Consider the following 56,424-nt stretch of genomic DNA (forward strand, 5'->3'; position numbering starts at 1 on the left):
CGCGGTGACCGCGCCGATCACCACCGGGATCCATTGCCCGGACTGGGCGAAAGCGCCCGGGTCGGTGACGGCCGCGGTCTGCGACGCGGTGCCCGACCCGAACACGATGCCGCCCGCGGTCGGGCGGACGAAGGTCTGGATGGTGTCGTTGACGGAGTCGAGGGCGGGGATCTTGTCGGCGACCACCTCGATGATCAGCAGCACCGCGACGATCGCGATCACCCAGCCGTTCTCCAGCCAGGACCAGCCCGCCGGTAACGACACCAGATGCGTGAAGCGTGACAGCAGGCCGAGCGCCAGCAACGGGATGTAGGCGTTGAGCCCCGCCGCGGTCGCCAGGCCAAAGCCGGTCAACAGTTCCATTACTGCAGTATGCGGCGAACTCGGCCTCGCGCCGGGCAGTTCGCCGTTATCCGCTCCGCGCCGTTCGGCTCACCACACGTAGGGCAGCAGCCGGTAACGGACCTCGCGGGTGTACTGGTCGTAGCCGTCGAGTTCGGCGCGCAACAACTTCTCCTCGTCGACGATGCGCACAGCCAGCAGGGCTACCCCCGGAATGACGAGTACCAGCGCCCAGTACGACCCCAGCCGAACGTACCGGCGGGCGCGAACACGAGGACCGCGAACACAGCGAATCCGACAACGGCGGAGACCGCCGCCTGCAGACCGATCAACATGGGGCTCCCATCACCAGACGTAGGGCAGCAGGCGGTAGCGGACCTTCTGGCTGTACTCGTCATAGCCGCCGAGTTCGGCGCGCAACATCTTCTCCTCGTCGACGATCCGTGCGCCGAAAATCGGGATCGAGACGATCGAAACGAGCAGCGCCCAGTACGAACCAAGCGCCAGCGGCGTGCCGAACATCATCAACACCGCACCGAAGTACATCGGGTGACGGACCAGGCCATAGAGGCCGGTCGATACCAGGGGTTGCTCGTCCTCCACTCGAATGCTGGCGCCGGCGAAGCTGTTCTGGAAGACGACCGCCTGCGCGAGGACAAGGCCGACCGCCACCACGACGTTGCCCAGGACGACGACCGCGATCGGCACGCTCGACCAGCCGAACCGGTGGTCGAGGGCGCTGAGCACGAACACCGCGAAGGCCGAGCCCGTGACTGCCCAGATGATGATCTTCTGCACGATGCGGGTTTCCGCGGTGGGCCCACCGTGCAGCCGTCGTCGCAGGGCGGCGGGGTCCCGGACCGCCAGATAGATGCTGGGCACCAAAGTGGTGAGCATGAATACGACGATGAAAACCCAGGCCTGCCAGTAGCCGAATGTGCCGGCCGGCCAGAACAGTGCCACGACGAAGAGTGCCAGGCCGAATACACCGGATGCGATGGTCTGAAGTGCGAGTTTCATCAGCTACCTCCTATCTGGGTTTCACACCGCGTCGCGGTTGCGATAGATCCAGCCGGCGATGGCCGCCAAAACCGTTGCGACGACGAGCATCACAATCAGCGCCGCAGCCGGGAAGTTACTGGGCACAGTGGTCTGGCCCACGGGCGACAACTCGATCAGCCAGCGTGGCAGGCGCAGCAGCGCCCCGAGGTACAACGCGGTAATCACGAAAGTGACTGTCAGCCAGGCGATCCAGGGTGCGCGCAGAGCCACCGCCAAGGCCGCGATCGCGGCCACTACGGCCAGTGCCGGCAGATACGCCAGTGCGGACACGGTGAGGCGGATGACGGTCGCCGGCTCGCCCAGTGTCAGCCCGGCACCCAGGCCGTTGCCCAGCCCGGCGCACAACATCAGGACCGCTGCCCCGGCCAGGGCGCAGCACACCGCCCCCAACAGCCACCGCCGGCGCGACACCGAACCGGCCAGCACCGGCTCTCCCAGTCCGTTCTGCTCGTCGGCGTACACCCGCAGCACAGCCGAGGCAACGTACCCGCAGGCCGCCGCGGCCAGGAATTGAGTCATGGTGGTGTAGATGCCGTCGTTGCCGGTCGCGGACAGCACCCGGGCGATCAATTCGTTGGTCTCGGCCGCGTCCAGCAGCGCTTTCGTCATCGAACCGAAGACCAGGCCGGCCACGAACAGGCCCGTGGCCCAGCCGATGGTCTGGCCGCGTTGCAACGTCAGGTGCAGCCGCAGCGGGCCGGTGATCGCAGCGGCATCAGGCTTTTCACCCGCCGACGCGATGGTGCCCGCGTCGTATTGGCGACGCCGCTCCAGCACCGCGGCGACCGCCATCAGCGCGACGGCCAGGATTACCAGCAGGCTGAACGGCCACCAACGCAGGCCGGCGAACGGTCGCATCTGTTGTGCCCAGGCGATGGGGGAGAACCAGCTCAGGGCGCTGCCCGAGTTGTCGATGACATCGCCTGCCCCGCGCACCAGCGCGGCCAGCGCAAGTACCGCAAGCGCCGCGCCCGACGCCGTGCGAGCCTGTCGCCAGAGCTGCGCGGTCACCGCGGCGACGGCGCCGAACACCATGGCCACTCCCGTGATGCCCAGACACATGGCGGCGGTGTCGAGTACCGCGAAGCCGGTGGCGGCCATGGCCAGGGTCATGGTGAGTGCGAGAACGGCGTTGAGCCCACCGACCAGGATCAGGGCAGCGGCGGTCCGTGCGTAGCGTCCCACCACCGAGGAGAGCACCAGTTCGGCGATGCCGTTCTCCTCTTCGGCGCGGGTGTGACGAATCACGGTGAGAACCGCCAGGATCGAGGTCGCGATGGTCAGCGTGAGCATCAGTTCGTTGGCCATCATCACGCCGAGGTCGGTCTCGTTGCCGCCGAACATGGGCCCGCCGAGCATCATCCCGGCCGGAGTCTTGAGCAGGTTGACCCTGGCCAGTCGCTGCTCTTCACCGGGGTATGCCAACCGAATCGCGTTGGGCGCGTAAACCATCATCGAGGTGAGTACCGCGAGCCACACGCCGAGCCGTACCCGGTCACGACGCAGCGCCAGGCGCAACAGGATTCCGGTACCGGTGAATGGTGACGTCGCCGTGCGCGCCGGTCCCGCGGGGCGCGCCGGGGCGGTGGCGACTGTCATCGAGTCGCCCCCTGGTACTCACGGAGGAACATGTCCTCCAGGGATGCCGGTGTGACGGTGAGATCTTCGATGCCGAGATCGGTGAGGTGCTCCAGGGCGAACTCGATGTCGTTGCGGTCCACCGAGAAGCTCACTGCACCCTCACGGCTGGCGAAGTCGTGAACATAGGGGGTGTTCTGCAGCGCGCGGCCGTCGGAGCGGGTGCGTGCGACGACCTTGGTGCGCATCAGGTGGCGCAGCTCGGCCAGTGTTCCGGAACGCACCGTGCGTCCGGAGCGGATGATCGTCACGTTGTCGCAGAGCTTTTCCACTTCGGCGAGGATGTGGCTGGACAGCAGGACCGCGGCGCCTTGGCCGGCGACCTCACCGACACATTGTTGAAATGCCTTCTCCATCAACGGGTCCAGTCCTGATGTCGGCTCGTCGAGAATATAGAGCTCGGCGTGGCAGCTGAACGCCGCGACGATGGCGACCTTCTGCCGATTGCCCTTGGAATAGGTGCGGGTCAACTTGAGCGGGTCCAGCTCGAATCGTTCGATGAGGGCGTCTCGGCGCCGAGTGTCGACGCCGTTCCCGCGCAGCCGGCACAAAAAGTCGATGGCCTGCATGCCGGTCAGGTTGGGCCACAATGTGACATCGCCGGGGACGTAGGCGATCCGCCGGTGCAGCGCGACCGCGTCGCGCCAAGGGTCGCCGCCGAGCAGTCGCACGCTTCCCCCGTCGGCCCGCAGCAGTCCCAACAGCACTCGGATCGTGGTGGACTTGCCCGCGCCGTTGGGTCCGAGGAACCCGGTGACGTGGCCGGGGGATACGGTGAGGTTCAGTCCGTCCAGGGCTTTGGTGTGCCCGAAAGACTTTGTCAATCCGCGGATTTCGACGGACTTGTTCACGCTGGCTCCTTGCTCTCGGTGGCTGTGCTGAACGGGATGCCTTGTTCGCGTTGATGCAGGAACGTGTCGTACATGGTCGAGTCGGTCATGAGCCCCTCGGTGTAGAGCTCCAGGGCGGGCAGCATCATTTCTTCGCCGTAATCCCGCAACACCCGGCGCAGATCTGTTGGGTCGTCGTGCATCTGCAGGTACAGCAGAAATCCGCCGCCACTGCACATCGCCATGAACTTCGCCCGGCCCCGCGGGTCGCGGCTGGGTTTGAGCACGCCGGTACGGACACCCTCCTGCAGGTACTCCTCGGCGTTGTCGACCATGGTGCGCCAGAACGCCTTGGCCAGTTCGCTGCCGGACTGCATGCTGCGTACCAGATAGGCCATCAGTGGCGCGTAGGACTCGATCTCGGCCATTTGCGCCATCCAGGTCGAGGGGTCAGCGCTCTGAATGGACTCGGTCTTGGCTTCGCGCACCACCTCGGCCACGTAGGCGTCGCACGCCTTGCGCAGGCCTTCCTTGGAGCCGAAATGGTGGATCACCAAGGCGGCGCTGACGCCCGCGGCCTCGGCGATGCTGCGCAATCCCACGCTGAAGCCGTGTTGCCCGTACTGCTCGATCGCGGCGTCGCGGATCCGGGCGATTGCTGTTCGATCATCGACTGAACGCATGTTTAGTACGCTAAACATGCGTTCAGTCAGCGGTCAAGGGGTTGGCCCGTCAGGAATCCGTAAAGAACAAGTTCGGCCCCACCCCTACAGCCGAGGGGTGAGGCCGGAGGAAGGGTTGAGAGAGTCAGTCGCGGGCGGCGGCCAGCAAGCCGTCGCCCAACGGGATCAGCACCGGGGTGAGCCGTTCGTCCTCGGCGATGAGCCGGGCCGCCTCGCGCACGGCGCTGACCTCGGCATCGTTGGCCCCGGCGTCGCCGGCCCGGCCGCCCAGCGCGGCACGGTGCAACACGATGGCGCCACCGGAACGCAGCAGCCGCACGCCCTCGGTCACGAACTGCGGCTGGTCCATCGGCTCGGCATCGATGAACACCAGGTCGTACGACTCGTCGGCCAGACGGGTCAGCACCTCCTGGGCGCGTCCACTGATCAGCCGCGTGCGTCCGGGGCCGACTCCGGCCTCGTTGAACCCCTGCTTGGCGATGCGCTGGTGCTCGGGTTCGACGTCGATCGTGGTCAGTACGCCGTCGTCGCTCATGCCGGACAACAGCCACAACCCGCTGACGCCGGCGCCGGTGCCGACTTCGACCACCGCGCGCCCCCCGGTGAGCCGCGCGAGCACACTCAGCAACGCCCCCACCGCCGGCGTGACCGCACCCGCGCCGAGTTCGTCGGCCCGCTCGCGCGCAGCCGCGACGATCTCGTCTTCGGAGATCGACCGTTCGGCGTGGGTGACGATCGCCTCGGCGCGATCTGCGTTGGAGCTGACCATGCCCGCAGCGTAAGCCAGACCCCCGGGGCGCCGAGGCGACACGCCCGTGGGTGGCGGTTATCACGGGCTCGAAATTCGCTGGTCCGTGCAGGTAACCCGACGTATCGTCGGCTTTCTCAGGGAAAGTTCAGATTGCTCATATGCCTGCCACACCGGGATCGGGAACGGTATCGGCATGGAACACGGCGCCCGCTGGCGCACTGCCCAGCACAACCAGGACAGTCATCGGAATAACGAAGTCATCAGTCGTGTTGAGCTGAGTGAAATTTGTGATCAGGAGGATCCGACGAGCACGAACACTGTTACCTCGAACCCTGCCACCCAGGCCGCCCCGGTGACCATGGCTCATTTGGAGCAGTTCACCACCGGCGAATGGGTGGAGCCTTCCGACGAGTTGACCGGTACGGCAGTTTTCGACGCCACCGGCGACCAGGCCGCCATGCCGTCGTGGGACGAGCTGGTGCGCCAACATGCCGACCGGGTCTACCGGCTGGCTTACCGGCTATCGGGTAACCAGCACGATGCCGAGGACCTGACCCAGGAGACCTTCATCCGGGTGTTCCGCTCGGTGCAGAACTACCAGCCCGGAACCTTCGAGGGGTGGTTGCACCGCATCACCACCAACCTGTTCCTGGACATGGTCCGCCGACGCGGCCGCATCCGCATGGAAGCGCTGCCCGAGGACTACGACCGGGTGCCCGCCGAGGATCCGAACCCCGAGCAGATCTACCACGACTCCCGGTTGGGGGCCGATCTTCAGGCGGCTCTGGATTCACTTGCCCCGGAGTTCCGCGCTGCGGTGGTCCTGTGCGACATCGAGGGTCTGTCCTATGAGGAAATCGGCGCCACACTGGGCGTGAAGCTCGGCACCGTGCGCAGCCGCATCCACCGCGGTCGGCAGGCGCTGCGCGACTATCTGGCGAAGAACTCGCCGGAAACCGCCAAATCCGCCTAGCGGTGGTTGGTGTTCAGCGCGCCCGGTCGCGCTACATTCGGGTCAGGACATTTGGGCGTGGTGAGAGGAGCTGGGCGATGGTCGACCCGGGACATGTGTTCCGTCGGGCATTCTCCTGGTTGCCTGCGCAGTTCGCCTCGCAGAGCGATGCCCCGGTCGGCGCGCCGCGCCAGTTCGGATCCACCGAGCATCTGTCGATCGAGGCGATCGCGGCATTCGTCGATGGTGAGCTGCGAATGAGCGCCCATCTGCGGGCCGCCCACCATTTGTCCCTGTGCCCGGATTGCGCTGCCGAGGTCGATGCCCAGGGCCAGGCCCGGGCCGCATTGCGGGACTCCTGTCCGATAGCCATCCCGAATTCCCTGCTGGGGCTGTTGTCGCAGATACCGCACCACAGCCCCCAGCCTTCGGCCGACGTCGATGAGCAGCCCCGGTTCGCTGATGACCCGACGCGGAGCCGGCGTAAGCGTCGGTAGGCTGCACACAAGGCGATCAGTGACCGGCGCCGGCCTATCCGGCTGGGGCGGGCGCTCCGATAGAGAGTGATACACCGGTGACCAACCAGGACCAGTCCGACGAGAGCGGTCGTCTGGAACCGCGCCCCGTGGAGCGCCCACCCGTCGATCAGTTGTCGGAGCGCACTTTCGGGCGTCCCGACGGCGTCGAAGGCTCGTTCCTGGGTGCCGAGAAGTACCAGGACCAGGGTGAGTACGCGCCCAAGGACCAACCGCCCGATCCCGTGCTGGCCGAGGCGTTCGGCCGGCCCGGTGGCGCCGCCGACTCGCTGCAGCGCCATCCCACCGACATCGGCGCGATGGAGGCCGAGAAGGCCGTCGGGGACGAAGATTTCGACGATCCCTGGCGCGACCCGGGTGCCATTCCCGCGCTGGGTATGCCGGCGCAGGCGCCGGCCGCGCCGGTGGTGGCGGCCGCTCCGATCGGCAAGCTGGGTGCCCGCGAGGTGCTGTTCGGCGGCCGAGTGTCGTGGCCGTCGCTGTTCATCCTGTTGATCGTCGCCGGGTTGATCGCGTTCGTCGGCGGCTGGGTCGGCCAGAAGACGGCGGGCACCGTGCAGGCCTTCACCACCTCCAAGGTGACGCTGGAGACCGGCGATGCCCCGCCCGCAGACGCCGGGCGGTTCGCCAAGGTCGCCGCCGCGGTCGAGGACTCGGTGGTGACGATCGAGGCCAAGAGCAAGACCGAGGGCTCACAGGGCTCGGGTGTGGTCGTCGACGGCAAGGGTTACATCGTCACCAACAACCACGTGATCTCAGATGCCGCGAGCAAGCCCGCGGACTACAAGATCACCGTCGTGTTCAACGACGGCAGCGAAGTCCCTGCCAACCTCGTCGGTCGTGACCCCAAGACCGACCTGGCGGTGCTGAAGGTCGACAACGTCGACAACCTCGTCGTGGCGCGCATGGGTGATTCCGAGAAGGTGCGCGTCGGTGAGGAAGTCATCGCCGCCGGCGCCCCGCTGGGCCTGCGCAGCACGGTCACCAGCGGCATCATCAGTGCCCTGCACCGCCCCGTGCCGCTTTCGGGTGAGGGCTCCGACACCGACACCGTGATCGACGGGCTCCAGACCGATGCCTCGATCAACCACGGCAACTCCGGCGGCCCGCTGATCAACATGTCCTCCGAGGTGATCGGGATCAACACGGCCGGAAAGTCCTTGTCGGACAGCGCCAGCGGGCTGGGCTTCGCGATTCCGGTCAACGAGGTCAAGCAGGTCGTCGAGAACCTGATCAAGGACGGCAAGGTTGCTCATCCGACGCTGTTGTTGAGCGCCGTCACGGTGAGCAACAGCGTCGCCTCGGGTGCGCAGGTCCGCAACGTCAACGCAGGCGGCCCGGCGGAGAAGGCGGGGATCCTGGAGAACGACGTAGTGGTCAAGGTCGGGGACCGCGAGGTCGCCGACGCCGATGAGATGGTGGTCGCGGTGCGTCAGCTCAAGATCGGGCAGGAAGCCCCGATCGAGGTGCTCCGCGACGGTCGGCCCATGACATTCATGGTCACGCCGATCAGCGACGATCAAAAAGCGCAGTAGCGATGTTCGCGAACATCGGGTGGGGAGAGATGCTGGTCCTGGTGATCGCCGGTCTGGTGATCCTGGGGCCCGAACGCCTGCCCGGTGCCATCCGCTGGACGTCCGGGGCGCTGCGGCAGGCGCGCGACTACGTCAGCGGCGCCACCACCCAGTTGCGTGAGGACTTGGGGCCGGATTTCGACGATCTCCGGCAGCCCCTGGCCGACTTTCAGAAGCTGCGCGGCATGACGCCGCGCGCCGCGATCACCAAGCACCTGCTCGACGGCGACGATTCATTCCTGACCGGGGCCTTCGACGACCACCAGAATCAGCAGCCCTCGGTGCCGGGCGACAAGGCCGTCGGCGACACAGTGGCCAAGCCGGCGGAGAAGCCCACCGGAACGACATTCGACCCCGACGCGACCTAACGGCGGGCGGTATCCAGCCCCAGCGACATCCCGGCCAGCCCACGCTTACGCGCCGACAATCCCTCGGCGATCTTGCGCAGCTCGGCGCCGGCGGGTGAATCCGGGGCCGACAGCACCAGCGGAACACCGGAGTCGCCGGCCGTGACCAGCGCCGGGTCCAGCGGGACCTGGCCCAGCAACGGCACCTCGGCGCCCACCGAGCGAGTCAGCGATTCCGCCACCTGGTGGCCGCCGCCCTCACCGAACAGCTGCATGACGGTGCCATCGGGCATCAGCAGGCCCGACATGTTCTCCACCACGCCCGCGATGCGCTGACGGGTCTGCAGGGCGATCGCACCGGCGCGCTCGGCCACCTCGGCCGCGGCCAGCTGGGGTGTGGTCACGACAAGGATCTCCGCACCGGGGATCAGCTGGGCCACCGAGATCGCCACGTCGCCGGTCCCGGGCGGCAGGTCGAGCAGCAGGACGTCGAGATCGCCCCAGTACACATCGGCCAGGAACTGCTGCAGGGCCCGGTGCAGCATGGGCCCGCGCCACACCACGGGCGTGTTGCCCTGGGTGAACATCGCGATCGAGATGACCTTCACGTCGTGGGCGACGGGCGGCAGGATCATCGAGTCGACCTGTGTGGGTCGGTCGCCGGTGCCCATCATGCGCGGCACCGAATGGCCGTAGATGTCGGCATCCAACAGACCGACGGACAGCCCGCGGGCGGCCATCGCGGCAGCCAGGTTGACCGTCACGCTCGACTTGCCGACCCCGCCCTTGCCCGAGGCCACCGCGTACACCCGGGTCAACGAGTTGGGCTGGGCGAACGGGATCACCGGCTCGCGGGAATCGCCGCGCAGCATCTTGCGCAATTCGGCACGCTGCTCGTCGTTCATCACGTCGAGGCTCACCTTGACGGCGCCGGTGCCGGGAACGTCGGTGACGGCGGCCTTCACCAGGTCGGCGATCTCGTTCTTCTTCGGGCAGGCCGCGGTGGTCAGGTAGATCTCGACATGCACGCCGTGGTCGGCCTCGATCGAGATGTTCTTGACCATGCCGAGTTCGGTGATCGGCTTCCGCAATTCGGGGTCGATCACCTTGGCCAGCGCAGCGCGAACCGCGGATTGCAGCTCAGTGGCAGATTCGGACATCACTGCTGAGTCTACGGCGGTGGCACACGACGCCGGATCCAGGCCAGCGTCAGGCGGGCCCCGGTGCCGGTCCAGGGGCGGGGCCGGCACCCGGTCCCAATGCCGGAATCGGCGGCGCGGCCTCGATCGGCGGGCCGGCCGGCGCAGGTGCGGGGGCCACGGGAGAGATCTGGGCCGGTGCCGGCCCCAGCGGCGGTGCCTGCGGTGCCGGTCCGGGCACGGGCCCTGGCGGCGGGAATTGCGCCGGACCGGGGCCGGGCGGCGGCGGGGCCTGCTCACCCAAGCAGAACACCACGCACGTGGGCTGACGCGGTTGCTCCCACGGCGGCACCCAGGGCGGCGGCGCGGCCGGGGTCTGGGACGGGATGGCCTCTGCCGGACCCGGCAGCGGACCGAGCACCTGCCCCGGTGCGAAGCCCGGAACGTTCTGCGTGCCGGTCTCGTTGCGGTTCAGCAGCGGAATCAGGGCCAGCGGATCGCCTGCGGGCAGGCCGGTGGCGTCGGTGGGTAGGCCCGGGCCGAGGCCCTCCGGGTTGTCCAGGTGGGAATCGCCGATCGGAGGAATGGACCCGGTGATTTCGGGCAGGTCGACGGGCACCACGCCCGTGGCATAGGCCGCGGCCCAGCCCAACACGTTGCGGGCGTAGGCCACCGAGTTGTTGTATCGGAGGATCGCCGTCATGACCTGGGCTTGGTCGCGCAGGTTGAGCCCCCCGCTGCACAGGTAGCGAGCCGCGGCCAGCGCCGAGTCGAACACGTTCTGCACATCGGCTTGGCCGTCACCGTCGCCGTCGGAGGCATACCGGGCCCAGGTGCCGGGCAGGAATTGCATCGGCCCCATGGCCCGCACATATGAGACCCGCCCCGCCTGAACGCTCTGGACGATGATCTCGTTGCCAGGCAAGGTGCCGTCGAGTGCGGGGCCGTAGATCGGACGGACCGCGGTGCCGCTGGCATCGGTGGCGCCGCCGTTGGCGTGCCCCGACTCGATCCGGCCGATGCCGGCCAGCAGGTTCCAGCTGACCCCGCAACTGGGGTAGGCCGCGGCCATCATCCGTTCGGCGTTGCGGTAGGCCTTCAGCGATGTTCCTGGAATGCCAAGGGCGCCAGGGGTATTGACCACGAATGCCGGTGGGGGAGCGGAGAGCGTGGTCATCGGCTTGATGCGGAAGCTCGTCGGAGGTCTGGCCGCGGCGACCACGGCGGGGCCAGACCGGTCGGTCTGGGGGGCGACGGCGGCCAGCGGGGTGACCGCGGTGCCGGAGACCCCGGCGCCAGGGGCGGCCGAACCGGCGCCTGCGACCAACACGATGGGGGCCAGGACGGCGACGCCGAGCGCGGGCGAGCGCACGAGCCGGCTCACATGGCGCCGAGCGGTTGCGATAACCGCTCCTCCCCCTACGCGCACTTACCCGTCCTTAAGTCAGCTTTGGCCATGTTGTGAACCAAGTCACCATACATAGTCGAGGTTTCCGTTGTTACGACAATGGTCGACAGTGATATCAACCACCGCGCTTGGACTTGCGCTCGCCGCCGTCGGCTTTGCTCGGATTGCTCCCGTCGGTGTCGGTTTGCGGGACCAGTTCGGTGATCAGGTCACGCAGTTCCTCCAACTCGCGGCGCAGGTAGTCGCGGGTGGCAACCTCGCCGACCGCCAACCGCAGCGACGCCAGTTCCCTGGCCAGGTATTCGGTGTCGGCCTTGGTCTGTTCGGCCCGGCGCCGGTCTTCCTCGAGGGAGACCCGGTCCCGGTTCTCCTGCCGGTTCTGGGCCAGCAGGATGAGCGGGGCGGCATACGCGGCCTGAGTCGAGAACGCCAGGTTGAGCAGGATGAACGGGTACGGGTCCCATTGGAAGGTGAAGACGCCGATGTTGAGGGCGATCCAGACCAGCACCACGATGGTCTGAATGGCCAGGTAGCGCCCGGTGCCGAGGAAACGCGCGATCGACTCGCTGAACGCGCCCACCGCCTCGATGTCGACGTGCAGCCCGAAGCCGCGGGTCGCGCGCGGGGTGTCCAGCCGCTGACGCGCCGAGGTTTCGCTCATGAGCCCGCCACCGGGAGCTCAGGCTCGTCACGTTCACGCCAGTCGTCGGGCAGCATGTGGTCGAGCACGTCGTCGACCGACACCGCCCCCAAGAGGTGGTTCTCCTCATCGACGACGGGGCCGCACACCAGGTTGTACGCGGCGAAGTAGCGGGTCACCGCGGCCAGTGAATCGGCCGGGCTCAGGCTGGGCAAATCCGTATCGGCGATACCGCTGACCAGGGCCGCCGGCGGTTCTCGTAGCAACCGTTGCAGGTGGACGCAGCCCAGGTACTGCCCGGTAGGGGTGGCGCTGGGTGGCCGCGTGACGAAGACCATCGAGGCCAGTGCCGGGGTCAGATCCGGATCGCGCACCTGTGCCAGCGCTTCGGCGACGGTGGTGTCGGGGGCCAGGACCACCGGTTCGCTGGTCATCAGGCCGCCCGCGGTGTCGGGCGAGTGGGCCAGCAGCCGGCGCACGCCCTCGGAGTCCTCGGGGTCCATCTTGCGCAGGAGTGTTTCGGCGTCGGCCGGGGTCATGGAGCCCAGAACGTCGGCGGCGTCGTCGGGGTCCATCGCTTCCAGCACGTCGGCGGCACGCTCGGTGTTGAGCTGGCGCAGCACTGCGGTCTGCTCGTCCTCGGGAAGTTCCTGTAGCACGTCGGCCAGGCGCTCGTCGTCGAAGGCGCGGTACAACTCGTAGCGCCGTTTGACCGGCAGCTCGCGCAGCGCCTCGGCCACCTCGACCGGGCGTTGCCCCTCGAACTGCTCGAGCAGCGAGGCCACCCCCTGGTCGGGCATTGCCAGTCCCGACGGGGTCAGCCCGTGCACGTTCTGCCACTCCACGACGTGGATGTTGGTGCGCCGCCCCAGACGTCGCTGCGGGCGCACGGCCACCCGCGTCACCACCCAGTCGCGGGTCCGGGTCTGCTCGATACCCAGATCGACTACCACGACGTCGATTCCGGCCAGCTGCTCAAGATCGGGGTCGTCGACCCGTACCCGGGTCTCCAACACCTGGCCCAGCACCAGTACCTCTCCGGGTCGTTGCGCGAAACGGCGCAACGACACACTGCCGGTGGCCAGTGTCACCGAACCCGGCTCGATCGCCGTCACTCGCAGGATGGGAACGAAAATCCTTCGCCGAGTGAGCAATTCGACCACCAGGCCGAGAACGCGCGGTTGCTGACGGACGATGCTGATGCTGATCACCACGTCACGGACCCGGCCGATGGACTCCCCGTCGGGGCCCAACACGACCATCCCCGCGAGCCGGGCCGCGTAGACCCTGTTCACCGCCGCCATGAAACAAAGGGTAGAGACTGTGGTCGTGGAGAACACGTATCGACCCCGTAGAACGTGCCTCTCGGTTCCGGGAAGCAGCCTGAAGATGATCGAGAAGGCCAAGAGCCTGCCCGCTGACGAAGTGTTCCTCGACCTGGAGGATGCGGTCGCTCCCGACGCCAAGGAGTCGGCCCGCGTCCAGGTGGCGGCGGCGCTCGTCGACGACGGTTGGGCCGGCCAGCTGCGCGGGGTTCGGGTCAACGACTGGACCACACCGTGGACCTACGCCGACGTGATCGAGGTGGTGTCCACTGTGGCTTCAGCGGGGGCGATGCTCGACCTGATCGTGCTGCCCAAGGTCACCGAGGCGGCCCACGTGCAGGCGCTCGACCTGTTGCTCACTCAGCTGGAGGCCACCCACGGGTTGACGCCGGGCGGCATCGGCATCGAGGCGCAGATCGAGAACGCGCAGGGGCTCACCAATATCGACGCGATCGCTGCGGCCCCGCGGGTGCAGGCGCTGGTACTCGGTCCGGGCGACATGGCGGCCAGCCTCAACATGCGCACCCTCGAAGTCGGTGGGCAGCCCGACGGCTACGACATCGGCGATGCCCACCACCACGTGCTGATGCGCATTTTGATCGCCGCGCGCAGTCGCGGCATCAACGCCATCGACGGGCCGTACGTGAAGGTGCGCGATGTGGACGGGTTCCGCCGGGTCGCCGGCCGTTCGGCCGCGCTGGGCTATGACGGCAAGTGGGTTCTACACCCCGACCAGATCGATGCGGGTAACGAGATCTTCAGTCCCCGCCAGGCTGACTACGACCACGCCGAGCTGATCCTGGACGCCTACGAATGGCACACCTCGCACGCGGGTGGGGCCAGGGGAGCGGTGATGCTGGGCGACGAGATGATCGACGAGGCCAGCCGCAAGATGGCGCTGGTGATCGCCGGCAAAGGGCGGGCAGCGGGGATGAGTCGACTAGCCGAACCGTTCCGACCGCCGCGCTGATCGCGTCGCGCGGTGCCGCAGCGTAATTCGTGCGGCGGCTACGCGGCGGACAGGGCGGCCAGGAAGAACAGCAGCCAGGCTGCGCCGAACAGCGCGCCGACCCCGCCGATGGCGATGCCGGCGATCGCCAGGCCTCGCCCCGACTGTCCGCTCCGGCTGATCTGGTTGAGCGCGGTGATCCCGAGACCGATTCCGACGAGGGCCGCGAGCAGTCCGACGCCGCACATGGCGAACAGGAACAGCGAAAGGATCGACGCCGCCAGCGATCCGATGGCGACGTTGCTGGTCGTCGCCGACGGCGGCATTCCGTAGCCCGGGGGATATCCGGGATAACCCGGTGGACCATAACCAGGCGGTGGCGGCGGATACCCGGGCACCGGCGGGGGATACGGCGGAGGATAGGACTGCGGATAGTCGGGCGGGATGTCTGCGGGATAGTCGATCGCAGGTGGATACGGCGCAGTGACCTCATAGCCCTGCGGTCCGAACTCGTATGACGGTTGCGCCCCGCCGCTGTGCGGCCGATCCTGGGAATGCTCGATGGAAGGTGCTTCGTAGCCGCTGGACAACGGTTCGGAAGGCTGGGAGCCGGGGTCGGATGGCGGCGTTTCGCCCGCGTGGCCGTCCGGGTTTGTCATGCTGATCAACCTAGCGTACGGATCGCGAGGCCCCGGGCCGCGTGACGTCGGCACCAAATCCGGTGTGAGGGCGTTGCTGTAAGAAGAGCAGCCGCTGATCCGGCGGTGCGGAGGAGAGTGAAGTTCGATATGACGAGCCCATTTCAGTCCGGTCAGACACCGGGTGCCGCGGCCGCCGCGCGCGGCGCGCTGCCGACGCCGCCCAAAGGCTGGCCCATCGGCTCCTACCCGACGTATGCGGAGGCCCAGCGGGCCGTCGACTACCTGTCCGACCAGCAGTTCCCGGTGCAGCAGGTGACGATCGTCGGCGTGGATCTCATGCAGGTCGAGCGCGTCACCGGGCGGCTGAGCTGGCCCAAGGTTCTCGGCGGCGGTGTGCTGTCGGGTGCCTGGCTCGGCCTGTTCATCGGCCTCATCCTGGGCTTCTTCAGCCCCAACCCGTGGAGTGCGCTGCTCACCGGCCTGATCGCGGGTGTCTTCTTCGGCTTGATCACCTCGGCCATTCCGTATGCGATGGCTCGCGGCACAAGAGATTTCAGTTCCACGATGCAGCTGGTGGCCGGCCGCTACGACGTGTTGTGCGATCCGCAGAGTGCCGAACAGGGGCGGGATCTGCTGGCGCGCTTGACGATCTGAGTCCACGGGCGGCCGCACACCGGCCGCAGCGGCAAATGTGCGCAGGTCACGATTGTGACGCGGCACGCCCAAACGGTTGCACATGAGCTAGTAGAGCTCTACGGTTTGCGCGCGGGACCCGCTCCGGCGGCGACATCGAATGCGAACGGGAGGCAGGGCGTGCGCGCTCGGCGGCTATGTGCTGCGGCAGTGGCCGCGTTGACGACGGCCTCGGTGCTTTCGGCGTGTGGTAAGGCCGACAGCGGGATCGTCATCAACTACTACACGCCGGCCAACGAGATGGCGACATTCACCGCCGTCGCCAACCGCTGCAACGCCGAACTCGGCGACCGCTTCACCATCAAGCAGATCAGTTTGCCGAAAGGCGCTGACGATCAACGGTTGCAACTCGCGCGGCGGCTGACCGGCAACGACAGAACGCTCGACATCATGGCGCTCGACGTGGTGTGGACCGCCGAGTTCGCCGAGGCCGGCTGGGCCGTGCCGCTGTCGGAGGATCCGGCGGGAGAGGCGGAGTCCGACGCACAGGCCAATACCCTGCCCGGGCCGTTGGAGACGGCCAGCTGGCAAGGCCGGCTGTATGCCTCGCCGATCACCACCAACACCCAATTGTTGTGGTACCGGGCCGATTTGATGGACGCGCCGCCGGCCACCTGGGACGGGATGGTCTTGGAGGCCAACCGGCTGCACGCGGCGGGCCAGCCCAGTTGGATTGCGGTGCAGGCCAAGCAGTACGAGGGCCTGGTGGTGTGGTTCAACTCCTTACTCGCAAGTGCCGGCGGTCAGGTGCTCTCCGACGACGGCAAGACGGTCACGCTGACCGACACCCCGGAGCACCGTGCGGCGACGGTCAAGGCGCTGCAGATCATCAAATCGGTGGCCACCGCACCCGGCGCCGATCCTTCGGTGACCCAGACCGACGAAGCGACGGCCCGACTCGCGCTCGAGCAGGGCAAGGCCGCGCTCGAGGTCAACTGGCCGTTCGTGCTGCCCTCGTTGCTGGAGAACGCCGTCAAAGGTGGAGTGAACTTTCTTCCGCTCGACCAACGGGCCGATCTGGCCGGGGCCATCAACGATCTGGGCACGTTCTCACCGACCGACGAGCAGTTCGAGGCAGCCTATGAGGCGAGCAAGGACGTGTTCGGGTTCGCCAACTATCCGGGCGTGCGCGAGGGGGAGCCGGCCAGGGTGACCCTCGGCGGGCTCAACCTCGCCGTGGCCAAGACCAGCCGCCACAAGGCCGAGGCCTTCGAAGCCATCCGATGCCTGCGCAACGTCGAGAACCAGCGCTACACCTCGGTCGAGGGTGGATTGCCCGCGGTACGCGAGTCGCTGTACGACGATCCGGCGTTCCAGGCCAAGTACCCGCAGTACGCGATCATCCGCGAGCAGCTGACGAATGCCGCGGTGCGCCCCGCCACGCCGGTGTATCAGGCTGTGTCGACCCGCATTTCGGCCACCCTGGCCCCGATCACCGACATCGATCCGGAGCACACCGCCGATGAGCTGACCGAACAGGTGCAGAAGGCCATCGACGGCAAAGGGCTGATCCCATGACCGACGAGCGCTTGCGCGAGGAGCCGACCAGCACTGGCACCGACAACCGCACCTCGGAACGTAAGTTGGCGTTCGCGCTGATCGCTCCCGCGGTGGTTCTGATGATCGCGGTGACCGCGTACCCGATCGGATATGCGGTGTGGCTGAGCCTGCAGCGCTACAACCTGGCCGCCCCCCACGACACCGCCTTCGTGGGGTTCGCCAACTACCAGACCATCCTCACCGACCGCTACTGGTGGACGGCGTTCGTGGTCACGCTGGCGATCACCGTGGTCTCGGTGGCGATCGAGTTCGTGCTCGGCATGGCGCTGGCGCTGGTCATGCACCGCACCATCTTCGGTAGGGGCGTGGTCCGCACCGCGGTGCTGATCCCCTACGGAATCGTGACCGTGGCCGCCTCCTACAGCTGGTACTACGCCTGGACGCCGGGCACCGGCTACCTGGCCAACCTGCTACCCGAGGGCAGCGCGCCGCTGACCGAACAACTGCCGTCGCTGGCCATCATCGTGCTCGCCGAGGTGTGGAAGACCACTCCGTTCATGGCGTTGTTACTGCTGGCCGGCCTGGCGCTGGTACCGCAGGATCTGCTCAACGCGGCCCAGGTCGACGGGGCTGGATCGTGGACGCGCCTGGTGAAAGTGATCCTGCCGCTGATCAAGCCGGCCATCCTGGTCGCGCTGTTGTTCCGGACCCTCGACGCGTTCCGGATCTTCGACAACATCTATGTGTTGACCGGAGGCGCCAACAGTACTGGCTCGGTGTCGATCCTTGGCTATGACAACCTCTTCAAGGCTTTCAACCTCGGATTGGGTTCGGCCATCAGCGTGTTGATCTTCCTGTCGGTGGCGGTGATCGCCTTCATCTTCATCAAGTTGTTCGGTGCGTCGGCGCCGGGTGCGGACACGGAGGGGCACCGATGAGCGCTTGCGCGAAGAGCGAGGGGCACCGATGAGTCAGCAGCTGAGTGCACGGCGCGCGACCGGGTGGACGGTCGTGAACGTCCTGGTGGTGCTCTACGCGTTGATCCCTGTGCTGTGGATCCTGTCGCTGTCGTTGAAGCCGACGTCGAGCGTCAAGGACGGCAAGCTGATTCCGGCCGAGATCACCTTCGACAACTACAAGGGCATCTTCAGCGGAAACATCTTCACCTCCGCGCTGGTCAACTCGATCGGTATCGGCCTGATCACCACGGTGATCGCGGTGGCGATCGGCGGTATGGCTGCCTATGCGGTGGCGCGCTTGGATTTCCCCGGCAAGAAGTTGTTGGTGGGCGTGGCCCTGCTGATCGCGATGTTCCCGCAGATCTCGTTGGTGACCCCGATCTTCAACCTGTGGCGCACGATCGGACTGTTCGACACCTGGCCCGGGCTGATCATTCCCTACATCACCTTCGCCCTGCCGTTGGCGATCTACACGCTCTCGGCGTTCTTCCGGGAGATCCCATGGGATCTGGAGAAGGCGGCCAAGATGGACGGCGCCACTCCGGCCCAGGCTTTCCGCAAGGTGATCGCACCGCTGGCGGCGCCGGGCATCGTCACCGCGGCCATTCTGGTCTTCATCTTCGCGTGGAACGACCTGCTGCTGGCGCTGTCGCTGACGGCCACGCAGCGGGCGATCACGGCGCCGGTCGCGATCGCGAACTTCACTGGCAGTTCGCAATTCGAGGAGCCGACCGGGTCGATCGCCGCGGGCGCAATGGTGATCACCATCCCGATCATTGTCTTTGTTCTCATCTTCCAGCGACGCATCGTCGCTGGCCTGACATCCGGTGCGGTAAAGGGGTAATTGGATGGCCGAAATCGTGTTGGACCGGGTCACCAAGAGTTACCCCGACGGCGCAGGCGGTAGCAGGGCAGCGGTCAAAGAGTTCTCGATGACCATCGCTGACGGCGAGTTCATCATCTTGGTGGGGCCGTCGGGATGCGGAAAGTCCACCACGCTGAACATGATTGCCGGACTTGAGGACATCTCGTCGGGCGAGTTGCGCATCGGTGGGGAGCGGGTCAACGAGAAGGCGCCCAAGGATCGCGATATCGCGATGGTGTTCCAGTCCTATGCGCTGTACCCGCACATGACGGTCCGCCAGAACATCGCGTTCCCGCTCACCCTGGCCAAGCTGAAAAAGGACGAGATCGCGGCGAAGGTCGAAGAGACGGCCAAGATCCTCGATCTGACCGAACTGCTCGACCGCAAACCGGCCCAGTTGTCGGGCGGGCAGCGTCAGCGGGTGGCTATGGGCCGGGCAATCGTGCGGCGCCCCAAGGCATTTCTGATGGATGAACCGCTGAGCAACCTGGATGCCAAGTTGCGCGTGCAGATGCGCGCCGAGATCGCCCGGCTGCAGAGCCGGCTGGGTACCACCACGGTCTACGTGACGCACGATCAGACCGAGGCGATGACGCTGGGTGATCGAGTTGTGGTGTTGCTGGCGGGCGAGATTCAGCAGATCGGCACGCCCGACGAGCTGTACAACAACCCGGCGAACCTGTTCGTGGCAGGCTTCATCGGGTCACCGGCGATGAATTTCTTCCCGGCGACATTCACCGATGTCGGGGTGCGGTTGCCCTTCGGCGATGTCACGCTGACCCAGCAGGTGCATGACCTGTTGGCCCGTCAACCCAAGCCCGACAACATCATCGTCGGAATCCGCCCCGAGCAGCTCGAGGACGCCTCGCTGCTCGACGGGTATGCCCGTATCCGGGCGCTGACCTTCGGGGTGCGTGCCGACATCGTCGAATCGCTCGGTGCCGACAAGTACGTGCACTTCACGATCGAGGGCGTCGGTGCCGAGGCGGTACAGCTCGCCGAGTTGGCCGCCGATTCCGGTGCGGGTGTCAACGAATTCGTGGCCCGGGTGTCGGCGGAATCCACGGTGGCGGCCGGTCAGCAGATCCAACTGGCGTTCGACACGACGAAACTGGTGATCTTCGACGCGGAAACCGGGGCGAATCTGACCCGCACCGAACCCGCCGTGGCCGAGGAAGCCGATCCAGCCGAGCAACCCGAGCCCGAAGGCGCGACCGAATCGGCCGCAGCGGCCGGAGAACCGACAGAAGAGTGATCGACGTCCTGGCTGCCGTTCGCGCCCACGTCGGCGAGCACTTCGGCGCTGCCGGCATCACCGCGGAACCGGTCAGCGCCAGCGTCACCTTCCTGGGGACCGAGCGCATCGACGTGCTCCGGTTCGGTCCGGACCTGGCCGCCGGCGCTGCCGAGCAGGACCTCTATCACTATGTGACGCTGGGCTGTTCGCGTCATCCCATGTTCGATCCGACCGAGTTGGTATCGGATCCGATCCACGGCCCCCGGGCCGAGGTGGTGTTGTCGCTGCGGGGGCCGACCCCGGGCGGGCTGGCGCGGTCGCTGGCGGTGCTGGCCGCGGCGCCCGCAGTGGAGGGGCTGGTGCTGGAGGCCGACGCGCTCATCGATCTGGAGACCCAGTTGTTCGATTCCGCACCGTTCAGCGCATTCTTGTTGGGCCCCAGCGGCATCGGCGAGGTCGAGCTGCCGGATCCGCTGTCCGCGGTGGCAGTGCTCTCGGCCACCCCGATCACCGCCACCGAGGCGGCCTGGGTGCGGCTCAAAGGGGCCGACGCGATGCGCGAGGCGTGGCGGACCGACGGGGTCGACGTGCTCGATCCGGCCAGACGGGCCGCCAGCCCGAGCTGATCGGGGCTAGGAGTCTGCTGAATTATTTCGGCGTGGTGGCCGGGTTTGTGGCGATGTTCTCGAGATGATGGGCGGGTGCAGGGGCGTTCTGATGATCAGCGTGAGTTGTTGGATGCGGAGTCGGTAGCGGGGCATCTTCTCAAGTCCGACAGCGTGTTTGCGTTTCTGGCAGCTCATCGCCACGAGTTGTTTCCCGAGGAGATGTTCACCGATCTGTTCCCGTCGCGGCGGGGTCGTCCGAGTGTGCCCGCCGAGGTGATGGCCTCGGTGATCACCTTGCAGGCGTTGCACGGCCTGTCCGACAACGAGACCGTTGATGCGGTGACCTTTGATCTGCGGTGGAAAGCCGCCTGTGGGCTGCCGATCACCGCGACGGCGTTTCATTCGACGACGTTGACCTATTGGCGACGCCGACTGGCCGCCTCGGATCGCCCGAACCGGATCTTTGAGGCGGTCAAGGCAGTGGTCGCGGCCACCGGCGTGCTGGCGGGAAAGACGCGGCGGGCGTTGGATTCGACGATCCTTGATGACGCCGTGGCGACCCAAGACACCGTGACCCAATTGATCGGGGCGATCCGCCGGGTCCGCCGCGAAGTGCCCGGTGCTGGCGAGGTGATCGCCGCCCAGTGCCGCGCTCATGACTACGACGACCCGGGTAAACCGTCGATCAGCTGGGATGATGCCGTCGCCCGTGCTGCGTTGGTCGATGCCCTGGTCGGCGACGCCCACCGGGTGCTGGGGCATCTGCCTGAGCAGGAACTTGGCGCCCGCGCCGCTGAAGCGGTGGCGTTGTTGGCGCTGATCGCCGGCCAAGACGTCGAACCGGTGACTGATTCTGATGGCACCGATGGACGCTGGCAGATTGCTCAACGCGTGGCCCCAGACCGGGTGATCTCCACTGTGGATCCCGAGGCTCGCCACGCCCACAAGAGCGTGCATCGGCGCCAGGACGGTTTCAAAGCCCACGTCGCGGTCGAACCCGATACCGGGATCATCACCGACTGCACCCTGACCAAAGCCAGCGGCCCGGGCACCCATGATGCCACCGTGGGGACCCAGCTGCTCACCGCCGAAGACCAACCGGTGACGGTGCTGGGCGATTCGGCCTACGGCAGCGGGGATTTCCGCGCGCATCTGGTCGAGGCCGGGCATGCCGATCGGGTCAAGTCTGCACCACTGCGCCCGGCGGTCGCCGGTGGCTTCACTGTCGATGACTTCGTCGTTGACCACACCGCCAGGACGGTGACCTGCCCCGCCGGGCTGATCCGCGTCATCTCCGCGCGCGGATACGCCACCTTCGGCGGCGCCTGCGCGGGCTGCGCGTTACGAATGCGATGCACCACCAGTGTTGGCGGCAAGAGTCTGAAGATCAAGCCGCACGATGCGCTGCAACGCGCAGCCCGACAAAGATCACAAGAGTCGTTGTGGCTCAACGAGTATCGCCAGCACCGGCCGATGGTGGAACGTACCATTGCCTGGCTTACCCGAGGCAATCGCAAAGTGCGCTACCGCGGCGTCACCCGCAACGACCACTGGCTACACCACCGCGCCGCTGCGGTGAACCTGCGTCAGCTGATCACCCTGGGACTGACCCACACCAATGCTGGCTGGGCCATCGCCTGACCCCAAGCTGGGGCTTGCCTCAGACGAACACTCAATGCGACGCTCAACACGGCGGAATGACCCTCGAATTGTGTCGACCTGCGGGCCTGACTAACACCAACGCGCCACAGAGCGCTCTGAGGCACCCCGCCCCCAACACCACTAATTCAGCAGACTCCTAGAGCCAGTCGTTGTGCCGGAAGGTGCGGTACAGGATGAAGCAGATGGTGGCCATGGCCAGTAGCACGGCGGGATAGCCCCAGGTCCACTGCAATTCGGGCATGTGCTCGAAGTTCATTCCGTAGATGCCTGCCATCGCTGTCGGCACGGCGGCGATCGCCACCCACGCCGAGATCTTGCGCATGTCCACGTTCTGCTGCATGGCGACTTTGCCGAGCGCGGCCTGCACCAGCGAACTGAGCATCTCGTCGTAACTGGTGATCCGGTCTGAGGCTTGCACATTGTGGTCGTGCACGTCGCGCATGTACCTGCGTACCTCGACCGAGATCAGGTCGTTGTGGTCTGTCAGCAGCCGGGCCAGCGCGAGCGTCAACGGCGCCACGGCCCGGCGCATTTCGACGACCTCCCGCTTGAGCAGGTAGATGCTCTCGATGTTGGTGCGGGTGCGGGGGGAGAAGATGTCCTCCTCCATCGTGTCGATGTCGGTTTCCATCAGATCGGTGACGTCGAGGTAGCTGTCCACGACATGGTCGGCGATCGCGTGCATCACGGCGAACGGTCCGAGTTTGAGGATGGCGGGCGAGGATTCGAGGCGTTTGCGCACGCCGGCCAGCCCGCCGTGCTCGCCGTGGCGGACGGTGACCACGAAATCCGGTCCGACGAAGATCATGATCTCGCCGGTCTCGACGATCTCGCGGGCCAGGGCCACCGACTCGTGCTCGACGTAGGTCACGGTCTTGAGCACCAGGAACAAGGTCTTGTCGTAGCGCTCCAGCTTGGGCCGCTGGTGGGCGTGCACGGCGTCCTCGACGGCCAGCTCGTGCAAGCCGAAAACGTCTGCCACCGACTGCATCTGGAATTCGTCGGGCTCGTGCAGACCGATCCAGACGAATGCCTTCTCGCCCGCTGCCTGTAGTTCACGGGCCTTGTTCAGCGCTGCGGCGTGGGTGTATTTGCCGGGTAACCGGTCGCCACCGCTGTAGACCCCGCAATCAACCATGGCCTGAGCCACCGGAACGTGGATCGACTTGGCGTCGGGCTCCGGGGGCCGGGCCTTGGCGGAGGCCCGCAGTGCCGGTGGCAGGGCGCGGAATGAGGGCATGGATTCCGACCTTCCTGCGCGGTGGGCTCGCAACCTGATCAGCACACCGAATGCTACGCGCAGTTACTGTTAAGTAACGCTCACCAGCGGGGAACCCGGCCCGGTGAGAATTGGCATTGAAGTACCCTTGCGCCGTGTCGGAAAGTACAGTCGCCTCCTCGTCCGAGCGCTCGTCCACGGAGCGCACCCCGCAGGTTGTCATCGAAGACGCCGAGATCTTCGATGCCCATGAAGGCGGAAAGCTCTCGGTCGAGTTGAAGGAGCCGCTGGACACCCAGCGTGCGCTGTCGATCGCCTATACCCCCGGCGTTGCTCAGGTGAGCCGCGCGATCGCCACTGATCACACGCTCGCCGCCAAGTACACGTGGGCCAACCGCCTTGTCGCGGTGGTCAGCGACGGCACCGCGGTGCTGGGTCTCGGCGATATCGGTCCGGCGGCCTCGCTGCCGGTCATGGAGGGCAAGAGCGCGCTGTTCAAGTCCTTCGGCGGGCTGAATTCGATCCCGATCGTGCTGGACACCAAGGATCCCGACGAGATCGTCGAAACCCTGATCAGGCTGCGCCCCACATTCGGCGCGGTGAATCTCGAGGACATCTCGGCCCCGCGTTGCTTCGAGATCGAGCGCCGGGTCATCGAGGCGCTGGATTGCCCGGTCATGCACGACGACCAGCACGGCACGGCGATCGTGGTGCTGGCCGCGCTGCTGGGCGCCACCAAGGTGCTCGAGCGTGACATCCATTCGCTGCGTGTGGTGATCTCGGGTGCCGGTGCAGCCGGTGTGGCCTGCGCCAACATCCTGCTGAACAAGGGCATCAGCGATGTCGTCGTGCTCGATTCGCAGGGCATCGTGCACTCGGGTCGGGACAACCTCAACACCTTCAAGGCGGAGTTGGCCGGGCGCACCAACCCGCGCAAGCTCACCGGGGGTGTGGCCGAGGCGCTCGAGGGCGCCGATGTCTTCCTCGGGGTGTCGGCCGGTGTCGTGCCCGAGGAGCTCATCGCGACCATGGCGCCCGACTGCATCGTGTTCGCGCTGTCCAACCCGGATCCCGAGATCCATCCGGACGCCGCCCGCAAGTACGCGGCGGTCGTGGCGACCGGGCGCAGCGACTTCCCGAATCAGATCAACAACGTGCTGGCCTTCCCCGGGGTTTTCCGCGGTGCGCTCGATGCGGGTGCCCGCCGGATCACCGAGAAGATGAAGGTGGCGGCGGCCGAGGCGATCTTCTCGGTCGTCGGCGACGATCTGTCGGTCGACCACATCGTGCCCAGCGCGCTGGATCCGCGGGTGGGCCCCGCGGTTGCGGCTGCGGTCGCAGCGGCGGTTGACCCCGCAGAGTCCTGAGTTCACGGATGCGCCGCATCCTGGCGTTGGTACTGCTGGTGCTGGTGGCGCCGGTATCGGCCGGTTGCGGTGGCCGGTCGGGCCCGCCGGCTCTGGCGGTCGGTGCCGGGCCGGCGCCCGAGTCGGTGCTGCTGGGCCATCTGTATGCGGCGGCACTGCGCTACTACGGAACGCCGACCGTGGTGACCGAGACAGATGGAGTCCCCGGCGTGCTGGATTCGGGTTCGGTGACGGTACAGCCCGGGTTCACCGGCCGGTTTCTGACGGCGCTCGATCCAGACGCCACGGCTCGCGCCGATGAGCAGGTCTACCGGGATCTGGTCTCGGCGCTCCCGGAAGGCGTCGCGGCCGGTGACTACACGATGTCCGCGCAGGACAAGCCCGCCCTGGTGGTCACCGAGGCCACGGCTGCGGGGTGGGGCGGGACTGATCTGAGCGCCCTGCGCCGCAATTGCGACAAGGCCCGACCAGGTGCGGTGGCCGGCACCAAGATGCCTACGGTGGTGGGCCTGTGCACGCTGCCCAACCCTGTCGCCTTTCCCGGTGACGAGGCCCTGTTCGCGGCATTGCGGGCGGGGAAGATCAATGCGGCGTGGTCGACGACAGCCGACCCGGCCATCCCGTCGGACCTGACTGTGCTGGCCGACGAGACGGCGTTGATCCGGGGCGAGAACGTGGTGCCGCTGTACCGCCGCAACACGCTCAACGAGCGGCAGATACTGGCCCTCAACGAGATCGCGGGTGTCCTGGACACCGGATCGCTGGCGGACATGCGCAGACAGGTCGCCGAGGGGAAAGATCCCCGTGGAGTGGCCGACGCGTTCCTCCAGGCCAACCCCCTGGGTCACTAGTCCCTCGGCGCGCCGGCGTCAGCGCGGGAGCATGCGGCCCATCGCGGAGGCGAACAGCTTCTGGTAGCCCGACCCGGTGATCCGCACGATGACGTCAAGGATCTTGGCGTCGGGCCCGACCAGCACGCGCGCCCTGTCCTTGCGCACGGCTTCGAGGATGATCTTGGCGGCGCGCTGCGGGGTGGTGTTGGCGAGCTTGCGGTCGAATGTCTCGGCGAGCGCCTTCTGGTCCAGGCCTTCGGCGGCGGTGGAATTGCGTGCGATGGCCGTCTTGATGCCGCCGGGGTGAACGCACGTCACCTTGACCGGGTGCTTGGCCACGGCCATTTCCTGGCGCAGGGCCTCGGTGAAGCCGCGTACCGCGAACTTGGCCGAGTTGTAGGCGGCCTGGCCCGGAACCGAGAAGATGCCGAACAGGCTGGAGACGTTGACGACGTGTCCGTCGCCGGATTCGATCAGGTGCGGCAGGAAGGCCTTGGTGCCGTTGACGACGCCCCAGAAGTCGACGTCCATCACCCGCTCGATGTCCTTGAACTGGCTGATCTCGACGTCGCCGGTGAACGCGATGCCGGCGTTGTTGTAGATCTGGTTGACCTTGCCGAAGTGCTCCTTGACCGTGTCGGCGTAGAGCAGGAAGGCCTCACGCTCGGTGACGTCGAGCCGGTCGGTTTTGACTTCGGCGCCGATCGCCTTGAGGCGTTCCTCCGTGACCGCCAGGCCCTCGGTATCGACGTCGCTGATCGCCAATTTGGCGCCTGACCGTCCCAGCTCGATGGCCAGCGCCTGGCCGATGCCCGAGCCGGCGCCGGTGACAACGGCGACCTTTCCGGCGAAGCCCTCCATAGAACACTCCCTCGTGTAGTCCGACACGTGTTGAGTTACGAGGTTACGCGGTACCGGCGGTCTCGCGTAGGGCGGCCTCCGCTGTGGCGGCGTCCCGCCACACGTCCGCCAGGGTCTGCAGTGGGATGTCCAGGGCCGCACTCAGTCCGACCACGGTGCCGAATGCGGGGGATGGCAGCCGGCCCGTCTCGATCTTGCGCAGGGTCTCCGGTGAAATGCCGGCGCGTTCGGCGACGTCGTCGAGCGAACGGTCGCCCCGGGCGGCGCGCAGGGTCTCGCCAAGCCGTCGGCCGGCGGCGATCTGGGCGGGGGTGAGCGGCGTTCGGACCACGTCACCACGGTAGCGCCGGTATTTATATACCGCTAGTGTTGGTATTTAAATACCGAGGAGGACGGGCATGATCGAGCTGAAGAGCGCTGCCGAGATCGACAAGATGCGGGTCACCGGGCAGTTCGTGGCCGAGGTGCTCGGCACCTTGAGCGGGCTCGCCAAGGTCGGCGTCAACCTGCTCGACCTCGAACACCATGCCCGCGACATGGTCAAGCGCCGCGGGGCACAGTCCTGCTATTGGGACTACGCCCCGTCGTTCGGCAAGGGGCCGTTTCGCAACGTCATCTGCCTGTCGGTCAATGACGCTGTGCTGCACGGCCTTCCGCACGACTACCGGCTGCGTGACGGCGACGTACTCAGCATGGACTTCGCGGTGTCCATCGACGGCTGGGTCGCCGACGCGGCCCGCACCGTCATCGTCGGCACGCCTGCGGCCGCTGACGAGCGCCTCGTGCGGGCCACCGAGGAGGCGCTGGAAGCCGGAACCGCCGCCGCGCGGCCGGGTAACCGGCTGGGCGACATCTCGGCCGCGATCGGCGCGGTGGCCGCCGACTACGGCTACCCCGTGAACCTCGAGTTCGGTGGGCACGGGCTGGGCCGGACCATGCACGAGGATCCGCATGTCCCCAACCGGGGCAAGCCCGGTCGGGGCATGAAGTTGCGGGCAGGAATGACCCTGGCGCTCGAGCCGTGGCTCTGCGCGGGCACCAACCGTGTGGTCTACGACCGCGACGGCTGGACCATTCGCTCTGCCGACGGCTCCCGCACTGCCCACACCGAGAACACCGTGGCGATCACCGAATCCGGCCCGCAGGTGCTGACCTGCTGATCGCCTGGCGGGTTACTCGAAGGCCAGGTCGATGATCTCCTGCTGCTCGACCGCGTGCACCTTCGACGAACCCGACGACGGCGCCGACATCGCGCGCCGCGAGATGCGCTTGATCGGGGTGAAGTACTCGGGCAACACCTCGGGCAGGGTCAGGCCCAGCGACGGCCAGGCGCCCTGGTTGGCCGGCTCCTCCTGCACCCAGAACTTCTCGGTGACGTTCGGGTAGCGGTCCAGCGTCTCGGCCAGCCGGCGCCGCGGCAGCGGGGCGAGCTGTTCGAGCCGCACGATCGCGACGTCCTCGCGGTTGTCCTTGGCCTTGCGGGCGGCCAGCTCGTAATAGAGCTTGCCGCTGGTCAGCAGGACCCGCCGGACCTTGTCGCGGTCACCCTCGCCGTCGGTGTAGACGGGCTCCTCCAGCACCGAGCGGAACTTGTTCTCGGTGAAGTCGCGGATGTCGCTGACCGCGGCCTTGTTGCGCAGCATCGACTTCGGGGTGAACACGATCAGCGGACGCTGGATGCCGTCCAGCCCGTGGCGCCGCAGCAGGTGGAAGTAGTTCGCCGGGGTCGACGGCACCGCGATGGTCATCGAACCCTCGGCCCACAGCTGCAGGAACCGCTCGATGCGGCCCGAGGTGTGGTCGGGACCCTGGCCCTCGTGGCCGTGCGGCAGCAGCAGCACGACGTCGGAGAGCTGACCCCACTTGGCCTCACCGGAGGAGATGAACTCGTCGATGATCGACTGGGCACCGTTGACGAAGTCGCCGAACTGGGCCTCCCACAACACGAGTGCGTCCGGGTTGCCCACCGAGTAGCCGTATTCGAAGCCCACCGCGGCGAACTCGGACAGCGCCGAGTTGTACACCAGGAACTTGCCCCCGGTCGGGGTGCCGTCGGTGTTGGTGGCCAGCAGCTGCAGCGGGGTGAACTCCTCGCCGGTCTTGCGGTCGACGATCACCGAGTGACGCTGGGTGAACGTGCCGCGCTGGGTGTCTTGGCCGGACAGCCGGATCAGCTTGCCCTCGGCGATCAGGGATCCGAGCGCCAGCAACTCGGCGAAAGCCCAGTCGATCTTGCCCTCGTACGCCATCTCGCGGCGCTTTTCCAGCACCGGCTTGACCCGCGGATGCACGGTGAAGCCGTCGGGCACGGCCAGGTGGGCATCGCCGATGCGGGCCAGCAAGGACTTGTCCACGGCGGTGGAAAGGCGCTGGGGGATCTGCTGATCGGCCTCGACCGATTCGCTGGGCTCGGCCGCGTGCTTCTCCAGTTCGCGGACCTCGTTGAATACCCGCTCGAGCTGACCCTGGTAGTCGCGCAGGGCGTCCTCGGCCTCTTTCATCGAGATGTCACCGCGGCCGATCAGGGCTTCGGTGTAGGCCTTGCGCGAGCCGCGCTTGGTGTCGATGACGTCGTACATGTACGGCTGGGTCATCGACGGATCGTCGCCCTCGTTGTGCCCGCGGCGGCGGTAGCACAGCATGTCGATGATGACGTCCTTCTTGAACGCCTGGCGGAAATCGACCGCCAGCCGCGCCACCCAGGCACAGGCCTCCGGGTCGTCGCCGTTCACGTGGAAGATCGGCGCGCCGATCATCTTGGCCACGTCGGTGCAGTACTCACTGGAGCGCGAATCCGTTGGTGCCGTGGTGAACCCGATCTGGTTGTTGACCACGATGTGAATCGTGCCGCCGGTCCGGTAGCCGTCCAGCAGGGCGAGGTTCAGAGTTTCGGCGACCACGCCCTGGCCGGCGAACGCCGCATCGCCGTGCAGCATCAGCGGAACCACGGGGTACTCGCCGGAACCGTCGGCGTCCCGGCCGCTGTCCAGCAGGTCCTGCTTGGCACGTACCAGACCCTCGAGCACCGGGTCGACCGCTTCGAGGTGGCTCGGGTTGGCGGTCAGCGACACCTGAATGTCGTTGTCGCCGAACATCTGGATGTAATTGCCCGACGCACCGAGGTGGTACTTCACGTCGCCGGAGCCGTGGGCTTGCGACGGATTGAGGTTGCCCTCGAACTCGGTGAAGATCTGGCTGTAGGGCTTGCCGACGATGTTGGCCAGCACGTTGAGCCGGCCGCGGTGCGGCATGCCGATCACGACCTCGGCGAGTGCATGCTCTGCGCACTGGTCGATCGCGGCGTCCATCATCGGGATGACGGTCTCCGCGCCTTCCAGTGAGAAGCGCTTCTGCCCAACGTATTTGGTCTGCAGGAAGGTCTCGAAGGCCTCGGCCGCGTTGAGCTTGCTCAGAATGTACTTCTGCTCGGCGACCGTCGGCTTGTCGTGCTTGATCTCGATGCGCTCCTGCAGCCAGCGTTGCTGCTCGGGCTCCAGAATGTGGGTGTACTCCACCCCGATGTGGCGGCAGTACGCGTCGCGCAGCACCGACAGCACGTCGCGGAGCTTCATGTACTGCTTGCCGGCGAACCCGTCGACCTTGAATTCGCGGTCCAGGTCCCACAGCGTCAGGCCATGGGTGTTGACGTCCAGATCGGGGTGGCTGCGGAATCGCGTGTTGTCCAGCCGCAGCGGGTCGATGTCGGCCATCAGATGGCCGCGGTTGCGGTAGGCCGCGATCAGCTCGATGACCCGAGCGTTCTTGTCGGCGATGGTGTCCGGGTTGTCGGTGCGCCAGCGCACCGGTTCGTACGGGATGCCGAGTTCACGGAAGATCTCGTCGAAGAACTCGTCGTCGAGCAGCAGTTGATGGATGGTGCGCAGAAAGTCACCGGATTCCGCGCCCTGGATGATGCGGTGGTCGTAGGTCGAGGTCAGGGTGATCAGCTTGCCGATACCCAGATCGGCGATGCGCTCCTCGGAGGCGCCCTGGAACTCGGCCGGGTACTCCATGGCGCCGGCGCCGATGATCGCGCCCTGGCCCTGCATGAGCCGCGGCACCGAGTGCACGGTGCCGATGGTGCCCGGGTTGGTCAGCGAGATGGTGACGCCGGAGAAGTCCTCGGCGGTCAGCTTGCCGTCGCGGGCCCGGCGCACGATGTCCTCGTAGGCCGCGATGAACTGGCCGAAATGCATGGTCTCGCAACGCTTGATCGCGGCCACGACCAGTGAGCGGTTACCGTCCTTGCCGGGCAGGTCGATGGCCAGGCCCAGGTTGGTGTGGGCCGGCGTGACCGCGGTGGGCTTGCCGTTGGCCTCGGCGAAGTACCGGTTCATGTTCGGGAACTTCTTGACCGCTTGCACGATGGCGTAGCCGAGCAGGTGGGTGAAGCTGACCTTGCCACCGCGGGTGCGCTTGAGGTGGTTGTTGATGACGACGCGGTTGTCGATCATCAGCTTGGCCGGGATGGCCCGCACGCTCGTCGCGGTGGGCACCTCCAGCGAGGCGTTCATGTTCTTGACGACGGCGGCCGCGGCACCGCGCAGCACCTGGGACTCGTCACCCTCGGCCGCGGTGGGGCCTGCCGAAGCGGGCTTGGCCGCGGCCGGCTTGGCCGGGGCGGCCTTGGCCGGAGCCGCCGGCGCGGGAGTTGCCGGAGCGGGCGCCGCAGGCGCGGCCGGAGTTGCTGCCGGAGCCGCCGAGGCCGACTGGCCGTTGGCGGCGGTGGTGTCGGTGGTGGGTTCAGGGGAGTAGTCGACCAGAAATTCGTGCCAACTCGGATCCACCGAAGAGGGATCCTCGCGGAACTTGCGATACATCTCCTCGACCAACCACTCGTTCTGCCCGAATGGTGAAGGTGAACTGCTCACGGCAGACACTCGCCTCGATTCTTGTGTCCGGCTCGCCGTCACATGCAGGCTTGCCGCTTGTGTTCTTCTGTGGGCGGTTGACCCCGCTCGACCGCCGCCTAAAGGCTATCGCCTTTCGGCGTTACCGGAGGTCGGCATGGGCCTCATGACTTGGCGGGCGGCAGCACATGCAACGTTGCAGGCCACCGCGGCGGGGGCGCACCGAACGCCTGGCGGGCGTTGGCGACGATCTTCTTACCCATCAGCCGGTTGCCGACACCGCCGATGACAGCGCCGATGCCCACCGGCAGCATCTTGCCGAAAGCCATCGCACCGCGCTTGAGCGTATACCGCTTGACGAAGTACTTGACCAGCCGGGAGTTGAGCTGCGAGACCGCGGGCAACGGAAGTGTCGCCGCACCGTCGGACAGCCACGCGCCGCTGGTTCGCCCGGTGCCCAGCAGATCGGCGATCGCGCGCTTGCTGTCGTCGCCGACGAGGACGGAAAGCACCAGCGCACGGCGCCGTTCGCGGTGGTCGGCAGGGATGCCGTGCACTTCGGCGACCGCCAGCACGAACACCGACGTGGCTTCCAGGAAGACGACGGTCTCGCCGGCCACGGCCGACAGTGCGACCAGGGTTCCGATGCCCGGGAACGCCGCCGCCGAGCCGACCGCGGCACCGCTGGCCATCACGGCGGCCAGATAGTGCTTCTCGAGCCTGGTCACGATCTCGGCCGGGGTGGCGTCCGGTTGGTGGCTGCGCAACCGGTCGACGTATGCCTTGACCGCGGGCGCCTGCACACGTGAGCTGCGCTCGATGATGGCCGAGAGCAACTTGGCAGCGGCGCTGGGATCTTCGGTCTCCTCGACCGTCGCCGGCAGTTGTGGCTTGGATCGCGCTCGCACTTCGGGGCCTCCCAGGTGTGAACCCATCGTTGGTTGTCAGGCTAACGAACGGCGACCCGCCGCGGGTGCCCGAGGGTGACCGCGGTCACTGCGTACAGCAAATGGGAAGAAAAAACTCGAATGCGAGGCTGTTCATCTTCATGGCATCATCGCCCGACGTGGACCAGCAGACATCGGTAGGGCCGCCGAGCCGGCTCCGGATGATTCTGGTGCTGGGCGCGTTGGTGGCGCTGGGTCCGTTGACCATCGACATGTATCTGCCTGCGTTGCCGCGGATCGCCGACGAGCTGTCGGTGTCCTCCTCGGTATCGCAATTGACGCTCACCGGCACCTTGGCCGGCCTGGCCCTCGGGCAACTCATCGTCGGGCCCCTGTCGGACTCGCTGGGCCGGCGGCGCCCCTTGATCGCGGGCATCGTGCTGCACATGGTGGCCTCGGTGCTGTGTGTCCTGGCCCCCGACATCGCGGTTCTCGGATTGGCACGCGCACTGCAGGGCATGGGGGCGGCGGCCGCTTCGGTGGTCGCCATCGCCGTGGTCGGTGATCTGTTCAGCGGCACGGTGGCGGCCACGGTGATGTCGCGGTTGATGCTGGTGCTCGGGGTGGCCCCGGTGTTGGCCCCGTCGCTGGGGGCGGCGGTGCTGTTGCACGGATCCTGGCACTGGGTGTTCGTCGCTCTGGTCGTGGTGGCCGGCGGACTGTTGGTGATGGCCGCGCTGGCCCTGCCCGAGACGCTGCCGGTGTCGCACCGGCGTCCGCTGGCGGTGCGCGGCATCGTCGGCACCTACATCGAGCTGTTGCGTGACTCGCGTTTCGTGATCCTGGTGCTGGTGGCCGCGTTGGGCATGTCCGGATTGTTCGCCTACATCTCGGCGGCGCCGTTCGTCCTGCAGGGCCGTTACGGTCTGGACCAGCAGGCGTTCGCGCTGGTGTTCGCCGCGGGCGCGATCGCGCTGATCGGCTCCACCCAGTTCAACGTTGTGCTGCTGCGCCGGTTCTCACCGCAGGCCATCACGGTGGCGGCGCTGAGCTGGTCGGCGCTGGCCGGCGTCGTGTTCGTGGCGTTGACCGTCGCGCATGTGGGCGGGCTGTCCGCATTCGTCGTGCCGGTGCTGGCGATCCTGGCTGGGATGGGCCTGGTGCTTCCCAACGCCCCGGCGGTCGCATTGTCGCGTCATCCCGATGCGGCCGGAACGGCGGCCGCGCTACTGGGAGCCGCCCAGTTCGGGCTCGGGGCCGCGGTGGCGCCCGCGATCGGGGCGCTGGGCAACGGGGCGCTGGCGTTGTCGTGGGTGATGACGGTGGGCATGGCCGTTGCCTTGGTGGCGCTGCTGTTGGTCGGCCGGCGTAACGACGACGACGATCCGAGCGAATACCCAGGCGACGCGCTCGACATCGTTTCCGAGGCGGTTGTCGAGCCAGCCTGACCTGGTCCCGGGTAGCGTCGGCTGGGCCCGCCAACAACCCAACTAGGTCGGACCCGAGGCCCAACACCCCACATCGACATGTCTCCAGCGCCGAACGCCCGTACCCCCAGCCCGTGGAACGCGCTGTGGGCCATGATGGTCGGCTTCTTCATGATCTTGGTCGACGCGACGATCGTCGCGGTCGCCAACCCGACGATCATGGACCAGCTCGGTGCCGACTACGACGGCGTGATCTGGGTGACCAGCGCATACCTGCTCGCCTACGCGGTGCCGCTGCTCGTCGCGGGCCGGCTCGGCGATGTCTACGGACCCAAGAATCTGTATCTGGCCGGCCTGACCGTGTTCACCGGGGCTTCGCTGTGGTGCGGTCTGGCCGGAAGCATCGAGATGCTCATCGCGGCCCGCGTGGTGCAGGGCATCGGTGCCGCATTACTGACGCCGCAAACCTTGTCGACGATCACCCGCATCTTCCCGCCGGAGCGGCGCGGGGTGGCGATGAGCGTGTGGGGTGCGACCGCAGGCGTGGCGACCTTGGTCGGGCCGTTGGCCGGTGGCGTACTGGTCGGAGGACTGGGGTGGCAGTGGATCTTCTTCGTCAATGTGCCGATCGGAATCCTGGGCCTCGCGCTGGCGGTGTGGCTCGTTCCGGTGTTGCCGACTCAGCCGCACCGGTTCGACGTGCTGGGCGTGGTGTTGTCCGGTATCGGCATGTTCTTGATCGTGTTCGCGCTGCAGGAGGGGCAGTCGCGGCATTGGGCGCCGTGGGTGTGGGCCACCGGTGCGGTTGGCATCGCGGTGATGGTGGGTTTCGTGTGCTGGCAGGCGGCGAACACCGCCGAGCCGTTGATCCCGCTGCGGATCTTCAAAGACCGCGACTTCAGTTTGGCCAACCTGGGTGTCGCGACGATCGGGTTCGCCGTGACGGCGATGATCCTGCCGCTGATGTTCTATGCCCAGACCGTCTGCGGGCTGTCGCCGATCCGCGCGGCGCTGTTGACGGCGCCGACCGCGATCGCCAGCGGCGTGCTGGCTCCGGTGGTGGGCCGCATCGTGGACCGGACCCATCCCACGCCCGTGATCGGCTTCGGCTTCTCGGCCATGGCGATCGGGTTGACCTGGCTGGCCGTCGAGATGACGCCGACGACGGCGATCTGGCGCCTGCTGCTGCCGCAGTTGGTGATGGGCATCGGCATGGCGTTCATCTGGTCCCCGCTGGCGGCGACCGCGACGCGTAACCTCCCGCCGGATCTGGCCGGGGCCGGGTCCGGCGTGTACAACGCCACCCGCCAGGTCGGGTCGGTGCTCGGCAGTGCAGGGATCGCGGCGTACATGACATCGCGGATCGGTGCCGAGATGCCGGGGGCGGCAAGCGCCGCGCCCCGCGGTGAGGGGGCGGTCGCCGAACTGCCCGAGTTCCTGCATGCGCCGTTCGCTGCGGCGATGTCGCAGGCGATGCTGTTGCCCGCGTTCGTCGCGCTGTTCGGTGTGGTGGCCGCGCTGTTCCTGCTCGGTTTCGATGCCGAGCCCACTTTCGCACCGAATCCCGAGCCCTATCTGGATCCCCGGGATGACGATGACGACGACTACGTCGAGTTCACCGTGCACCATGACGGGAACGGCGACGCAGTGGACGACGAGGCGGCCACCGATGTGTTCCGCGCTCCGGCGTGGGAAAACCTCTATGCCGAGTTCATGGCCGATCACGACCAAACAGCACCGCGCGATTGAGGTAGCCGTCCGGATCGAACGCGGCCTTGACCGTGCGCATGGCCGCGATGTCGGCCTCGGTGCGTGACATCGCCAGGTAGTCGCGTTTGCGTGATCCGACACCGTGTTCGGAGCTGACATTGCCGCCGTGCTCGGCGATCAGCGTCATCATCGCGGTGTAGAGCGCGGCTTCGGCTCCGGCCGAGCAACGCAGCACGTTCAGGTGCAGGTTTCCTTCGCCGATGTGGCCGAACAGCACCGGGATCGCTTCCGGTGCATGGCCGGCGATCAACTCGGCGGCCGCGTCAGCGAAACCCTGAATCGCCGACAGCGGCAGCGAGACATCGAATTTCAGTGGCGGGCCGAACAATCCGAGTACCTCGGCCACCGATTCTCGCACCTGCCACAACCGCTGCTGGGCGGTTGCGTCGACCCCGACGGCGGGTTCGCCGCACAGCTCGACGCCCTCAAGTGCGTCGGCCAGGCGTTCGGTCTGGTCGCTGTCGGCGGCCAGTTCGATCAGCAGCTGCCAGGCGCCCTCGACCGGTGCGGCCACACCGAGGTGCTCGGCGGTCAGTGCGCTGGCCCGGGCGTCGATCAACTCCAGGGCGGCGATGCCGTCGAGATCACGGAAGATCCGGCCCGCCCTGACCAGTGCGTCGAGATCGGCGAACCCGCAGACAGCCGTGACCCGGTGGGTCGGGATGGGGTGCAGCCGCAGATCCAGGGCGGTGATCACCCCGAGTGTGCCCTCCGCGCCGACGAACAGGGCGGCCAAGTCGTAGCCGGTGTTGTCGCTGCGTACCCGGCTGTGCCGGTGCACGACCGATCCGTCGGGAAGCGCGATGTCCAGGCCCAGCACCTGCTCGCCCATGTTTCCGTAGCGCACGGTGCGCAGCCCGCCGGCGTTGGTGGAGGCCATGCCGCCCACGGTGGCCGATTCCCGCGCCGCCAGGTCCACGCCGAACACGAGGCCGGCGGCCGTCGCGGCCCGCTGCACTGCGGCCAGGGGAGTTCCGGCGCCGGCGCTGATCCGGCGCTCGACGGTGTCGACGGCGCCGATCTCGGTGAGCCGCTCGGTGGACAGCAGGATGTCGTCGTTCTCGGGAACCGTGCCGGCCACCAGCGAAGTGCGGCCGCCCTGCACCGTCACGCATGCTCCCGCGTCGCGACAGGCCCGCAGCACCGCGGCCACCTCGTCGGCGGTGCCGGGGCGGACCAGCGCCGAGGCCTGTCCGCGGTATCGCCCGGTGTGGTCGACGCAGCGGCCGTCCAACACGTCGGGATCGGTGGTGACGTACCCGGCACCGACGATCCCGGCAAGCGTTTCGGTAAGCGTTTCAGTCACCGGTTGGGTGTATCACAGGATCGGTCAGGGCCAGGAACGCGCCGAGCGCGATCAGGCTGTTGGGCTGGGCCGGTAGATAGTCGGTGAGCTGCGGTGAGCGCACGATGTAGGTGACGTATTTGGCCCGGCTGATCGCCACGTTGAGCCGGTTGCGGTTCAGCAGGAATCCGATCCCACGGGGCACATCGGCGGCCGAGGATGCCGTCATCGACACGAACACGACGGGTGCTTGTCTGCCCTGGAACTTGTCCACGGTGCCGGCCTGCACCTCGGTCAGGCCCGCCGCGTCGAGGGCTCGACGCACCGTGGTCACCTGGGCGTTGTAGGGGGTCACCACCAGGAAGTGCTCCTGCCCCAGGGGTGTGCTGCCGTGTTCGTCGGACCAGGTGGTGTCGAGCAGGCCGGTGATGGCCGCGACGATGGCGGCGGCCTCTTCGGGGCTGTCGGTCGAATTGCCGAGGTGGGCGACCTCGAGTACCCGCACTCCGGGCTCGATACCGTCGAGTTGGCGTGCCGCGCTGACCTTTTCGTGTGACTGCAGCCGGCCGTCATAGGACAGCCGGGACACCGGGCCGCACACGGCCGGATGCATCCGGAACGAGCAGTCCAGAAAGTAACCGCGGTCGGCCGGCAGCGTGTGCGCACCCTCGACCAGCCAGCCCAATGCGGAGTCGTCGACCGGTGCCGGATGGGTGCCCTGGCAGACCTGGGGCAACTGCTGAGGGTCGCCCAGCAGCAGCAGATTACGCGCGGCCGGGGCCACCGCGATCGTGTTGGCCAGGTTGAACTGGCCGGCCTCTTCGATCACCAACAGATCGAGGCATTGTCGCGGTACCCGCGCCTCGTTCGCGAAATCCCATGCGGTGCCACCGATCACACAGCCGGGATGATCGGCGATGAAAGCGGCATAGGCGTTCTCGTTGATCGCGGTCCACCGCGGGTCAGTGCCTTTGCGCTTCTTGGCCACCCTGGCGGCCTCCACGCCAGAGTCGAGCACCTGCTCCAAAAGATGTTCGATCACCGCGTGGGATTGCGCGACAATGCCGATGCGCCAACGGTGTTCATTGGCCAGCCGGGCGATGATCTGCGCTGACGTGTAGGTCTTGCCGGTGCCGGGCGGACCGTGCACCGCGATATACGAGCAATCCAGATCCAGCAGTGCCGCGGTGATATCGGCGGCGGTGTCACCGTTGCGGGGCAGTGGCCGGCCGCTGATGGTGCGCGGCGGGCGGCGCAACAGCACATCGGTCACCGCGTCGGCGGGTAGCGCCGGCAGGCCGGCGCACACGGTGGTCGCCGTGCTGTCGATGGACACCTGCAGCGGCCGGGTGTTGATCGGTGGCCCGGGGGTCAGCGCGAACGGCACCTGGGTGAAGGTGTCGGCGTCTTTGGGTTGGCGTTCGGTGATCAGCACCTCGGTGGGTGCCTCCGGGTTGTCGCAGCCGATGACGGTGGCGCTGCCGAAGCCGCGACGGTCCGGATCGTCGGACAGGCCCGCGGGCGCCGGCGGGGTGTAGAGCGCATACACCTCGTTACCCAGTTCTCCGGCGTCGATGGCGCCGGTCAGTCGGACCTGCCGCTGTGGTTTGCGGGCCCGCGGCGGGGTGTGCCAGTCATTGACGACCTCTGCCTGTTCGGCGACGAAAACTCCTGTGCTGTCCGCCCATTCGTCGACCGGATTGTTGAGCCGGTCGAAATGGCCCCACCAGAACGGTTTGTCCTCGCGTTTGTGGAATCCGCGGGCGGCGGCGATGAGCGCCACCGCCTGCTGCTCATCTGTTCGAGGGTCCACACCGTCACCGGCGAAGCGCAGTAGCTTGCGGTCGACCGCGTCGGCCTTCTCGATCGGTCCGCCGTCGCGCACCGGTTGCGGCCCGCGCGGTGGTACCTCGGCCTCGAACGCGCGGTTGATCAGCCAGTCCCGCAACCGATGAGTGGACCGGCAGTCGTAGCGGTTGTAGTCCTCGATCTCCTTGAGCACCGTGGCGGCCTCTTCGTGGTGACCGGCATCGCGCAGCGAGCAGTAACGGGCATATTCGGTGATCGAATCGGTGGCCTTGGTGACCTCGCCGTCGCGCAGTTCGTTGCCCATGTACAGCGGTTCCAGCGATTTGATGCTGTAGTTCTCGGTGCCCACGCGAATGCTCTTGCGTACCAACGGAAGCAGGTCTACGAGGATGCCGTTGCGCAGCAGGTCGTCCACATCGTTTTCACCCACTCCGTAGCGGCCGGCCAGCCGCAGCAGGGTGCTGCGCTCATAGGGCGCGTAGTGGTAGATGTGCATCTTCGGAAAACGCTTGCGCCGCTTGCGGACCAGATCCAGGAAGGCGATGAGTACCTGGCGTTCGCCGGCCCGGTCGTGTGCCCACAACGGCTGGAAGTGGCCTTCGGCGCCCAGCACTCCCCACAGGTATTCCAGGCCCCAGTCCTGGCCGTTGGCCGTCCACAACGGGTCGCCTTCGTAGTCGAAGAAAAGATCGCCCTTGTCCGGGTCCGGCAGCAGCATCAGCGGCTGCGGATCGACGACCTCATAGGGCGGCTTGCCATCCGGCTGCGGCGTCACCTGCAGGCGGGCTTGGCCCCGCAGCGCGGTCAGGGTGCGCTGGGCCAACCCGGGCACCGGATCGGTGCGACCGGCCAGTTGCTGCCTGGTGGTGACGCCGGCCTCGATGAGCCGGGCGCGCTGGCTGGCCCGCATGCCGGCCACCAGGAACAGGTCGTCGGTGGCGCGGATCTGCTGCTCGCATTCGCTGCAGCCGAAACAGGCCCGCACCGTGTCGTCGGTCCAGCACACCGCGGTCTCACCGGCCAGATGACCGTCGAGCAGTTCCTGGAGTGCGCCGCGCCGCGGCCGGTATACCGCCAGCAGTTCGTCGACGCGGTAGCTGGACATCGCCCCGTCGCCCAGGACCAGGTCGACCTCGTCGGCGACCGGGACGCCGGCCCGCGACAGCACGTCGGCGTAGGCGGCCAGCTGCAGCAGCGCCTCCACCTTCACCGAACGGGACAGTTTGGTGTCCCGCAACCGGTAGCGCTCACCGTCCCAGATCAGGAAATCGGCGAACCCGGCGAAGCGCCCGTCGAACATCGCGGCCTGGTAGATCACCGGGTCGCGGCGTCGCACCGCGTCCAGGGTGGCCGCGGCCGCTGTCGTCAGACCGGCCATGGTGTAGGCGGGCCGTCCGATCACCGTCACCTCGGATTCGACCCGCAGGTCCTCGAGGTGGCGCTGTTCGTGTTCACCGCCGAGTTGTGCCGTGCGGGCCAGCAATTCGTCGTCAGACGACACCGCCGGGCCACGACCGAGCTGCGCGTCGAAGGAGCGCAGCAGGGCGTACTCACAGCGTGCGGCCGCGGCCAGATCCGAGGCGCTGTAGATGACCGTCGGACCCGACGCGCCGTCGTCGGTGACGAACACGCTGCCACTGTAGGTGAGGGCACCGACGCGTCGCGCCCGACAAATCAGCCCACGTTGCCCATCAACTCCACACCGCGGCCGTTCCAGCGGAACTTCACCGTGCTGGCCAGCCCGTGGAATCCGCCCGAGTACTGCAGTGCCACGGTGTCACCGGTGGTCGCTGTCTTGTCGATGCCGTTGAAACCGTAGGTGTCGGGCACTCCGGTGGGAATGAACTTGCCGAGGTGGAACAGCACGGCCCGGGTGTTGGGGTTCTCGGAGTTGGTGTTGGCCCGGACGATCACGGCCGACAGTTGCGCGCACTCGTTGTAGTTTCCCGCCAGCGGCTCCGGGCTCCAGGCCTGGTTGCTGCGCGGGTCGCGAGGCAGCTCCGAGACGGCCTTCGCGATCTCGGGGGCGGCCAGGTTCACCGCGCACGGGTCGGCCGGTGGTGGCGCCGAGGTGGGCGCCGCCTTCGCGGCTGGTTTGGACACCGAGGTCGGCGCCGGGCCCGGCCGGGCGTCGGGCGTTTTGGAGACAGTGGAATCGCCCGATCCGCACCCCGCGAGCGTGAGCGCGGTCGCCAGGACGGCCCCGGGGGCCATGGTGAACATCGCGACCCGTTTCACAGTTGGGCAACCTACCGCGCTCCCGCGGCGGGTTTGTGCAGGCGCGCGGCCGGGATCGCCGCCGATTGGCACTAGACTTCTGAACCGATGACCTCGCCAGACCCGGATTCGGGGGAGACCGCCCCAACGTTTGCCGACCTGCAGATTCACCCTGCAGTGCTGAAGGCAGTCAATGATGTCGGCTACGAGTCGCCCTCGGCGATCCAGGCCGCGACCATTCCGGCGATGCTGGCAGGCTCCGACGTGGTCGGGCTGGCCCAGACCGGTACCGGCAAGACCGCGGCTTTCGCCATCCCGATCCTTTCGAAGATCGACACCACCAGCCGCAACACCCAGGCACTGGTGCTGGCGCCGACCCGTGAGCTGGCATTGCAGGTCGCCGAGGCTTTCGGCCGGTACGGCGCGCATCTGCCCGCGATCAACGTGCTGCCGATCTACGGCGGGGCGTCCTACACCGTGCAGTTGTCCGGCCTGCGCCGCGGCGCGCAGGTGGTGGTGGGCACCCCGGGTCGCGTGATCGATCACCTCGAGCGCGGCACGCTGGACCTGTCGAACCTGGACTACCTGGTGCTCGACGAGGCCGACGAGATGCTCACCATGGGGTTCGCCGAAGAGGTCGAGCGGATCCTCGCCGACACTCCGGAGTACAAGCAGGTGGCACTGTTCTCGGCCACCATGCCGCCGGCCATCCGCAAGATCACCTCCAAATATCTGCACGACCCGGTGGAGGTGACGGTCAAGGCCAAGACCGCCACCGCCGAGAACATCACGCAGCGGTTCATCCAGGTGGCCGGCGCCCGCAAGTTGGATGCGCTGACGCGGGTGCTCGAGGTCGAGGAGGGCGACGCGATGATCGTGTTCGTCCGCACCAAGCAGGCCACCGAGGAGGTCGCCGAGCGGCTCAAGGCCCGCGGTTTCGCCGCCGCCGCCATCAACGGTGACATCAATCAGGCCCAGCGTGAGCGCACGATCACCGCGCTCAAGGACGGCACCATCGACATCCTGATCGCCACCGATGTGGCGGCCCGCGGTTTGGACGTCGAGCGCATCTCGCACGTCGTCAACTACGACATCCCGCACGACACCGAGTCGTACGTGCATCGCATCGGCCGTACGGGCCGCGCCGGCCGTTCCGGGCATGCCCTGTTGTTCGTCACCCCGCGTGAACGCCACTTGCTCAAGGCGATCGAGAAGCACACCCGGTCCAAGGTCATCGAGGCCGAGCTGCCGAGCGTCGACGATGTCAATGCGCAGCGGGTGGCCAAGTTCCGTGACTCGATCACCGATTCGCTCAACGCCGACGGTCTGGAGTTGTTCCGTAGGCTGATCGAGGACTACGAGCGCGAGAACGACGTCCCGATGGCCGATATCGCCGCTGCGCTGGCCCTGCAGTCGCGCAACGGTGAAGAATTCCTGATGACCGAGCCGCCGCCGGAGAAGCGTCGCGAGCGTGACGATCGGGGAGAGCGGCCGCCGCGCAAGGAGCGTCCGCCGCGCGAGGGCCTGGCGACGTACCGGATCTCGGTGGGCAAGCGGCACAAGGTGGGTCCCGGGCACATCGTCGGCGCCATCGCCAACGAGGGCGGTCTGCACCGCAACGAGTTCGGCCACATCACCATTCGCGGGGACTACTCGTTGGTGGAGCTTCCGGAGAAGCTTTCCGGCAAGACACTCAAGGCGTTGGAGAACACCCGGATCTCGGGCATGCTGATCAACCTGACGCCGGAGCGGGGCGAGCGTGGCCCGCGCCGCGAGTACAAGGGGCGTTCCGAGAACAAGGGCCGTTCGGATTACCGCGATCGCTCGGGGAAGCCGCACCGGAAGACCAAGTGACGGTCTCCAGAAGCGTGACAGGCGCGTCGGATCAGGGAGGCCTTGAGTCGGTAGACGCGGTGCCGGCCGGGTCGACGCGCGTCGCCGCACTGACCGGGGTCCGGGCGGTGGCCGCCATTCTGGTGGTGCTGACGCATGCGGCGTACACGACGGGGAAATATCCGCAGGGCTACCTCGGGCTGGTGTACTCGCGTGCCGAGATCGGCGTGCCGATCTTCTTCGTACTCAGTGGTTTTCTGTTGTTCCGGCCGTGGGTAAAGGCTGCCGCATCCGGCAGCGACGGGCCGTCGGTGCGTCGCTACGCCTGGCACCGGGTGCGACGGATCATGCCGGCCTACGTGGTGACGGTGCTGATCGCCTATCTGCTCTACCACTTTCGGACCGGGGGGCCGAATCCCGGTCATACCTGGATCGGCCTGTTCCGCAACCTGACGTTGACCCAGATCTACACCGACAACTATCTGTTTTCCTATCTGCACCAGGGGTTGACCCAGATGTGGAGCCTGGCGGTGGAGGCGGCGTTCTACGTGGTGCTGCCGCTGATGGCCTATCTGTTGCTGGTGGTGTTGTGCCGGCGGCGCTGGCGGCCGGGGTTGTTGTTCTGCGGCTTGGCGTTGCTGGCCGCGGTGTCGCCGTTGTGGCTGTGGATCGTGCACGATTCGGCGAATCTGCCTGATGGAGCCCGGCTTTGGCTGCCGACCTACATGGCGTGGTTCGTGGCGGGCATGGCCCTGACGGTGTTGGGGCAGCTCAAGGTGCGTGGGTATGCCGTGGTGTGTGTGCCGTTGGCCGTGGCGTGTTACTTCATCGCGTCGACACCGATTGCGGGGGAGCCGACGACGTCGCCGGCCAAGTTGAGCGAGGCGTTGTTCAAGACGTTCTTCTACGCGGTGATCGCGGCGTTGCTGGTCGCCCCGCCCGCGCTCGGCGATCGTGGTTGGTACAACCGGTTTTTGGCGTCCCGGCCGATGGTCTTTCTCGGTGAGATCTCCTATGAGATCTTCCTGATCCACCTCATGATCATGGAGCTGGTGATGGTCGAGGTGATGCAGGATCCGGTCTACACCGGGTCGATGTTCAATCTGTTCGTTCTCACCATGGTGTTCACCATCCCGGCGGCCTGGCTGCTGCACCGGTTCACCCGCGTCCGCTCCTGATCATGTTGTTAGGGTATGCTTACCTAACGAAGATGTTCTCGGGGAGGTGTGTATGGGCGAGCCGAAGGCGTCGCGCGGGCTGGAAGGGGCCCTGGTCAAGCTCTGGCGGGGCGGTGATTACGAGCTGACGGTGTCGGGCTGCACCGAGCTCACGCCGCACTACCTCAGGCTGCATTTCCGTGCCGAGCGGTTGCTCGCCGAACAGCGGGTACATCCGACGATGTGGGTGCGCGGCTGGTTTCCTGACGGAGGCAAGGCGCATCAACGCGGCTACACCCTGGTCAACCCCGATCCGCGGGCCGGAACCGTCGACATCGATTTCGCCATGCACGACGGCATCGCCACCCGCTGGGCGCGCAGCGCGCAGCCTGGTGACGTGCTGGACGTGACGGTCCTCGGCAGCAACTTCGCGCTGCCCGAGCCTGCGCCGGCCGGCTACGTGATCGTCGGTGACACCGCGTCTCTGCCGGCCATCAACTCGCTGCTGGACGCGATCGGGGATGCACCCGCCCGGGTCTTCCTGGAAGCCGGCCACGACGACGATCGCGACCTGCCGGTAACCGGTGACGCCGAGATCACCTGGGTGGACCGGGCCGACGAAGATCTGCTGGAGGCCGTCAGCGCATCGGCATTCGATGCTGCCGATCACTTCGGCTGGGTCGCGTGCAACAACCGCACCACCCGCGCCGTGGCGCGGGTCTTCCGTGAGGAATACGGCATCCCGCGCAAATCCATCAAGGCTCAGGCCTACTGGGTGGCCTGAGCGCCGCGTCCCGCACTCACAACGCGGTCCGGATCGGCGCCGGGGTCGACGCGATTTCGTCGAGCACGCGAACGTTATGGGCCACATCGCGGCTCTCTCGCGCGGCGATCTCTTTGATCGCCAGGTCGAAGGCGCCGACCAGGCTGGGTGGGTCGAACACGGCTTGCGCCTGCCGGCTCACCTGGAGGTCACGCGCCCAGATCGTCGGCGGCCGCGCGAATCCGGGTTCCAGCGCCAGCACCGTGGCGAACCGCCAGGCGCTGTCGCGCAGGGAGCGGACCGCCTCGTTGAGGACGAAGATCTGATGCTGCCGGAGCACGGCATAGATGTCGGCCAGTGCCGGTGAGAGTTCGTTGATGTCGTCGACCACTCCACCGATCTGGCTGGCCAGCACCGCGTTGATGGTGTCGAAATCCTTGTGCAGCGACGGAAGTCCGCCGGCGCCGGCCAGGCCTTGCACCGCTATGCCGAGGTCCAGCACGATGTGGGCGGTGATACCGGCGAGCATGTGCTGCACCAGGATCGGCTCGGCTTTGCCCGCCGAATCGAAGGTGGCCCGCCAGGACCGGGTGGGTTTCGCGTACCTGTCGGGATGGAAATAGCCGTTGAGCGCATCGAAGTACCGGGACGCGAACGCTGCGTCGAGCCGGTCCATCCGCGGGCCGTCCTCGAACGCCCCCTCGTCGACCGCGGTGCCGACGGCGATGGTGATCCGCTTGTACAGGGCGGCGAAATAGCCGAGCCGGCTTGAGTTCTCCACCGCCCAGTCGGTGATCGTGTCGATGGCCGAGACCACCTCGGCGATGCTGGTGACCGCCGGTAACGGAGGCAGGGGCGTCGGATGGCTGGCCATACTCGAAAGTATGGGCCAGCTCAGCCGGTCCCGCCCGGCAATCGCCTACTCGACGGGTAGTTGTCCCGGGATGACGAGCGGGGCGACGAACTCGGCCAACATGGTGCGCTCGTCTTCTTCGTCGACACCGGGGAACACCAGTAGTGACACCATGACCCGAACCAGCCATCGAGCCCGGCGGCCCACCTCGTCGTCGGCTTGCGTCGACTCACCCGCGAGTGACCGGACGAACCCCTCGACCAGCGCCCGGATCACCTCGGAGTGTTCGGCCATCTCGCCGCCGATGGGGCGCTGCGCGGTGGCGAACCACGAGGCCAGGGCCGGACTGTCGCGGACCGCGTTCAGCGCGGTGATCACGCCTTCGATCAGCCGTTGCGCCGGATCGGCGACCGAGACCACCTGCTCGCTGACCTCTTCGTACAGCCGGCGCGCCTCACGGTGCACGTAGGCGGTGTAGAGCGCATCGCGATTCTCGAAGTAGCGGTACAGCGTGGCACGCGAACAGCCTGCGGCGGCAGCGATCTCGTGCATCCCCACGGTCGCCGCGTCCTGCTGGGTGAACAGGGTGTCGGCGGCGTCGAGAATGTGGTCGGCGGCCACTTCGGACCGCCTGGACGACAACCAGTCGCGGGGCATCAAATCCCCGCTCGGAACGGCACCGACAACGGCCGTCGTACGTAGCTGCCGCCAGCCCACACCACGGAGTCCAGGTCGACTTCGAAATTGGGGTAACGCGAGAGCAATTCGGTCAGTGCCACCCGGGACTGCATGCGAGCGGCCGCGGCTCCAAGGCAGAAATGCGCGCCGTGGCTGAAGGTCAGGATGTTGCGCGGAGAGCGTCGCACGTCGAGTTCGGCTGCGTTGTCGCCGAATTCACGCTCGTCCCGGTTGCCCGAGCCGTACAGCAGCAGCGTCTTGCGTCCGGCCGGGATCGTGGTGTCACCTATGGTCACGTCGCGGGTGGTGGTGCGGGCCAGGCCCTGCACCGGGGAGGTCAGGCGCAGGAACTCGTCGATCGATTCCGGGATCAGGTCGGGGTCGTCGACCAGGAGCTTGCGCTGATCGGGCCGCTGCTGCAGGAGTTGCACTGCACCGCCGAGCATTCCGGTGGTGGTGTCGTTGCCGCCGGTGACCATGGTGAAGGTGAACGCCAGGATCGACAGCACGCCCGCGATGTCGCCGTCTGCCCCGACTCCGGCGGCCACCAGATGCGAGATGGTGTCGTCACCGGGCTCGCGTCGACGCCGTTCTACGAGCTCGGAGAAGTAACCCATCATCGAGGCCACGGCTTCCCCGGCGGTACCCATCGCCGCCGTGATGCCGCCGGCCGAGCTGTTCGCCGCGACGATGGCTTCGGTCCAGCCGTCGAACTGATCCCGGTCGGCCTCTGGCACGCCGAGGTAGTGCGCGACGACCATCGACGGCAACGGTTTGAACAGCTCGGTGACGATGTCCCCCCCGCCGTTCGAGCGCAACCCCTCGATGCGCTCGACGACGAACTCCCGCACCTTCGGCTCGACGGCTTCCACCTGGCGTGGGGTGAAGCCGCGGGAGACGAGCTTGCGGAACTCGGTGTGTACCGGGGGGTCTTGCATGACGAACGGCGGATTGTCGGCCAGCCCGATCATTTCCAGTTCGCCATAGGTCACGGTCAGGCCTTGTGCCGAGGAAAACGTGCCGTGGTCACGGGCCGCCGCCCAGATGTCGGCGTGCCGGGAGAGCACGTAGTAGTCGTGCTCGGGCGATTCGTCGGGCACCACGTGATGCACCGGGTCGTGTTCGCGCAGCGCGGCGTACATCGGCCACGGGTTGGGCCAGGTGTCGGCGTCGGCGGGTACGAACCGAGCGGGGCTGTGAGACAAAGTCGCTGCCATGTCTTATTCGTACGACACTTCTGAGGATCGTGTCAATAGTGGGTTTGCGATTAGGCTCGGGCGTGATGAGCACCCCTGACGCGCCGCAGCTACCGGCCCAGACGCCGACGTGTTACCGGCATCCGGACCGTCCCACCTATGTGCGCTGCACCCGTTGCCAGCGTCCCGTGTGCCCGGAGTGCATGCGGGCGGCGGCCGTGGGCCACCAGTGCGTCGATTGCGTCAACCAAGGCGCCAAATCCGTGCGCGCTCCTCGCACCCAGTTCGGCGGGACCGCGCGCGCGGGCGCCCCGATCCTGACGTACTCGCTCATCGCGGTGAACGTGGTCATGTTCGTGCTGCAAATGGCCTCGAAGAACCTGGAGCAGGAACTCACATTGTGGCCGCCGGGCATCGCCGCGCACGACGAGTACTACCGCCTGGTGACCTCGATGTTCCTGCACTACGGCTTGATGCACCTGGCGTTCAACATGTGGGCGCTGTACGTGGTGGGGCCGCCCCTGGAGCAGTGGCTGGGCCGGCTGCGATTCGGGACGCTGTACGCACTGAGCGGGCTCGGTGGCTCGGTGCTCGTGTATCTGCTGTCCCCATTGAACAGTGCGACCGCCGGGGCCTCGGGCGCGATCTTCGGGCTCTTCGGTGCGATCTTCGTGGTGGCGCGCAAGCTCAACCTCGACGTCCGCATGATCGCCGCGGTCGTCGTCATCAACCTGGTGTTCACTTTCGCCGGACCGGCGCTGGGGACCGGAGCGATCAGTTGGCAGGGCCACATCGGCGGACTTGTCACGGGTGCCGGAATCGCCGCCGCCTTCGTGTACGCCCCGCGCGAACGCCGCAACGCGATTCAGGCCGGGGTGTCAGTGGCTGTGCTGGTGGTCTTCATCGCGTTGATCTTGTGGCGCACAACCAGTCTGCTCAGTGCCTTCGGCATGTCGTGAACCTTGACTAGATCGCTGCACCGGGGTTGAGGATGTTCTGCGGGTCCAGCGCCAGCTTGATCCGGTGGTTGAGTTCCACTGCGTCCGGGCCGATCTGGCCGGCCAACCACGGTTGCTTCAGCCTGCCTACGCCGTGCTCGCCGGTGATGGTGCCGCCCAGTCCGACGGCGAGATCCATGATCTCGCCGAAGGCCAGTTGAGCCCGTGCGGCCATGTCGGCGTCGGCCGGGTCGAACACGATCAGCGGGTGGGTGTTGCCGTCCCCGGCATGGGCGATCACCGAGATCAGCAGGTCTCGATCCGCCGCGATCGCCGCGACCCCGCTGACCAGTTCGGCAAGTGCGGGCAGTGGCACCCCGACATCCTCCAGCAGCAGTGATCCTTTGGCCTCCACGGCGGGAATGGCGAACCGCCGGGCGGCCACGAAGGCTTCACCCTCGTCGGGGTCGGAGGTGGAAAACACCTCGGTCGCACCGCATTCGGTGAACACTTCGGCCATGAACTCGGCGTCGTCGGCGCCGGCGGCACCCCGGTCGTCGGAGGCGGCCACCATCATCGCCGCGGCATTGCGGTCCAGCCCCATCTTGAGCTTGTCCTCGACGGCGTTGATCGCCACGGCGTCCATGAACTCGAGCATCGACGGCCGGATCTTGCCGGTGATCTTCACGACGGCGCCGGCGGCGGCTTCCACCGAGTCGAACGTGGCCACCACCGTGCACGGCGAATGCTGTGGCGGTAGCAGGCGCAACGTCGCCTCCGTGACCACGCCCAATGTGCCCTCGCTGCCGACGAACAGCTTCGTCAGACTCAGGCCCGCAACGTCTTTCAGACGCGGTCCGCCGAGGCGCACCGCCGTGCCGTCGGCCAGCACCACCTGCAGGCCCAGCACGTAGTCGGTCGTGACGCCGTACTTGACGCAGCACAGGCCGCCGGCGTTGGTCGCGACGTTGCCGCCGATGCTGCAGATCTCGAATGACGACGGGTCAGGTGGGTACCACAGCCCGTGTGCGGCAACGACCTTCTTCACCTCGGCGTTGAGCAGCCCGGGTTGTACGACCGCGGTGCGGGTCACCGGGTCGACGGTGATGTCGCGCATCTTCTCGGTCGACAACACGATGCCGCCGTTCAGTGCTGTCGCACCGCCGGACAACCCGGTCCCGGCGCCGCGCGGCACAACGGCCACCCGGTGCCGGCTGGCCCAGCGCAGGACCGTCTGGACCTCCTCGGTGCGGGTCGGCCGGACCACCGCAAGCGGTGTACCCGCCGTGGGATCGGCGGCCCGGTCCTGGCGGTAGGAGCCCAGGATGTCGGGGTCGGTGACGACGACGCCTTCGGGGAGTTCGGCGATCAGCTCGGCAAGCACATGGCGATCCTACGAGCGGGTGTCAGCCGACAGCGAATACCCGGTAGTGCACCTCGCTGAGCGATACCTGGTTGATGGCCACGGTATGGACGGCGTTGAGCCACCGGTAGCGCTCGTCGCCGGTCTCGAAGAGCGGACTGGACCGCGCTGTCATCTCGTCGTGACGGATCAGTTCTCCTGCGGCGAACCTGTCAGCCGCTGCCCGGTCCATCTGCACCCGGCCGGTGTTGGTCAGCTGGATGACCGCGCCGTCGTCGGTGCGCAGGGTGGCGCGCACGTCCAGGCGTGCCACCCCGTCTGTGCCGAGCAGTACCCAGTCCCCTCCGCCGGGCAGGACGTCGGCCGCGATGCGTGGCCCGATGCACCGTCCTTGCTTGACGACATAGTTCATGCGCGTGCCGAGGGGAGTGGCAAAAGCGTGTACCGACTCGAAGGTGATGCGGATATCGAGCAGGTGGTCGAAGACCGGGGTGGCATCGATGTCGACGAGAGATGTTGTCAGTGTTGTCATTTCGGCTTACTCCTAAAGTGGGCGAATCGCTGCGGTTACCAGGTCGTCGGCCTCGGCGCCGGGGCCGGTAGGTGCGGGTTGCCCAGGGTCATGACGTCACGGTACCGATTAACTTGGAAAAAACAAGTAGTTAGTTGGAAATTCCAATTACAGCTATCGTGGGCAGCATGGCGTCACGGTCGTACGGCCAGCACTGCGCACTGGCGAAAAGCCTCGATCTGGTCGGGGATCGATGGACCCTGCTGGTGGTCAGGGATCTACTCGACGGTCCCAAGCGTTACGGGGATCTGTTGAACTCGTTAGCCCCCATCGCCACCGACATGCTGGCCGGGCGGCTGCGTGACCTGGAGGCAAACGGGCTGGTCCACAGGCGCACACTGCCCAAACCCGCGGCGACGGCGGTGTACGAGCTCACCGACGACGGCCGTGCCCTCGAGGATGTGATCAACGCCTACACCCGGTGGGGCAGGCACCTGATCGAGACCCGCGCGCCCGGGGACGCGGTGCGCCCCGAGTGGCTGATCCGCGCGGTGCGTGCCTTCGTCCAGGTCGACCGGGACGGACCACCGGTCACCGTGTGCCTGGTGACCCCCGAGGGGCGAGCGACTGTCGAGATCGGGCCGGACCGCGTCGACGCGTGCGAGGACGGGACACCGGCCGATGTGACGCTCACCGGTGAGGCCGAAGTGTTGGGCGCTGCGATGGATCCGGCGCAGGTGCCGGCTCTGGTCGCCGACGGCAGGCTGGTGATCGACGGCGATCCCGCCGCGGTCGGCCGGTTGGCGAAAGTCTTTGCCCCACCGAGGGCCAGGGGTTAGTCGAGCTCAGCCCACGGTCCGCTGGTCTCCTCTTTCGGGATCCACAACAGCGGCTGGCTGGCCCGGCAGTATTCCTGCGCCTGCTCGTCCCAGGGGAATCTGCCGTCCCGGTCGGGCCAGAACATCTGTACGACCGGAAACCGTGCTTGGTGGAAGTCGATCCCGGCGCCGAAGAAGTCCCGGTACCAACTGGGGTGTACTTCCCGGACGCCCACTGAATAGTGGTCGAGGATGTCGTCACGCACCTGGCCGGATTCCAGCGGGCGGTCGTCGCGGGCTTCCTGTCCAGCGACGTTGACGATCGTCATCATCGTTTCGATCCGTAGGCCGAACAGGCAGACCTCCGGACTGCGCAGGGCATGCCACAGACCGATCGAGTACGCCCAGTCGGCAGGGGTCTCGCCCCCGCCGCCGACACCCATCACGTGCCAGCCGTGATCGGCCACGTTCGCGGAGATACGGCTGTCGCGTTCCTCGGGGACGTCGCTCACCCGGAAAGGCTACGTCGGACCATGTTCCGCTCGTGGCGGCCGGTCCAGCGCACGCAGCGCGGTCAGGAACACCGCGACCAGACCGAGCGCCAGCATCGGCAGGGACAGCGCCAGGAACGTCGCGTGTAGACCCGCGGCGTCGGCCAGCGGACCGGCCACGATCAGCCCGAGCGGGCCGGCGGCGTAGGCCAGTGAACCCATCACGCCGACCACCCGACCGCGCAGGTGCGACGGCGCAGTGGTCTGCATGACGTAGTTGTAGATCGGCGCGATCGGGCCGTAGACGAATCCGACGATCGCGCACAGCACCAGGATCAACGGGAGCGGCGGCAGGAACGCGATCACCGTCATCGCCACCCCGAGGGTGATCACCGCGGTCAGCATGGTGGCCCGTCGGCTCATGTACTTCGACAGCACCGCATAGCCGAGCGCGCCCAGCAGTCCACCGATGCTCAGCGCCATCAGCACCCAGCCCAGCTCGGTCGGCTCGTTGCGGTCGGTGAAGTATTTCGGGAACAGGACCGACTCCATCGGCATGTAGAGGCCGGTGGCCACCAGGTCGACGATTGCCAGGGTGCGCAGTACCGGTGTGTGCCAGACGAATCGCAGACCTTCGACGATGCCCGCCAGAACCCCCTCGGTCAGCTGCGAGCGGTCCGGGACTCCCGCGCCCTCCAGCCGTAGCACCGATATGGCCAGGATCGAGCAACAGAACGCCCCAGCGGTTACCCACATGGTGTTGATCCCGCCGAGGGTGGCGATCAACAGGCCACCGATCCCGGGCCCGACGATGTAGGCCAGGTTGAACACCGCCTCGTACACACTGTTCGCGTGGTCGAGCGTCCAGCCGGCCCGGGTCGCGGCCTCGGGCAGCATGGTCTCCCGCGCGGTCATCCCGGCCGGGTCGAAGAACGCACCGAGCGCTGCCAAGACCGCCAGCACCGCGACGTTGACCGCGTCCACCCCGAATATCAGGGCCAACACGGGGACCGCGGCGACCGACAGGGCCGAGAGCAGGTCGGAGATCATCGAGACGCGACGGCGACCCAGATAGTCGACCGCGGCCCCGGCGATCAAGGTGGCGACCAGCAGCGGCAGCGTCCCGGCCATCGCGACGATCGACGCGTCGAGCGCAGATCCATTGCGCTGCAACACCAGCCACGGGAACGCGACGATGGTGATCCCATTGCCTGCGCCTGCCATCAACGCGGCGAACAGGATCAGCAGCAGTGGGCCGCGCTTGGTGTCGGTCATGGGGTATCGCGGCCGAATCTAACAGCGCGCCCGCGCCCACCGCGATGGAATTTCCGGCACAGTGAAGTGGTGCTATTGCCTCACCCCAGGACGGGCACCCCGTTCCCGTCGCCGGTGCCACCCGGCTCGGGTTGGCCCGGCGATCCCGCGGATGCGTCGACCCCGGTGGCCAAGACCGCCGCGCAGGTGCGGCGCCTGGCATCTCGGGCTGCGTCCGTGGACGAGCTCGACGCGCTGATCTCGGTGTGCCGGGCCTGTCCTCGGCTGGTCAAATGGCGTGAGGAGGTGGCCGTTGCCAAGAGGAAATCCTTTGCCGACGAACCATATTGGGGCCGTCCGGCCACGGGGCTCGGTGCCGACGAACCGGGCATCTTCATCGTTGGGCTCGCTCCTGCCGCCCACGGCGCCAACCGCACCGGCCGCGTGTTCACGGGAGACCGGTCCGGCGATTTCCTGTTCGCAGCATTGCACCGGGCCGGACTGGCCAATCAGGCAATATGTGTCGACGCCGCCGACGGCATGCAGCTGATCGACACCCGCATGGCCGCAGCGGTCCGCTGTGCGCCGCCGGCCAACGCGCCCACCCCGGTGGAGCGGGCGACCTGTGCGCCGTGGCTGCAGGCCGAGTGGCGACTGACCGGGCCTTCGGTTCGGGTCGTCATCGCGTTGGGCGGTTTCGCGTGGCGGGCGGCACTGGAGTTGATCGGCTCGGACATCAAACCGGCGCCGAAGTTCGGCCACGGCGCGACGGCAACCCTGACCTCGGATTTCGGCGCGGTCACATTGCTCGGCTGTTTCCACCCCAGCCAGCAGAACACGTTCACGGGCCGGCTCACACCAGCCATGCTCGACGACATCTTCGTCACCGCGAAACGGATGGTGGCGCAGGCGAACGGGAACGAACCGGACCGTTCGTGACGTTGACGGTGTCATGCGGCTTTCTGTCCTCGACCTCGTCCCGGTGCGCACCGACCAGTCCACTGCCGATGCCCTGACGGCAACGACCCACCTGACGCAGACCGCTGACCGGCTCGGATACACCCGCTACTGGCTGGCCGAGCATCACAACATGCCCGCCGTCGCAGCCACCAGTCCGCCGGTGCTGATCGCGCACCTGGCCGCACACACGACGCAGCTGCGGCTGGGCTCCGGCGGGGTGATGCTGCCCAACCACGCCCCGCTGGCAGTGGCCGAGCAGTTCGCGTTGCTGGAGGCCGCGCATCCCGGTCGCATCGACCTCGGCATCGGCCGCGCCCCAGGCTCCGACCCGGTCACCTCGCTGGCGCTGCGCGGCGCCGCAGGCCGCGACGATCGGGATATCGAGGCGTTCCCGCAGTACCTCGACGACGTGGTGGCGCTGATGGGCGCGCGCGGGGTCCGGGTGCCGTTGCCGCGGGATCTGATGCGCGAGAACTACGTGCTCAAGGCGACGCCGGCCGCGGTCACCGAGCCCCGGATGTGGCTGCTCGGCTCATCGATGTACTCGGCGCATCTGGCCGCGGCCAAGGGTCTGCCGTACGTGTTCGCCCACCATTTCTCGGGGCAGGGCACTGCGGAGGCGCTGGCCGTCTACCGCGAAGAGTTCCAGCCCAGCGACCTGGCGTCCGAACCGGTGACCTTTCTGACCGTCAACGCGTCGGTGGCCGAGACCAGGGAAGAAGCGGAGGCACTTCTCCTGCCGCAGCTGCAGATGATGGGCCGGCTACGTACCGGCCAGCCGCTCGGCGCGCTCGATCTGGTTGAAGATGCCGAGGCGACGACGCTCAGCCCGCAAGCTCAGGCGGTCGTGGCTTCCGGGCTGCGGCGTGCCGTGGTCGGTTCGCCCACCGAGGCGGCCGAGCAGGTTCGGGCCCTGGCCGCAGAATTCGACGTCGACGAGGTCATGGTCAATCCGGTGGGTTCGGCCCGTCGCGGTGCCGATCCGGCCACCGCGACGGCGCGCGACACCACTCTCGAGCTGCTGGCCAAAGAACTGTTCTAGGGGGCGAGCATCACGATCGGGATCGGCCGGGTGGTCTTGGCCTGGTACGCCTCGTAGCGGTGAGAGTTGTTGTCGTTGACGATCTTCCATAACCGCTGATAGTCGGGATCGTCTGGCAGCACCGGCTTGGCGGTGACAGCGAGGCGCTTTTTCCCGACGTTGATCTCGACACGTGGATGGGCCTTCAGATTGTGGTACCAGCCTGGCGAGCGGGGCGCTCCGCCCATCGACGCGACCACCAGGTAGTCCTTGCCGTCTCTGGCATAGCTCAGCGTATTGATCCTCGGCTGGCCGGTCTTGGCGCCTGTGGTGCGCAGGAGCAGGCTCGGCGGCATGCCGGGGATGCGGTGCCCGATCAGGCCGTTGGACTTCTGATAGATCAAGTCGTGGACATGCAGCAACCGCAAGCCCACCTGCTCGAAGGGGGAGAGATCGCTCATGCGCTCAATCCTGCGCGGATTCATCGAGCTGCGCCAATGCCGCACGTAAAAGGCGCCCAGATTCCTCGCGGTCTGGGTCGCGGCGCAGGAACATGCCTTTGGCGAACGACAACTTGTCGCCGTCCTGGCGTGGCACCACGTGCAGGTGGATGTGGAACACGCTCTGGAACGCGGCCTTGCCATCGTTGATCACGATGTTGTTGCCGTCGGCGTGCAGCCCGGACAGCCGGGCTGCACGCGCGATGCGCTGGCCGATGCGGGCCATCGCTGCCACGGTTTCGGCCGGGGTGTCGGTCAGGTCAACGGTGTGCTGCTTCGGGATCACCAGGGTGTGGCCCCGGGTGAACGGCCGGATGTCGAGAATGCCCAGGTACTCGTCGTCCTCGTAGATGCGGATGGCGGGGGCCTCCCCGGCGACGATGGCGCAGAACACGCAAGACATGCCGCCACGTTAGCCGCCGGCGGTGGCCGCCCATTCGGCGACGCGGCGTTCGCGCTCGGCCGGCGTGAAGTCCTCGACGCGGGTCATCACGGTCCAGCGCTGGCCGAACGGGTCGAGGATGGAGGCAAACCGGTCGCCTGTGACGAAGGTCTGCGCAGGCTCGCGGATCGTGGCACCCGCCTCCTCGGCCCGGGCCACCACATCGTCGACGTCGGGGCAGTAGAACCCGATCGAGTGAGTCGCGGCGGCTCCAGGCGCCGGGGCGGCGATCTGATAGGCCTCCTGCGCATCGCCGAGTTGCAGCCGGCCGGTGCCGAAGTCCAGCTCGGCATGTGCGACGGTGCCGTCGGGTCCATCCATCCGTTCGATGACGTCGGCGCCGAACACCTTCTGGTAGAAGGTGATTGCCTTCGCGGCACCGTCGACGCAGATGAACGGGGTCAGGCTGGTGTAGCCCTCCGGAAGCGGTGTGACACTCATACCGACCAGTTTCGTAGGCTTGGGACGTGGCCGCTTGGAAAAACGCGCCAGGGCAAAACGCGCCAGAGCGGGGCGTGGTGGGCCGTGCCGGCAACGCTTCTGCTTTCGAGCTTCACCGGTGGGCGCCGTCGGAGGATGCGGCCAGGTTCGTCGAACACTTCTGGTCGGTTACATGGGACCGGCGTGAGGCAGGTCCTCTCGAGAGCACCGTCATTACTTTCCCGGCCATGCACCTCACCCGTGAGTGGGGCGATGATGTTGTGCGCCATGGCCATCGGCTACCCAGCACGTTGATCCACGGGGTGGTGCCCAAAGTCTTCCGCATCACCATCAGCGGGT

At 67.2% G+C, this 56,424-nt stretch carries 54 protein-coding genes (2 of these 54 only partly in view); 25 read left to right on the forward strand and 29 right to left on the reverse strand.

The window, feature by feature from the left end:
* The 6 genes from E0T84_RS08470 to E0T84_RS08500 form a co-directional block, all read right to left on the reverse strand.
* Positions 1-363, reverse strand: partial view of a DUF4126 domain-containing protein gene (locus tag E0T84_RS08470; protein ID WP_110765030.1) — the 5' portion only. The gene continues 282 nt to the left of window position 1, outside the view; 363 of the gene's 645 nt are visible here — the first part of the coding sequence; its start codon is at positions 361-363; its stop codon lies beyond the left edge, outside the window.
* 324 nt (positions 364-687) lie between these two features.
* Positions 688-1,362, reverse strand: coding sequence for an isoprenylcysteine carboxylmethyltransferase family protein (locus tag E0T84_RS08480; protein WP_070186850.1), 675 nt, complete (start codon positions 1,360-1,362; stop codon positions 688-690).
* Between the two features lie 21 nt (positions 1,363-1,383).
* Positions 1,384-3,003 carry an ABC transporter permease gene (locus tag E0T84_RS08485; RefSeq protein WP_070945529.1) on the reverse strand — a complete coding sequence of 540 codons (1,620 nt, stop codon included), beginning with the start codon at positions 3,001-3,003 and terminating at the stop codon, positions 1,384-1,386.
* Positions 3,000-3,893 (reverse strand): ABC transporter ATP-binding protein, encoded by an 894-nt coding sequence (locus E0T84_RS08490; protein WP_070945528.1) that lies wholly within the window; start codon positions 3,891-3,893, stop codon positions 3,000-3,002. The genes E0T84_RS08485 and E0T84_RS08490 overlap by 4 nt, the downstream gene beginning before the upstream one ends.
* Positions 3,890-4,555 (reverse strand): TetR/AcrR family transcriptional regulator, encoded by a 666-nt coding sequence (locus E0T84_RS08495; protein ID WP_070945527.1) that lies wholly within the window; start codon positions 4,553-4,555, stop codon positions 3,890-3,892. Before E0T84_RS08495 ends, E0T84_RS08490 begins: the two co-directional genes overlap by 4 nt.
* Before the next feature lie 124 nt (positions 4,556-4,679).
* The gene (locus E0T84_RS08500; protein WP_070945526.1) at positions 4,680-5,324 is read right to left on the reverse strand and encodes an O-methyltransferase; all 645 of its coding nucleotides are present in this window, start codon (positions 5,322-5,324) and stop codon (positions 4,680-4,682) included.
* Positions 5,325-5,499: 175 nt separating this feature from the next.
* On the opposite strand from E0T84_RS08500, the gene sigE reads away from it, so the two are divergent.
* From sigE to tatB, 4 genes are all read left to right on the forward strand, one after another.
* Positions 5,500-6,279, forward strand: coding sequence for an RNA polymerase sigma factor SigE (gene sigE / locus E0T84_RS08505; RefSeq protein WP_138744210.1), 780 nt, complete (start codon positions 5,500-5,502; stop codon positions 6,277-6,279).
* 77 nt (positions 6,280-6,356) lie between these two features.
* On the forward strand, positions 6,357-6,755 hold the full coding sequence (rseA, locus tag E0T84_RS08510; RefSeq protein ID WP_070186844.1) for an anti-sigma E factor RseA: 399 nt from the start codon (positions 6,357-6,359) through the stop codon (positions 6,753-6,755).
* A 77-nt stretch (positions 6,756-6,832) separates the two neighbouring features.
* Complete coding sequence (locus E0T84_RS08515) at positions 6,833-8,329, forward strand: S1C family serine protease (RefSeq protein WP_070945525.1); 1,497 nt, start codon at positions 6,833-6,835, stop codon at positions 8,327-8,329.
* 2 nt (positions 8,330-8,331) lie between these two features.
* Positions 8,332-8,736 (forward strand): Sec-independent protein translocase protein TatB, encoded by a 405-nt coding sequence (gene tatB / locus E0T84_RS08520; protein ID WP_138744211.1) that lies wholly within the window; start codon positions 8,332-8,334, stop codon positions 8,734-8,736.
* On the opposite strand, the gene E0T84_RS08525 is transcribed toward tatB, so the two are convergent.
* The 4 genes from E0T84_RS08525 to E0T84_RS08540 form a co-directional block, all read right to left on the reverse strand.
* Positions 8,733-9,875, reverse strand: a complete 1,143-nt coding sequence (locus tag E0T84_RS08525; RefSeq protein ID WP_070186870.1) for an Mrp/NBP35 family ATP-binding protein — start codon at positions 9,873-9,875, stop codon at positions 8,733-8,735. The genes tatB and E0T84_RS08525 overlap by 4 nt on opposite strands.
* Before the next feature lie 49 nt (positions 9,876-9,924).
* Positions 9,925-11,226: a lytic murein transglycosylase gene (locus tag E0T84_RS08530; RefSeq protein WP_308193032.1), complete on the reverse strand. Its 1,302-nt coding sequence runs from the start codon at positions 11,224-11,226 to the stop codon at positions 9,925-9,927.
* A 151-nt stretch (positions 11,227-11,377) separates the two neighbouring features.
* Positions 11,378-11,923, reverse strand: coding sequence for a DUF1003 domain-containing protein (locus E0T84_RS08535; protein WP_070186841.1), 546 nt, complete (start codon positions 11,921-11,923; stop codon positions 11,378-11,380).
* Positions 11,920-13,206, reverse strand: coding sequence for a magnesium transporter MgtE N-terminal domain-containing protein (locus E0T84_RS08540; RefSeq protein WP_070186840.1), 1,287 nt, complete (start codon positions 13,204-13,206; stop codon positions 11,920-11,922). The genes E0T84_RS08535 and E0T84_RS08540 overlap by 4 nt, the downstream gene beginning before the upstream one ends.
* A gap of 25 nt (positions 13,207-13,231) precedes the next feature.
* On the opposite strand from E0T84_RS08540, the gene E0T84_RS08545 reads away from it, so the two are divergent.
* Positions 13,232-14,197: a CoA ester lyase gene (locus tag E0T84_RS08545; protein ID WP_138744212.1), complete on the forward strand. Its 966-nt coding sequence runs from the start codon at positions 13,232-13,234 to the stop codon at positions 14,195-14,197.
* Between the two features lie 38 nt (positions 14,198-14,235).
* Here the strand turns inward: E0T84_RS08545 and E0T84_RS08550 are convergent, their stop codons facing one another.
* A complete protein-coding gene (locus E0T84_RS08550) occupies positions 14,236-14,835 on the reverse strand; it encodes a DUF4190 domain-containing protein (RefSeq protein WP_070186838.1) in 600 nt (199 codons plus the stop codon).
* A gap of 129 nt (positions 14,836-14,964) precedes the next feature.
* On the opposite strand from E0T84_RS08550, the gene E0T84_RS08555 reads away from it, so the two are divergent.
* From E0T84_RS08555 to E0T84_RS08585, 7 genes are all read left to right on the forward strand, one after another.
* Positions 14,965-15,471 carry a general stress protein gene (locus tag E0T84_RS08555; protein ID WP_070186868.1) on the forward strand — a complete coding sequence of 169 codons (507 nt, stop codon included), beginning with the start codon at positions 14,965-14,967 and terminating at the stop codon, positions 15,469-15,471.
* Between the two features lie 159 nt (positions 15,472-15,630).
* The gene (locus E0T84_RS08560) at positions 15,631-17,028 is read left to right on the forward strand and encodes an ABC transporter substrate-binding protein (protein ID WP_070945520.1); all 1,398 of its coding nucleotides are present in this window, start codon (positions 15,631-15,633) and stop codon (positions 17,026-17,028) included.
* Positions 17,025-17,948, forward strand: a complete 924-nt coding sequence (locus E0T84_RS08565; protein ID WP_070186836.1) for a carbohydrate ABC transporter permease — start codon at positions 17,025-17,027, stop codon at positions 17,946-17,948. The genes E0T84_RS08560 and E0T84_RS08565 overlap by 4 nt, the downstream gene beginning before the upstream one ends.
* A 40-nt stretch (positions 17,949-17,988) precedes the next feature.
* Positions 17,989-18,813, forward strand: a complete 825-nt coding sequence (locus E0T84_RS08570) for a carbohydrate ABC transporter permease (protein ID WP_171054954.1) — start codon at positions 17,989-17,991, stop codon at positions 18,811-18,813.
* Positions 18,814-18,817: 4 nt separating this feature from the next.
* Positions 18,818-20,089, forward strand: coding sequence for an ABC transporter ATP-binding protein (locus E0T84_RS08575; RefSeq protein ID WP_070945517.1), 1,272 nt, complete (start codon positions 18,818-18,820; stop codon positions 20,087-20,089).
* Entirely contained in the window at positions 20,086-20,697 is a 612-nt protein-coding gene (locus E0T84_RS08580; protein ID WP_138744214.1) for a suppressor of fused domain protein, read from the forward strand. The genes E0T84_RS08575 and E0T84_RS08580 overlap by 4 nt, the downstream gene beginning before the upstream one ends.
* 75 nt (positions 20,698-20,772) lie before the next feature.
* Entirely contained in the window at positions 20,773-22,320 is a 1,548-nt protein-coding gene (locus E0T84_RS08585; protein ID WP_070947258.1) for an IS1182 family transposase, read from the forward strand.
* A gap of 157 nt (positions 22,321-22,477) precedes the next feature.
* Here E0T84_RS08585 and corA read toward each other — a convergent pair whose 3' ends face one another.
* Positions 22,478-23,581, reverse strand: a complete 1,104-nt coding sequence (gene corA, locus E0T84_RS08590; protein ID WP_138744215.1) for a magnesium/cobalt transporter CorA — start codon at positions 23,579-23,581, stop codon at positions 22,478-22,480.
* Positions 23,582-23,715: 134 nt separating this feature from the next.
* Between corA and E0T84_RS08595 the strand changes: the two genes are divergently transcribed.
* Together E0T84_RS08595 and E0T84_RS08600 are read left to right on the forward strand one after the other, a co-directional pair.
* A complete protein-coding gene (locus E0T84_RS08595) occupies positions 23,716-24,927 on the forward strand; it encodes an NADP-dependent malic enzyme (RefSeq protein WP_070186831.1) in 1,212 nt (403 codons plus the stop codon).
* Positions 24,928-24,935: 8 nt separating this feature from the next.
* Positions 24,936-25,778, forward strand: coding sequence for a glycine betaine ABC transporter substrate-binding protein (locus E0T84_RS08600; protein ID WP_070186830.1), 843 nt, complete (start codon positions 24,936-24,938; stop codon positions 25,776-25,778).
* An 18-nt stretch (positions 25,779-25,796) separates the two neighbouring features.
* Here the strand turns inward: E0T84_RS08600 and E0T84_RS08605 are convergent, their stop codons facing one another.
* Both E0T84_RS08605 and E0T84_RS08610 read right to left on the reverse strand, forming a co-directional pair.
* Positions 25,797-26,621: an SDR family oxidoreductase gene (locus tag E0T84_RS08605; RefSeq protein ID WP_138744216.1), complete on the reverse strand. Its 825-nt coding sequence runs from the start codon at positions 26,619-26,621 to the stop codon at positions 25,797-25,799.
* A gap of 43 nt (positions 26,622-26,664) precedes the next feature.
* Positions 26,665-26,952 (reverse strand): helix-turn-helix domain-containing protein, encoded by a 288-nt coding sequence (locus E0T84_RS08610; RefSeq protein WP_070945511.1) that lies wholly within the window; start codon positions 26,950-26,952, stop codon positions 26,665-26,667.
* Between the two features lie 67 nt (positions 26,953-27,019).
* Between E0T84_RS08610 and map the strand changes: the two genes are divergently transcribed.
* The gene (gene map, locus E0T84_RS08615; protein ID WP_070186827.1) at positions 27,020-27,781 is read left to right on the forward strand and encodes a type I methionyl aminopeptidase; all 762 of its coding nucleotides are present in this window, start codon (positions 27,020-27,022) and stop codon (positions 27,779-27,781) included.
* Between the two features lie 12 nt (positions 27,782-27,793).
* On the opposite strand, the gene E0T84_RS08620 is transcribed toward map, so the two are convergent.
* Positions 27,794-31,441, reverse strand: a complete 3,648-nt coding sequence (locus E0T84_RS08620; RefSeq protein ID WP_371725721.1) for a multifunctional oxoglutarate decarboxylase/oxoglutarate dehydrogenase thiamine pyrophosphate-binding subunit/dihydrolipoyllysine-residue succinyltransferase subunit — start codon at positions 31,439-31,441, stop codon at positions 27,794-27,796.
* A gap of 194 nt (positions 31,442-31,635) precedes the next feature.
* Positions 31,636-32,406 carry a hypothetical protein gene (locus E0T84_RS08625; protein ID WP_070186825.1) on the reverse strand — a complete coding sequence of 257 codons (771 nt, stop codon included), beginning with the start codon at positions 32,404-32,406 and terminating at the stop codon, positions 31,636-31,638.
* Positions 32,407-32,519: 113 nt separating this feature from the next.
* On the opposite strand from E0T84_RS08625, the gene E0T84_RS08630 reads away from it, so the two are divergent.
* Positions 32,520-33,806, forward strand: a complete 1,287-nt coding sequence (locus E0T84_RS08630) for a multidrug effflux MFS transporter (RefSeq protein WP_070186824.1) — start codon at positions 32,520-32,522, stop codon at positions 33,804-33,806.
* 78 nt (positions 33,807-33,884) lie between these two features.
* Positions 33,885-35,534: an MFS transporter gene (locus E0T84_RS08635; protein ID WP_138744218.1), complete on the forward strand. Its 1,650-nt coding sequence runs from the start codon at positions 33,885-33,887 to the stop codon at positions 35,532-35,534.
* On the opposite strand, the gene E0T84_RS08640 is transcribed toward E0T84_RS08635, so the two are convergent.
* From E0T84_RS08640 to E0T84_RS08650, 3 genes are read right to left on the reverse strand one after another with little or no spacing between them, the layout of a single operon-like run.
* Complete coding sequence (locus E0T84_RS08640) at positions 35,497-36,861, reverse strand: FAD-binding oxidoreductase (RefSeq protein WP_138744219.1); 1,365 nt, start codon at positions 36,859-36,861, stop codon at positions 35,497-35,499. The two genes, E0T84_RS08635 and E0T84_RS08640, sit on opposite strands and share 38 nt — an antisense overlap.
* Positions 36,854-40,279, reverse strand: coding sequence for a TM0106 family RecB-like putative nuclease (locus E0T84_RS08645; RefSeq protein ID WP_138744220.1), 3,426 nt, complete (start codon positions 40,277-40,279; stop codon positions 36,854-36,856). Before E0T84_RS08645 ends, E0T84_RS08640 begins: the two co-directional genes overlap by 8 nt.
* 44 nt (positions 40,280-40,323) lie before the next feature.
* Positions 40,324-40,872, reverse strand: a complete 549-nt coding sequence (locus E0T84_RS08650; protein WP_371725723.1) for an LppP/LprE family lipoprotein — start codon at positions 40,870-40,872, stop codon at positions 40,324-40,326.
* 102 nt (positions 40,873-40,974) lie between these two features.
* Here E0T84_RS08650 and E0T84_RS08655 point away from each other — a divergent pair, with 102 nt between their 5' ends.
* From E0T84_RS08655 to E0T84_RS08665, 3 genes are read left to right on the forward strand one after another with little or no spacing between them, the layout of a single operon-like run.
* Entirely contained in the window at positions 40,975-42,720 is a 1,746-nt protein-coding gene (locus E0T84_RS08655) for a DEAD/DEAH box helicase (RefSeq protein ID WP_070186820.1), read from the forward strand.
* Complete coding sequence (locus tag E0T84_RS08660; protein ID WP_138744221.1) at positions 42,717-43,877, forward strand: acyltransferase; 1,161 nt, start codon at positions 42,717-42,719, stop codon at positions 43,875-43,877. Before E0T84_RS08655 ends, E0T84_RS08660 begins: the two co-directional genes overlap by 4 nt.
* Before the next feature lie 52 nt (positions 43,878-43,929).
* The gene (locus E0T84_RS08665; RefSeq protein ID WP_138744222.1) at positions 43,930-44,640 is read left to right on the forward strand and encodes a siderophore-interacting protein; all 711 of its coding nucleotides are present in this window, start codon (positions 43,930-43,932) and stop codon (positions 44,638-44,640) included.
* A 16-nt stretch (positions 44,641-44,656) separates the two neighbouring features.
* Here the strand turns inward: E0T84_RS08665 and E0T84_RS08670 are convergent, their stop codons facing one another.
* Genes E0T84_RS08670 through E0T84_RS08680 form a run of 3 tightly spaced genes read right to left on the reverse strand, consistent with a single transcriptional unit; the run spans position 44,657 to position 47,367 of the window.
* A complete protein-coding gene (locus E0T84_RS08670) occupies positions 44,657-45,493 on the reverse strand; it encodes a DUF5995 family protein (protein WP_138744223.1) in 837 nt (278 codons plus the stop codon).
* 45 nt (positions 45,494-45,538) lie between these two features.
* Positions 45,539-46,129: a TetR/AcrR family transcriptional regulator gene (locus E0T84_RS08675; RefSeq protein ID WP_138744224.1), complete on the reverse strand. Its 591-nt coding sequence runs from the start codon at positions 46,127-46,129 to the stop codon at positions 45,539-45,541.
* The gene (locus E0T84_RS08680; RefSeq protein WP_138744225.1) at positions 46,129-47,367 is read right to left on the reverse strand and encodes a cytochrome P450; all 1,239 of its coding nucleotides are present in this window, start codon (positions 47,365-47,367) and stop codon (positions 46,129-46,131) included. The genes E0T84_RS08675 and E0T84_RS08680 overlap by 1 nt, the downstream gene beginning before the upstream one ends.
* 65 nt (positions 47,368-47,432) lie before the next feature.
* Between E0T84_RS08680 and E0T84_RS08685 the strand changes: the two genes are divergently transcribed.
* Positions 47,433-48,305, forward strand: coding sequence for a rhomboid family intramembrane serine protease (locus E0T84_RS08685; protein ID WP_165617798.1), 873 nt, complete (start codon positions 47,433-47,435; stop codon positions 48,303-48,305).
* A 7-nt stretch (positions 48,306-48,312) separates the two neighbouring features.
* Here E0T84_RS08685 and E0T84_RS08690 read toward each other — a convergent pair whose 3' ends face one another.
* Complete coding sequence (locus tag E0T84_RS08690) at positions 48,313-49,668, reverse strand: FAD-binding oxidoreductase (protein ID WP_138744226.1); 1,356 nt, start codon at positions 49,666-49,668, stop codon at positions 48,313-48,315.
* A gap of 22 nt (positions 49,669-49,690) precedes the next feature.
* Positions 49,691-50,179, reverse strand: coding sequence for a DUF3237 domain-containing protein (locus tag E0T84_RS08695; protein WP_070186812.1), 489 nt, complete (start codon positions 50,177-50,179; stop codon positions 49,691-49,693).
* 167 nt (positions 50,180-50,346) lie between these two features.
* On the opposite strand from E0T84_RS08695, the gene E0T84_RS08700 reads away from it, so the two are divergent.
* On the forward strand, positions 50,347-50,997 hold the full coding sequence (locus E0T84_RS08700) for a winged helix-turn-helix transcriptional regulator (protein WP_070945561.1): 651 nt from the start codon (positions 50,347-50,349) through the stop codon (positions 50,995-50,997).
* On the opposite strand, the gene E0T84_RS08705 is transcribed toward E0T84_RS08700, so the two are convergent.
* Together E0T84_RS08705 and E0T84_RS08710 are read right to left on the reverse strand one after the other, a co-directional pair.
* Positions 50,994-51,488, reverse strand: a complete 495-nt coding sequence (locus E0T84_RS08705; protein WP_138744227.1) for a DUF4262 domain-containing protein — start codon at positions 51,486-51,488, stop codon at positions 50,994-50,996. The genes E0T84_RS08700 and E0T84_RS08705 overlap by 4 nt on opposite strands.
* 9 nt (positions 51,489-51,497) lie before the next feature.
* On the reverse strand, positions 51,498-52,742 hold the full coding sequence (locus E0T84_RS08710) for an MFS transporter (protein WP_070186810.1): 1,245 nt from the start codon (positions 52,740-52,742) through the stop codon (positions 51,498-51,500).
* A gap of 69 nt (positions 52,743-52,811) precedes the next feature.
* Here E0T84_RS08710 and E0T84_RS08715 point away from each other — a divergent pair, with 69 nt between their 5' ends.
* Positions 52,812-53,660, forward strand: coding sequence for a uracil-DNA glycosylase (locus tag E0T84_RS08715; RefSeq protein ID WP_070186865.1), 849 nt, complete (start codon positions 52,812-52,814; stop codon positions 53,658-53,660).
* A gap of 13 nt (positions 53,661-53,673) precedes the next feature.
* Positions 53,674-54,723 carry an LLM class flavin-dependent oxidoreductase gene (locus tag E0T84_RS08720; RefSeq protein ID WP_138744228.1) on the forward strand — a complete coding sequence of 350 codons (1,050 nt, stop codon included), beginning with the start codon at positions 53,674-53,676 and terminating at the stop codon, positions 54,721-54,723.
* On the opposite strand, the gene E0T84_RS08725 is transcribed toward E0T84_RS08720, so the two are convergent.
* Genes E0T84_RS08725 through E0T84_RS08735 form a run of 3 tightly spaced genes read right to left on the reverse strand, consistent with a single transcriptional unit; the run spans position 54,720 to position 56,085 of the window.
* Positions 54,720-55,163, reverse strand: a complete 444-nt coding sequence (locus E0T84_RS08725) for a nitroreductase family deazaflavin-dependent oxidoreductase (protein WP_070186808.1) — start codon at positions 55,161-55,163, stop codon at positions 54,720-54,722. The two genes, E0T84_RS08720 and E0T84_RS08725, sit on opposite strands and share 4 nt — an antisense overlap.
* A gap of 4 nt (positions 55,164-55,167) precedes the next feature.
* On the reverse strand, positions 55,168-55,605 hold the full coding sequence (locus E0T84_RS08730) for an HIT family protein (protein ID WP_070186807.1): 438 nt from the start codon (positions 55,603-55,605) through the stop codon (positions 55,168-55,170).
* Positions 55,606-55,614: 9 nt separating this feature from the next.
* Positions 55,615-56,085: a glyoxalase/bleomycin resistance/extradiol dioxygenase family protein gene (locus E0T84_RS08735; protein WP_070186806.1), complete on the reverse strand. Its 471-nt coding sequence runs from the start codon at positions 56,083-56,085 to the stop codon at positions 55,615-55,617.
* A gap of 26 nt (positions 56,086-56,111) precedes the next feature.
* Between E0T84_RS08735 and E0T84_RS08740 the strand changes: the two genes are divergently transcribed.
* Positions 56,112-56,424: the 5' end (the start) of a helix-turn-helix domain-containing protein gene (locus E0T84_RS08740; protein WP_138744229.1), read on the forward strand. It continues 527 nt past the right edge of the window; the window shows 313 of its 840 coding nt (coding positions 1-313); it begins with the start codon at positions 56,112-56,114; its stop codon lies beyond the right edge, outside the window.

The sequence above is a fragment of the Mycobacterium sp. DBP42 genome (assembly GCF_005924235.1).
Taxonomy (GTDB): domain Bacteria; phylum Actinomycetota; class Actinomycetes; order Mycobacteriales; family Mycobacteriaceae; genus Mycobacterium; species Mycobacterium syngnathidarum.

Bases quoted from the DNA above. Each gene is read 5' to 3' on its own strand.
- E0T84_RS08480 (WP_070186850.1), bottom strand. From the start codon at position 1,362: ATGAAACTCGCACTTCAGACCATCGCATCCGGTGTATTCGGCCTGGCA.
- E0T84_RS08485 (WP_070945529.1), bottom strand. From the start codon at position 3,003: ATGACAGTCGCCACCGCCCCGGCGCGCCCCGCGGGACCGGCGCGCACG.
- E0T84_RS08495 (WP_070945527.1), bottom strand. From the start codon at position 4,555: ATGCGTTCAGTCGATGATCGAACAGCAATCGCCCGGATCCGCGACGCC.
- E0T84_RS08500 (WP_070945526.1), bottom strand. From the start codon at position 5,324: ATGGTCAGCTCCAACGCAGATCGCGCCGAGGCGATCGTCACCCACGCC.
- sigE (WP_138744210.1), top strand. From the start codon at position 5,500: ATGGAACACGGCGCCCGCTGGCGCACTGCCCAGCACAACCAGGACAGT.
- rseA (WP_070186844.1), top strand. From the start codon at position 6,357: ATGGTCGACCCGGGACATGTGTTCCGTCGGGCATTCTCCTGGTTGCCT.
- tatB (WP_138744211.1), top strand. From the start codon at position 8,332: ATGTTCGCGAACATCGGGTGGGGAGAGATGCTGGTCCTGGTGATCGCC.
- E0T84_RS08525 (WP_070186870.1), bottom strand. From the start codon at position 9,875: ATGTCCGAATCTGCCACTGAGCTGCAATCCGCGGTTCGCGCTGCGCTG.
- E0T84_RS08535 (WP_070186841.1), bottom strand. From the start codon at position 11,923: ATGAGCGAAACCTCGGCGCGTCAGCGGCTGGACACCCCGCGCGCGACC.
- E0T84_RS08540 (WP_070186840.1), bottom strand. From the start codon at position 13,206: ATGGCGGCGGTGAACAGGGTCTACGCGGCCCGGCTCGCGGGGATGGTC.
- E0T84_RS08550 (WP_070186838.1), bottom strand. From the start codon at position 14,835: ATGACAAACCCGGACGGCCACGCGGGCGAAACGCCGCCATCCGACCCC.
- E0T84_RS08555 (WP_070186868.1), top strand. From the start codon at position 14,965: ATGACGAGCCCATTTCAGTCCGGTCAGACACCGGGTGCCGCGGCCGCC.
- E0T84_RS08565 (WP_070186836.1), top strand. From the start codon at position 17,025: ATGACCGACGAGCGCTTGCGCGAGGAGCCGACCAGCACTGGCACCGAC.
- E0T84_RS08575 (WP_070945517.1), top strand. From the start codon at position 18,818: ATGGCCGAAATCGTGTTGGACCGGGTCACCAAGAGTTACCCCGACGGC.
- corA (WP_138744215.1), bottom strand. From the start codon at position 23,581: ATGCCCTCATTCCGCGCCCTGCCACCGGCACTGCGGGCCTCCGCCAAG.
- E0T84_RS08600 (WP_070186830.1), top strand. From the start codon at position 24,936: ATGCGCCGCATCCTGGCGTTGGTACTGCTGGTGCTGGTGGCGCCGGTA.
- E0T84_RS08605 (WP_138744216.1), bottom strand. From the start codon at position 26,621: ATGGAGGGCTTCGCCGGAAAGGTCGCCGTTGTCACCGGCGCCGGCTCG.
- map (WP_070186827.1), top strand. From the start codon at position 27,020: ATGATCGAGCTGAAGAGCGCTGCCGAGATCGACAAGATGCGGGTCACC.
- E0T84_RS08620 (WP_371725721.1), bottom strand. From the start codon at position 31,441: ATGTATCGCAAGTTCCGCGAGGATCCCTCTTCGGTGGATCCGAGTTGG.
- E0T84_RS08625 (WP_070186825.1), bottom strand. From the start codon at position 32,406: ATGGGTTCACACCTGGGAGGCCCCGAAGTGCGAGCGCGATCCAAGCCA.
- E0T84_RS08630 (WP_070186824.1), top strand. From the start codon at position 32,520: ATGGCATCATCGCCCGACGTGGACCAGCAGACATCGGTAGGGCCGCCG.
- E0T84_RS08635 (WP_138744218.1), top strand. From the start codon at position 33,885: ATGTCTCCAGCGCCGAACGCCCGTACCCCCAGCCCGTGGAACGCGCTG.
- E0T84_RS08650 (WP_371725723.1), bottom strand. From the start codon at position 40,872: ATGTTCACCATGGCCCCCGGGGCCGTCCTGGCGACCGCGCTCACGCTC.
- E0T84_RS08655 (WP_070186820.1), top strand. From the start codon at position 40,975: ATGACCTCGCCAGACCCGGATTCGGGGGAGACCGCCCCAACGTTTGCC.
- E0T84_RS08665 (WP_138744222.1), top strand. From the start codon at position 43,930: ATGGGCGAGCCGAAGGCGTCGCGCGGGCTGGAAGGGGCCCTGGTCAAG.
- E0T84_RS08670 (WP_138744223.1), bottom strand. From the start codon at position 45,493: ATGGCCAGCCATCCGACGCCCCTGCCTCCGTTACCGGCGGTCACCAGC.
- E0T84_RS08675 (WP_138744224.1), bottom strand. From the start codon at position 46,129: ATGCCCCGCGACTGGTTGTCGTCCAGGCGGTCCGAAGTGGCCGCCGAC.
- E0T84_RS08680 (WP_138744225.1), bottom strand. From the start codon at position 47,367: ATGGCAGCGACTTTGTCTCACAGCCCCGCTCGGTTCGTACCCGCCGAC.
- E0T84_RS08685 (WP_165617798.1), top strand. From the start codon at position 47,433: ATGAGCACCCCTGACGCGCCGCAGCTACCGGCCCAGACGCCGACGTGT.
- E0T84_RS08695 (WP_070186812.1), bottom strand. From the start codon at position 50,179: ATGACAACACTGACAACATCTCTCGTCGACATCGATGCCACCCCGGTC.
- E0T84_RS08700 (WP_070945561.1), top strand. From the start codon at position 50,347: ATGGCGTCACGGTCGTACGGCCAGCACTGCGCACTGGCGAAAAGCCTC.
- E0T84_RS08710 (WP_070186810.1), bottom strand. From the start codon at position 52,742: ATGACCGACACCAAGCGCGGCCCACTGCTGCTGATCCTGTTCGCCGCG.
- E0T84_RS08720 (WP_138744228.1), top strand. From the start codon at position 53,674: ATGCGGCTTTCTGTCCTCGACCTCGTCCCGGTGCGCACCGACCAGTCC.
- E0T84_RS08725 (WP_070186808.1), bottom strand. From the start codon at position 55,163: ATGAGCGATCTCTCCCCCTTCGAGCAGGTGGGCTTGCGGTTGCTGCAT.
- E0T84_RS08730 (WP_070186807.1), bottom strand. From the start codon at position 55,605: ATGTCTTGCGTGTTCTGCGCCATCGTCGCCGGGGAGGCCCCCGCCATC.
- E0T84_RS08735 (WP_070186806.1), bottom strand. From the start codon at position 56,085: ATGAGTGTCACACCGCTTCCGGAGGGCTACACCAGCCTGACCCCGTTC.